Here is a 57,651-nt window from a genome sequence, read left to right as displayed (position 1 = left end):
ATAAGGATTTAATTGACTCTCCGATTTGTCGTAACTCATAGATTTGAATCTTGCTTTCATAGCTTAATTTCATAAAAATAGCACCCCAATCGTTAGATTTTACGTCTAACTTTTGGGGTGCGGTTCAAGCCTACAGGGGTGAAAATGCCTGTGCTGCTATTCGCATCAGTTCAGATGGCAAATTTGTCTATGCCAGCAACCGCGGACACGACTCCATCGCAGTCTTTAAGGTCACTGATGAGGGTAATTTAGAGAGCCTGCAAATCATCTCAACGGCAGGCAGACAGCCGCGTGACTTTAATCTCACACCGGATAACCGTCACCTCATTGTCGGCCATCAAGATTCCGACAATATTACCATTTTTAAGCGTGACGGGCAAACAGGACAGCTGACAGAGCTCAGCCATGATTTTAAAGTCCCTGAAGTGGTCTGTATGGCCTTTAAAAATGAGAAAGAGTGATGATATGGTGCCAAAATTAGGTTTAAAAACCAGCAGCGACCCTGAACAATTAAACAGCCGCCTGATTCATCAGCCAGAGGTTCTTGAATTTTATACTGACCAAACTGATTTTTCAAAAGACGGGCTCAAGCGTCTAGGCGAGGCCATTCAAGAAGTTAAGGAGCGCGCTACAGACAAAATTATTCTCCATCAGCCGATGACTTTCCAAGGTGATTTTCTGGAGATGATTGTACCTAAAGAGCTCTTTCCTAAGACCTTTTATTTCTTGGAAAAATCAACCCATGACCTGCTGCAGCTGGCATTTGACCATCATATTCAGGTTCTGCTTCACGGTTCTTATGAAATGCGAAATCAAGCTTTGATGGCCTATTACGGCAGCTGGGAAGCTGCCAATCAATACCTTTTTGACCAGCTGGACAAGTTTTCAGAGCTGGGCCGAGGCCACATCATGTTTGAAAATTCCATCTCTCCCCTCTTTTACTTTGGTGATCCTGCTTATGATGCTCTGCTATTTGCCAAAAATTACCGGCTGGCCTACGATGTCTCACACGCCTTTATCAAAATGCAGGGCAGCAATCGCAAACTCCTTGCTTCACTGAAAACTTTGAAAGACCATATCGTCCATTATCATTTAGTGGATTCTATGGGCAAGACACACGACAGCCTGCCTGTAGGACAAGGAAAAATCAACTGGAAAGCTGTCCTTAAGCTGCTCAATCCAAATGCTACTTCCATCTATGAAATCAATCTTAAAAACATGCTGGATCCTAGCGAGCAGCTGCAAAGCCATGATTTTTTGCTGCAGCTGGCACAAAAATAAGAAAGGGACTTCCAAATTCACACCTTTTATGGTTTAATAGAGAAAAAGAAATGAGGTAAACCTATGAACCCAACTGAACTGTTTAACCACGTCAAAGAACTGGTTGAAAAACAAGACTTCTCTGCTGCTCAGGATTTCATTGATCAGCACAAAAACGATTTGGGAGACTATTTTGATCAGGCTAAGGCCCTTCTTGACGGCGGCAAGGGGCTTGATGGTCTTGCTGACAAAGTCAAAGGACTTTTCGGCGGTAAATAAGAAGAGCAAAACGTGCCAAATTTCGGTACGTTTTTAGTTAACTTGAATATAAAAATCCTTGTTACATCTATCAAGCATAGATGCAACAAGGATGACTGATGCTGCTTGGTGAGAAAGACCGGCAGCTGTTTTTAGTTAATCACTTTTTGAGTCTTAGCGTAGTTAGCCTCAACGGCTTCTTTTTCAGCTTTCCACCAGTCTTCATGCTCAGTGTACCATTTAATGGTATCTTCTAGGCCTTCTTCAAAGTTGGTAAACTGCGGTTTCCAGCCAAGCTCTTCATGCAATTTTGTCGAATCAATGGCATAGCGCAGATCGTGCCCCGCACGGTCTGTCACATGATCATAGGCATCTTTAGGCTGCCCCATCTTTTCAAGAATGAGTTCAAGCACTTCCTTGTTATTCTTTTCACCATCAGCGCCGATGAGGTAGGTTTCACCGATACGGCCCTTAGTGAGAATAGCCCAGACGCCGGTTGAGTGGTCGTTAGTATGAATCCAGTCACGGACATTCTTTCCGTCACCGTAGAGTTTTGGTTTGATGCCTGACAGGATGTTGGTGATTTGGCGCGGAATGAATTTTTCGATGTGCTGGTAAGGTCCGTAGTTGTTTGAACAGTTGGAAATGGTTGCCTTAACACCGAAAGAACGCACCCAAGCTTTAACGATAAGGTCTGAAGCGGCCTTGGTTGATGAGTAAGGCGATGATGGGTTGTACTTGGTTTCGGGCGTGAACTTTTCTCCTTCGCCTTCACCATGACCCGGCAAATCTTCACGCAGCGGGAGATCTCCATAAACTTCGTCAGTTGATACATGGTGGAAACGAAGGTCATATTTACGGGCAGCTTCCAACAAAGTGTAGGTTCCGACAAAGTTCGTATAGATAAATGGTGACGGGTCTTTGAGGGAATTGTCATTGTGGCTTTCAGCCGCATAGTGGACAATGGCATCCGCCTTGGACGCCAATTGATCAACCAATTCGCCGTCTGCAATATCGCCTACAACTAACTCAACACGGTCACCTAGAATTTCCTCTAAATTAGCACGGTTGCCCGCATAAGTGAGCTTGTCGAGGACTGTCACATGGACATCTGGGTGGTTGTGATAAACATAGTGTACGAAATTGGAACCGATGAAACCAGCACCGCCGGTTACGATAATGTTTTTATATTCTGTCATGTTTTCTCCGAAAATGTCTTTTTTTGTGTTTGACTGAGGCGGTAGGGACGGTGGGGCAAATTATCCAGTGGATGATTTCAGCATCCATGGAAATTCATGTCCAGACGTTGAGCCAAAAGCTCAACAGTTCCGAGAAGACCGGAAATATGCCGGCCTTTTTCACCGCTGCGCCAAACATCTTTTGCGGCTCGCTTATGCTTGCCTTCTTATAGGTCTTCTTTCTTTAATGGTTTAACATCTTTAAGCAATGGATGGTTTTTGTCAGCTTCTGAGACTTCTGCTTCTTTCAGATTTTCCCATGTGATGCCGAGACTTGGATCTGCATAGTTAACAAAGGCGTATTTTGGCTTGAGCTCTAAGGCCCAGTAGTCATTGACCAGATAGGTGTAGGCTACCTTGTCAGATAACACCTGAAAACCATTAGCAACGCCGCGAGGAACAAAAATTCCTTTGGAGGCATCAATGATGGTTTGATAAACATGTCCGAAACTGTCTCCCTCACGCAAATCAACCCAAGAGCCGAGAACCTTTCCTTCATCAGCGACTGAAATATACTTATCCCAAGGTTCAGCATGAAGACCGCGCAGCACATTCTTACGTGAGAAGGAAATGTTATTTTGCAGTTTGCCCTCTTCAAAAAAGCTTTCTGGGAAACCGAGCGGCACCATTTTTTCTTTTTGGAAATTTTCCTTAAACCAGCCGCGGCTGTCTCCGTGAACGGGAATGTCAAACTCAATCATGCCGGGAATGGCATCAATGGTGCGAGCAGCTAATTCTTTTTCAAAAAATTGTTCAGTCATTAGGCTTCTCCAATCAAACGGAGCAGGTATTGTCCGTATTCATTTTTCTTAAGAGGCTGAGCCAGCTCGCGAACCTGTTCCTTGGTGATGTAGCCCATGCGATAGGCAATTTCTTCCAAGTTAGCGACTTGCAGATTTTGCATGCGCTGCACGGTTTCAATGTACTGGGCAGCTTCCAGCAAGCTTTCATGGGTTCCTGTGTCTAACCAGGCAAATCCGCGCTCCATGACCTCAACAGAGAGATCGCCGCGGTCAAGATAAGCCTTGTTGACATCGGTAATTTCCAATTCACCGCGAGGACTTGGTTTGATATTTTTAGCAATCTCAATGACATCATTATCATAGAAGTAAAGGCCTGTGACAGCATAGTGAGACTTAGGATGTTCTGGCTTTTCTTCGATTGAAATGGCATTCATATTCTCATCAAATTCGACAACACCAAAACGTTCAGGATCTTTGACCTGATAACCAAAGACTGTTGCTCCCTTTTCCTTGCTGGCAGCCTTTTGCAGCATGCGGCTGAGGCCAGGACCGTAGTAAATATTGTCTCCTAAAATAAGGGCCACATTATCATCGCCGATAAATTCTTCCCCAATAATAAAGGCTTGGGCGAGACCGTCCGGACTTGGCTGCTCAGCATAGGAAAGCTTAATGCCAAATTCCGAGCCGTCCTGAAGCAGCTCTTCAAAACGCGGCAGATCCTGCGGCGTTGAGATGATCAAAATGTCTTTGATTCCCGCCAGCATCAGAGTTGAAAGCGGATAGTAAATCATTGGTTTATCATAAACCGGCATGAGTTGTTTTGAAGCAGCGCGAGTCAGTGGATACAGGCGTGTTCCAGAACCCCCTGCAAGAATAATACCCTTCATTCTAGGTCTCCTCTTTATATTTAATCATCTTACATTTTATCACTTTTTGTTAGCGGTGTCACTAACCACCCTTAATCACATACTTGCTGGGACTGTAATCGTCAGCCGGCAGATCTAGAGGCTTGCCAGTCAGCATTTTGACCAGCTGATAGGCTATGAGAGGACCTGTCGTCAATCCCGACGACCCCAGACCGCTTGCTGCATAGACATTTGGCAGCCCGGACACCTCTCCAAAAAATGGAGAAAAGTCACTGGTGTAGGCACGTATTCCGACACGGGCGCCTGTTGAAGCAGCAGCTTTTAATTTAGGGAAATAGGCCTGCGCTTCTTTTTCCAATGCATCTAAACGACCGCTGTCAATTCTTAAATCAAATCCCTGATCGTTCTCATGGGTAGCACCTATGCTGACCTTGCCGCCGGCAAAAGGAATAATATCCAGTTCCCCTTCCGGCATAATAACCGGATAGTGTCCAGTTTTTAAATCCTTAAAAAAGAAATCTCTCAGCTGTCCCTTTTGCGGTCTGACGTCCGTTTTATAGCCCAGCGGCTCCAGAATTTGCGGCAGCCAAGCACCGCAGGCAAGTAAAACGGCATCAAAAGTCCTGCCGTCAACATCATAACAGCCATCAGCTCTGACTTTTAAGAAAACTTCTTTGCTGATGAGTTCAGCCTGGCTGGCCTCAAGGAGAGTCTGTGTCAGTTTAGCTCCATCAACCCGAGCGGCTCCGGAAGCATAAAGCAAGCTGTTAAAACCAGTCAAATCGGCTAAGTCTTCATCAAGCTCTGCCCGCTTTCGCATTTGCAGCTGGCCAATTAAGGCTGATTCTTTTTGCCGCTCTTTTCCGATATGATAGAGCTCTTCTAGCTTAGCTTCATTTTTCTTAAGCAAGAAGACCCCCGCCTGATCATAAAAGTCAGCTTCATAGGCATCCCCTTGTAAATCAGCCACTAAGGTTTGATAAAAATCTGCACCCAGACGGGCCAAACGGTACCAGGCCTTATTGCGGCGCTTTGAAAACCAAGGACAGATGATGCCTGCAGCTGCCTTGGTAGCCTGACCAATCCCTTGATCAAAGACAGTTACCGATATATCTTTTTCCTTAGACAGGTAGTAGGCAGCAGTTGACCCAACAATCCCTGCGCCGATGATAGCAGCTTTTTTCATCAAATTTCCTCATTCCTTAGCTTTGCTTCAGACCTAATCCTGTCATCAGCAGAATCCTACAAATGATAGAAAGGATTCGTATTGGCCTGACTTGTCAAAATCTCAATATCCCAGTCATTTTCAGACTTCCACGCTTCAAATTTGGCAGCCAGTTTGTCAGCAAAAAGCACCTCAATATGATGACCGGGATCCAAGGCCAACAGGCCGTTTGTCAGCATGTCCTGAGCTGTATGGTAATAGATATCGCCGGTGATATAGACCTGAGCCCCCTTAGCCAGAGCATCCTGATAAAAACTCTGACCGCTGCCGCCGCAAATAGCTAAGCGCGATATAAGCGGATTAGCCTTGCCGTAAGATACCAGACGAATACTGTCCAAATGAAAAATCTGTTTAACTTTCCTTGCCAGATCTTCAAAAGGAAGCGGGGCAATATCCCCGACGCGTCCAATACCGTAGCCATCCTTGCTAAAACTTAGGACCTCACGATTGGAAACTTCCAGCAAATCACAAAACCAGTCGTTTAGCCCGTCAGGGACAATATCAATATTGGTATGACTGACGTAGACGGCGATGTCATGCTTGATTAAATCAATATAAAGCTGATTTTGCGCAGTCGCTGTCAAATCTTTTAGCGGCCGAAAGATCGGCGCATGCTTAACAATGATCAGATCAACCTTGTGTTCGATGGCTTCAGCGACTGTTCGTTCGCGCACATCAAGCGCCAGCATGATGCGTTTAACGTCCTTATCCAGAGTGCCGATTTGCAGTCCAGAAATATCGCCTTCAAGGGACAGCTCCTGCGGACAGTAAGCTTCATAACGTTCAATAATCTGCTGTGCTTTCATGCAGCACCTCCTTAATCTGACTTATTTTTGCCTTTACAGCCTGCCGATCCTGTTCATTTGTCTCAGGAATTTTCATCAGGGCCTGCTCTAATTTAGACAGTTCTTTTTGCCATCGTGCTTTAAAAACAGCTGACAGTTCCTGACGCAGGCAGGGCCCAAAGCGCAAATCCAAATCTGACAAAGTCATCTGGCCCTTCTCAGCAACTAATATTTCATAGTATTTTTGCTTATCGGCCACCATCTTTTCAGCAGTGATAGCAAAACCATTGGCCATCAGCCAAAGGCGCAGCTCATCCTCGCAGTTGTTGGGCTGCAAAATCAGCTGCTCTACTAAAGCCAGCTTAGCCTTGCCTGCTTCTAAAATTTCTGCAATCAAACGTCCGCCCATACCGCAAATCGTAATCACATCAATTTTATCTACTGCCGTAAAAGCCGCTAAGCCATCTGCCAGACGGACATCCACGCGTTCTGATAAACCAGCTTGATCCACATTTTCTGCAGCTGAACTGTAAGGACCTTTGGCCACCTCACCGGCTATGGCATAGTCAATCCAGCCTTTTTCCAGCAGATAGAGCGGCAGATAGGCATGATCGCTTCCAACGTCAAGAAGCCTTGCACCCTGAGGTACAAAGCCCGCAATTTCCTGTAAACGCTCAGAAAGGCTGATACCCTTCTTATTATCTTCCATCCGAATCACTCCATAAATTCATGGCAGACAGAAAATCGTCCGAAACCGTCACATTAGCTGGGTTGGCTTCTTCACGTTCCTGCCGTCTTTCTTCAACCTGACGCAGGGTCGTAATCCCCTCCCGGCGCCAATTTCTCAAAATAGCCTGAATGTAATTCCAATTGGTCTTACCGTTAAACACAGCCTCCCGCAAGGCCGCCCGAACAAGGTCAGGGTCTGTTTTATCATCTGCAACTGTCTTTTCCAAGTCTTCCAGCTCAAAAGGACTGAGCAGCCGTCCCAGTTCTCTTTCAAAATCCTCAACTAAATCTTTGAGAGCATTGCTGCTGTCAGCATTCGCTTCAGGCTGACCTTTGCTCTCTTTGGGCTGCTCCAGCAGGTCATCCAGTTTTTTAAGAGCCAAGGTTGCATCAAAAATGACTTCACTCTCACCGTCCAGCTCAATCGTTTTCATGGCTAAAAGTTCCTGGCTGATCAGATTTGAGACACAGCGGTTAACCTGAGCCACAGTCTTTCCAACAGCTGCAGCGATTTGGCTGGTAGCAATTTCTTCCATATTTGTCGTATTTTGAAGATAGAAAAACTGCCAGACCAAAAAGTCATCCGTGCTGCTGAAAATATCTTTGTAATGAAAAAGCAAGGCACTGGGCAAAACCAAGTTCCCTGACTTATAATGTTGCAAAAAGCTCATAGGACCTCCTTACAGATAGCCATAAAATGAAACAGTATTTTCTAACTCCTCTAAGCGATAAGGCGTTTCTTGATAGACTGCATAATTAATCCAATTACTGAAGAATGTTGCCGCAGCAAGATTCCAGCGCATTTCCGGATAAGATTCAGGATTGTCATCTCGGTAATAGTTGCTTGGAATATTAGGTTTTTTACCAGCTTTAAGATCGCGTTTGTACTCATTGCCCAAGGTTTCCCGGTCATATTCCAGATGGCCAAAACTATAAATTTCCCGCATGTCGCGGCTGGACAAAATGGACAAGCCTACTTCCTCACCGCTGGCAATCACTTCAAGATTTGTCTTATTGACAACATCTTTTAAGAGAACCTCTGTATGACGAGAATGCGGAGCGAGAAAACAGTCATCAAAGCCTCTCATCAAAGGACTGTTTGGTTTTTCTACCTTCTGCCAATAAATACCTGAGAGCTTCTCAGCCATTTCAGATTTGTCAATACCATAGCGGTAATAAAGAGCGGCCTGAGCCCCCCAGCAAAGATGCAGGGTTGAATAGACATGGGTCTTAGACCACTGAAAAACCTGACAGAGCTCCTCCCAGTAATCAACTTCCTCAAAAGGCATCGTCTCCACCGGTGCACCGGTGATAATCAGCCCATCATAAAAGTTGCCTTTAATGTCTTCCAAAGTCTTATAAAAAGTCTTCATGTGCTCAGCCTGCGTATTTTTCGAATGGTGGCTGGCCATGTATAAAAAGTCCACGCTCATCTGCAAGGGAGTATTGGCTAAGAGCCTCAGCAGCTGAGTTTCCGTTGCCACCTTGGTCGGCATCAGATTCAAAATCAGAATGCTCATTGGCCGAATATCCTGATGAATAGCCCTTTTATTATCCATGACGAAGATATTTTCGGACTTTAGAATATCCACCGCAGGTAATTTTTTATCAAGAGTAATTGGCATGAAAATATCCCCATTTCTACAATATCTATTCTAATATTATAAAGCAGGGAGATATAGTTTTCAAATATATAATTTCTCTAGTTAGATATAGCAAACAGCTATAAGTCAGCCTTAATAGTGAATGAGCACCTTATAATCATAATCGCCGATAGCCTTGCGGCCTTCAAGTTCATCAAGCTCAATCAGAAAAGCACAGCCGGCAACAATTCCTCCCAGTCTTTCAATCATTTCAATCGTTGCTTTAACGGTTCCGCCAGTTGCCAAAAGATCGTCAACAATCAGCACGCGCTGTCCAGGTTTGATAGCATCCGCATGCATGGTCAGAGTATCAATACCGTATTCTTTTTCGTAATTAGCTTCAATCACTTCGCGCGGGAGTTTTCCGGGCTTGCGGACCGGAGCAAAACCAACACCCAGCTCATAAGCCACCGGGCAGCCAACAATAAAGCCGCGCGCTTCCGGACCGACAATCATATCAATCTTTTTGTCTGTCGCATACTGAACAATTTCGCGGACAGCATAGCTGTAGGCATTTCCATTAGCCATCAAAGGGCTGATATCACGAAAGAGAATCCCGTCTTCCGGATAGTTCTCAATGGTTGCAATGTAATCTTTTAAATCCATTTCCTTACTTTCTAGGGCAATCTGCCAAAAAATCTTTTACTCTTTATTATAGCATGAATTAGTCATTTTAGAAAATATTACTATCAAGACTTATTGGAATACATACAATTAATTTTCTGATGGTTACCTAAAACTCTCAGCAGCAAAGAACTGCTGAGAGTTTGTCTACAACCTGTTACTTTTGCTTTTTCGAAGTCAGGTAATCATAGATTTCCTGCGGTGTGCCCAGAGCCATTAACTCTTGAAATTTCACAAGCCTTTTTAACTCCTGATAAATGCGGCTTTCAGAAATCTCCCGTTTTTGCGCATCCTTATTAACTGTCATGACCCCATCATTAATGCTAACAAAATCCAATTCATCAAAAATCTGAATCATCTTGACGAGAAGAATGTCAGGGATATTGAGGTAACGGCTCAGCTCTTTCAGCTTATAGCGGATATCAAATTCAGGATACTGGTAGATGGTTTTATAGAGCTTGGCAAACTGCTCGCGCGTTCCGTAACCTGTCAAATAATAGCGCTGCTTGATGATATTTTTGAAATAGATCGCTTCAAAATCACGGTTTTCAAAAAGCGCCAGAAGGTCCTCTTCCTTTTCAGGCACTTCCAGTAGGACCACGGCCTTACTAGCCGTTTTATCATCCAAGATAGGCACTGCTTGAGGCAGTGCGCTGCTGCGCGAGCGAATATCGATTAGCTGAATACCCTCAACCCTTGCATCTACCAGCATGAGCTGAAGACTGGTATTGCCGTTCCACTGATTGACAGATAAGGTCACGGCCAATTCTAAATGCTGAGCCTGCTGAAATTCCTGAGCCAGAGCTCCCTGATTAAAAGCAATCAGGTCAAATTCAGAAGCTTCCTGAGCAAGACGAAGCTTGAGATGAGCACCGTTTTGCCCCATGGTTCTGGCCTGCTTCACCTTAAAATCCTTTATCAGAAAAACAGGCTTATCATTGTCCATGCCAAAAGGCGCCAGCTTTTCCAAACCTTTGACGGTTTCAAAGCTCAGCTGTGACAAAGGAAGCTCGGCATCAATAATCAACGGGTTCTTTTGAGAGAGGTCGATATGGTGCTCTTCAATGTAGGACACGAGGACTTGTTCCAGTTGTTCCAGCCTGTCGGCTTCCAGAGTCATGCCGGCCGCACCGCTGTGCCCGCCAAAGGCTGTAAATAAGTCTCTGTGCTCATTCAAAGCAGCAAAAATATTGACCGTGCTCACGCTGCGAGCGCTGCCTTTAGCCAGGCCGTTTTCAATGTTGAGGACAATCACCGGCTGGTTAATTTCTTCCATGATACGTCCTGCGACAATGCCCAGAACACCTGCATGCCAGCCTTCCTTGGCTAAAACCTGAGCAGGTTTTGCTGTGTCTACCATGGCCATGGCTTCATCAAAAATCGTCTGAACGATGGCCTTGCGTTCCTCGTTTTTGTCATTAATCATGGCCGCAATCGTACGAGCTTCCTCTTCATCAAAGCCCGTCAGCAGCTCTACAGCAGGATTGGGATCATCCAAACGGCCTAGAGCATTGAGCTGCGGAGCCACTTTGAAACCGATGGTCTCCTCGCTAATACTGTCTGCCTGAACACCTGAGAGATCCAGCAATTCCTGTAGGCCAATACGCTCTGTCTGCTTAAGCATTTCCAGGCCGTATTTGACCATGACACGGTTTTCATCTGTCAGAGAAACCATATCAGCAATTGTTCCGATAGCTACTAAATCCAGCATTTCCACAGGAACCGACTCTAAAAGAGCACAGGCCAGTTTAAAGGCAACACCGCAGCCCGCCAAATATTTAAAAGGATAGGCTGCCCCAGGATGTTCAGGGTGAACAATGGCATAAGCATCCGGCAGCTCTTGGGGCATGCTGTGATGATCTGTCACAATGACATCAACGCCCTTTTCCTGTGCATAGGCAATCGCCTCTTTGCCAGCAACCCCATTATCTACCGTAATAATCAGAGACACAGCCTGCTGTTCAATGAAATACTGATAGACACTCTGATTTGGACCATAGCCATCCGTAAAGCGGTTGGGAAGATAGACCAGACATTCTGCTCCCATCATCTCTAGGGCCTCTTTGACAATAGAGCTGGATGTCATACCGTCAGCATCATAATCGCCGTAAATTAAAATAGCTTCATCAGCTTCAATAGCTCGGCGAATTCGCTCAACCGCTTTGTCCATATCATTTAACAGATAAGGGTCGTGAAGCTGTGACAAATCAGGGTGCAAAAACTGCTCGAGAGCGCCAGCTTCGTTAAGGCCGCGCCCGTATAGAATTTGAGCAGCCGCTTGACTGAGTTTTTCTTTTTTAATCAGTTCAAAAAAGCCATCATCTGGCTTTTCCTGCTTTATTTTCCAATCAAATTTGGATGTAATCATTTATAATTAAATACCTTTCTGGCCAAAAAATCCGATAATCTTGGAAAAAGGGTATAGGCCTTGTGTGCTGCTTTTAGCGTCCAAGGCAGGTTGAGTTCTCGCTTGTTTTTCCCTAAAAGCGCAATGATTTTCTTTGCGACATCGCTCGGCTGCAGGGTAAATTCTTCGACACTTTTCAAATACGCACCGCTGGGATCGGCCTGATCAAAAAATTTAGTCGCAATCGGGCCGGGATTGACAGTCGTCACATAAACGCCCTTGTCTGCCAGTTCCAAGCGCAGAGCATTGGAAAAACCGATAACGGCAAATTTGGTGGCTGAGTAAATCGTTGACTTGCTCGTCGCAATCAGGCCAGCCATGCTGGCAATATTGACAATATGGCCTGCACCCGCTTCAGCCATTCTTTGGCCGACAAGGCGTGAAAAATTGATGGTCGCCAAAGTGTTAACATCAAACATTTCCCGAATGTCACTGTTTGAGAATTGATCAAAATCCTTAAATTCACCAAAGCCGGCATTGTTGATGAAAATATCAATGCGGCCAAATTGCTGATAAATAGTATCAACCATCGCCTTTAGAGCCTCATCATCTGTGATGTCAACTGAAAAACAGGTCACTGGTCTGCGATGGGCATACATGGCTTCCAATTTTTCCTTGCTACGGCCGAGTAAAATAAGCCGGGCAGTCTGCGGAAGACGTTTAATCATCGCCTCAGCAATTCCTCCGGACGCTCCGGTGATTACAATAATACGTTCCTTCATAGTTTTACTTCTTCTAAGTCCCTGACAACATGGACATCTTCAAAAATTTCCTGAGCATCGCTGCGCATCTTGCTGATGTCCCGCGACAGAAAACGGGCACTGATGTGATTGAGCAGCAGTTTCTTGGCCGAAGCAGCTTTGGCCACTTTAGCTGCTTCCATATTGGTAGAGTGGCCGTGACGCCTGGCTAATTTTTCATCGCCCTTGCCATAGGTCGACTCGTGGACCAGCACATCGGCACCTAAGCCCAGGCGAATGCTGGCGTCCGTTTTGCGGGTATCTCCTAAAATAGTGACGACTTTTCCTTTTTTAGGAGCCGAAATATAATCCTTGGCAATAATTTTTCTCCCGTCTTCCAAGACAATGTCCTGACCGTTTTTGATTTTGCCCAAAAGGGGACCGAAAGGAACTCCTGCGGCAGTCAGCTTTTCAGCATCAAGCGTGCCTTCCAGGTCTTTTTGAACCACGCGGTAGCCCACACAAAAAATAGTATGGTCTAATTTTTCGGCATAGACTGTGAATTTATCCGTTTCAAGAATCTTTCCCAGATGTTTTTCATTAAATTCATGAAAGTAAATCCGGTAGGGCAGATGAGCGCCTGAAGCCCGCAAACTGCCCATTACCAGCCCTTTGATACCGACAGGGCCGTAAATATCGATATCTGTCTGCTCTTCATTAGCCTGAAAGGCGCGGCTTGATAAAAAGCCCGGCAGACCAAATACATGATCACCATGCAGGTGGGTAATAAAAATCTTTCTGATTTTACGAGGTTTAATCGTTGTTTCTAAAATTTGACGCTGCGTTCCTTCCCCGCAGTCAAACATCCAAATTTCATTGATTTCATCCAAAAGTTTTAAAACAAGACTTGATACATTCCTGGCTTTGGCCGGTTGGCCGGCACCAGTTCCTAAAAATTGAATTTCCATACTTACTATACTTTCTGTTTATACTTTTCTATACTGGTTAATCTTTAACAATGTAAAGCACAGCCTGACGCTGAGCATAGCTGTAGTAGCGCTGACCTTGATAGGCCTTAGCCACTTCCATGATTTCTTCCTGATTAAAACCGGAAATTTTAACGGTTCCGTCTTTTAATTTCTTAATGTCAGTGAGCAGGGCTGAACTGTTTTGGACGGTCTCACTCTCACTTTCGTCAAATGTCAAAGGTTTCATTTTTATGATCTGACCATCCGCAAAAACCTTATACTGCGGAAAAATCTGAGCCAATTCAAATAAAAGACCGTCAGTAATCGGCTCGTCTGCCTCGCTGAAAACCTGAGCGACTTCCTCTTTATTTTCATAGGCAAAGCCATAGGATTTTCCGGACAGATTAAGGCGGACAAAGGGCTTATGCTCGTCAAAGGAAGGCCTGTCGGTCAGCAGCTGCAGCTTTTGACTCAAATCAAAATAATAATCTGTTGCCGCCTTAGGCGATTGCTTTTGATAAATCTCGGCAAAATAGGCATTAATAACACTCGGCGGCGGTGTGATAAAGGCCAGCTTATCTGCATGAGACAGAGACGCCAGTTTATTTTCTAAATAAACCTTGTCCAAGCTGGTGAACCCGCCATACTTAAGAGCTAAGTCAAGATAGTTCAACATAAAATGGTTCCAGCCTCCACTTGTTTTTTTCTGCAATATAGCCTGTAATCTCTTGGCCATCCCGATCGACATCGTAAGAATCAAGCAGAGCTATACGGCTTAGATCATAGAGTTTGTAGGCATTTTCCTGATTTATCTTAAGAGTGAAGGGCACAAACATCGTCTTTATTTTCTCCACAATAGCCTGACGTAAAATCAAAGCTCCTTCCTGAGATTTAGCCGAAAGGCTGACATAAGGATACTGGCTGGCCGCAAAGTTTGTGACCTTGTCCATTTTATTATAAACCACTAGCCGCGGAATCGCTGACATGCCAAGCTCAGACAGGATATCCAGAACAACCTGCTCATGATCCTCATGGTTAGGATCGCTGGCGTCAATAATATGCAGCAGCAAATCAACCTGACGGCTCTCTTCCAGCGTTGATTTAAAAGCTGCGACAAGTTCAGTTGGCAAATCCTGAATAAAACCAACGGTATCTGTTAAGGTTGCCTGAAAACAATCAAAGAGATAAATCTGCTTGGTTGTTGCGTCAAGTGTCGCAAAAAGCTCGTTGGCTTCATACTGGCTCTTATCAGTCAGCATGTTCATGATTGTTGATTTTCCGGCATTGGTATAGCCAATCAAGCCGATTTTAAAAATCTCTGAGTCCAGCCGCTTCTCGCGATTGGTTTCCCGATTTTTAGCCACGGCTTTGAGCTGTCTTTCAACATCGGCGATTTGTCTGCGAATACTGCGGCGGTTCAGCTCCAGCTGACTTTCACCGGGACCGCGGCTGCCGATACCGCCGGCCTGACGGCTAAGCATGACGCCCTGTCCGACAAGACGCGGCAGCATATATTTGAGCTGGGCCAGATGAACCTGAAGTTTTCCCTCATGGCTTCTGGCCCGCATGGCAAAAATATCCAAAATCAGCTGCATCCGATCAATCACCTTGAGACCCAGCTCAGCCTCTAAATAGGTATTTTGACGGGGTGTCAGCTGATTATTGACAATCACGGTATCAGCAGCATCAGTTTCAATAAACCGCTTCATTTCCTGCAGCTTTCCTGAACCGATAAAGCTTTTACTGTCGTAACGGTCTCTTTTTTGGGAATAGGAATGAATGACCTCAGCTCCTGCTGTCTGCGCGAGACTGGCCAGCTCTTTCATGGACATCTCAAAATTGTCACTGTCCGGCAGTTCTACTCCGACAAGGATAACACGCTCTTGTTTCTGACTGGTTTCAATCATTCATTCCTGCCCCTCGCTTTCATCAGTTTTCAGCCTTTTTCCATTACCATCAGAATGGTAATTTTACACATTATTATATCACAGCTGTCTGGAAAAGTCAGACAATTTTCTATTCTTTATCAGCCCTTAACGAATGTAAAATACATTTAAAATAAGACAAATAAGCCTCGGACAAAAGCTACTTCTTGCAGAAATTTGCTGCGCTTTTCTTTGTTAAAGGGTCACGCTTTCCCTAAAAAATTAAGCACTGCCCGATCAATCTTCATTTTGCAATCCGCTTCACTGACCATGTAAAAATCCACAGCCATGCGGTTTTTAAACCAAGTCAGCTGACGCTTGGCAAAACGACGGGTATTCTGTTTGATTTGAGCAACTGCTGCTTCCAAACTCACCTCTCCCGCAAAATAAGGAAAAAGTTCCTTGTAGCCAATGCCGCGGCTGGCCTGCGACTGAGGATAGTTCTCATAAAGCCACCTGGCTTCATCTAACAGCCCCTGAGCCATCATCTGGTCAACACGCTGATTAATCCGTTCATACAGCCTTTGGCGGTCATCGCTTAGACCAAGCAGTAAAAAATCGTAAGGCTTCTCATGATTGCGGGCTCCCTGACTGAATCTGTGCAGTTCCAGCGCCCGGGTGGCGCGGCGGCGGTTAAACTCCGGCAGTTCAATGCCCTGAGCCTCCAGCAAAGAAAAGAGCTCCTGATCTGACAGCTCCTCCAATTCTTTGCGGTAATTTAAAACGTCCTCTTGATTGACCTCACCGCCCAGATGATAGCCTTCCAAGAGACTCTGCAAATACAGTCCAGTCCCGCCGACAATGATCGGGAGGTGGCCGCGCCGCCTGATTGCTTCAACAGCACTCGCCGCTTCTTGGACAAAATCAAAAGCCGAGTAGCCCTCACTGACATCGCGTACATCCAGCAGATGGTGAGGAACCGCTGCCTGTTCGGCTGCGCTCGCTTTGGCCGTTCCGATATCCAGCTTGCGGTAAACCTGCTGACTGTCTCCGCTGATGATTTCTCCCCCATATTTTTGCGCCAGCTCTATGCCCAAAGCTGTCTTGCCGACTGCTGTCGGACCTAAGACCACAAGTATTTTTTCTTTCATGCACTTTTTCCTTGAAAAAAACGGTAATTTTTAAGATAATAATACTATTATAACATATAAAAGGAGTCTTATTTATGGCTAAAAAACATGCATTTGCTAGAGGTCTTGCGACAGGCGTCATCGGTACTGCTGCAACAGTTGCCGGAGCTGTCTTTGCTGTTAAGAAAACAATTATCGATCCGGAAGAAAAGAAAGCTGCCTTTATTGAAGAAAATCGTAAGAAAGCTGCACGCCGCCGCGTTACTCGATAAAAACAAGAAAAACCGTCCTCAGGGACGTTTTTTTCTTAACATAAGATAATGAAGGAGAATGGCCTTTGACTAAATTAAATGCAGTTAATCTAGGTGAACTGTATAGAGATCTTAGACTGGCTAGGGGTCTAAAGATGAAAGATGTGGTTAACAGCAATCTATCACAGTCTCAATTATCTAAATTTGAAAATGGTCAAACGATGCTTTCAGCAGATAAATTGCTCCGTGCCATATCTGCTATTCATATGAGTTTTTCTGAGTTTGAGCATGCTTATCATCAATATGAAGACAGTCGTTTTTTTAAGCAGGCTAAAATCATTTCTGAACTTCACTCAAACAAAGATGTCGCAGGCTTAAAACAACTTTTAGAAAATGATGAAGAGAACTCTGAGACCTACGATACCTATAATCAGCTTAATAAGCTGGTTATTCAGTGTGCTATTCACAATTTGAAACCGGAATTTATCATTTCAGATCAGGATAAAGAATTCATCGCAGCCTATCTCTACAGTATTGAAGATTGGACAGAATATGAACTCTATATTTTTGGAAATACCTTACAAGTATTATCCACTAATGACCTCATTTTTTTAGGAAAAGCTTTCACTGAAAGGGATTCGCTATACTTATCAATCCCCAATAATAAATACCGAACACAGTTAGTTTTCCTAAACATCATCTTTGTATTATTGGAGAGAGAGCAGAGATATGATGCCGATTATTTTATGAAACACTTAGACAGTATTCTCACTTACCAAGATATGTTCGTAAAGACTGTTCTTACTTTCTTGAGAAAAATTCTCAATTATCAAGAAGGAAAAAGTGTTGGCACAGCAGCTTTAGAACAGTATATTCAGCATATTAAAGAGTTGGGGCAGGAGGAAGTTGCCGATTTTCTCCAAGATAATTTAAACAGACTAATAGCATATTAAAAATTTCAAGAAAAGATAAGCATCGAACTTAAATGCTGTTTTGCGCTAATCAAAAAAACGAGCACACTTGCCTTCTGATTAACAGAAGGCTAAAGGTGTTCGTTTTTATAATGGTGTTCAAACTTTTGTCCTTGCTGCTCTCACTAAGACGAAACTAATGATGATTAATAACAGAGCATAAGCAATAAAAGCTAAGTAGGCAAGCCATATGCTGATGGCTGATAACATGGGAAACAGCAAGCTTGTTACGGGCGGTACTAACACTAAAATAGCATTGATACTGGTAATAATTCCGCCGATTCTGTCTATGGGATAGCGGTTGACCACTTCTGCTGAGAATCTTGGGGAAACAATCCCTAAGAGCAGAGCGAGCCAGCCATTCGAAAAGAAAATCAGCCAAATATTATTAAAGATAAAACCTAGCCCTACAAAAAGAATGACTGCATCAGACCAAAGATTAATATAAAAGATGGACTGTTTTCTAAGCACTTTAGCTGTCAGGCTGTTCCCAATAATCATAGCTAGCGTAATAATGCCTGATAAGACTGATATTTTTACGGGGCCGCTTAAAGCAGTTAATTCATTGTTATGCTTGATAAACAAGGCGAATAGAGGTGTCAGTCCTCCGAAAAAGCCATTGAGCATGGACAGCTGAATTACATTAACCAAAAAGAGATGATCAGCGGTAAAAGATTTCAAATTATCTTTGACGACTGAAATAGTATTTCCCTGTTCGAATTTCTTTATCTTGGTCTCATCGTCTTGCAGGGATGGTTTGATTAGGCAATAAAGCATAGTAACCATTAAAAAAACCAAAGCATTTATCAGGGCTAAAGTACTCTCTGTACAAATCGTCAGCAAGACTGCTCCAATAAAGGCTGCAAAAACAGAGACCAGCTGTGTGCCTAAATTGACAAGACCTTGAGCTTTCTCCATGTCGTCTGCTTTTATTAAAATCTTGGTAAAAGGTGAAAACAGAGCCGTCGCGTAATTCCCGCCAATATCCGATAAAAGGTTTAAGCACGAAGCACAAATGACTAATAGCAAAGTGGGAGGATACCTAAATATAAGTCCAATGCAGCAATACAAAGCTGCTCTAACAAGTGAACTAGTCACTAATTGATCTAGTTTTTTCTGCTGTTTATCAGCAATCACACCTAGAAATAAACTAATCAAAATAGGAAGGGTCTCTGAAGCTGACACAATCATTACCGCAAAGCTGCTGTTCGGTAATGAAGTTGCTGCAGCCAGCATTGCTGTATAAAACAGCCTGTCTCCAATTTTTGAGACTAAATTAATTCCTGTTAATTGTGCAAACAGTCTATTCCTCTTTAAGAACTTTAACATAGATAATTCTCCCCCCAGTTAAGTTATAGATTTGAATAATAGGACTTTGTTCCGCCGTCATAATCCCATCCCTTTAACCAGTTTAATCCCTTTAGTGAATACAGTGATTTGCTCTAATGTCACATTTGTCACTTCAAGCTCTTATGATGCATACTATCACAAAAAAGGGGCTAAGCAGCTTATATTCAAATATGAATTTATTTTATATTTGAAGGAATAAACGATTAAATGTCTATGCAAAAAATTACTAATAGCTCCAATCTCTCACTGTTTGCTGGTACCTGAGCAAACCGCCTTTTGATTTTTTCTTGACTATTGCCTGTCAATATGGGAAAATATTTTTATTAAATGAAAGGGGTTACAATATGATTATTGGTGTACCTAAGGAAATCAAAAACAATGAAAACCGAGTAGGTCTGACGCCAGCTGGTGTGCTTACACTCAAACAGGCTGGTCACGAAGTCTGGGTTGAAAAGGACGCAGGCCTTGGATCCGGTTTTAGCGATGCGGAATATCAAGAGCAGGGGGCTCTCATCAAATCTACAGCTCAGGAAGCTTGGGCAGCTGACATGGTCATCAAGGTTAAAGAACCTTTAGAAAGTGAATACCAGTTTTTCCGCCCAGGACTCTTGCTTTTCACTTACCTGCACTTAGCACCAGCACCAGAGCTGACGCAGGCTCTGATTGATGGGGACGTGATTGCAATCGGCTACGAAACCGTTGTTGATCACGGTACGCTTCCGCTGCTCAATCCTATGAGTGAGGTAGCAGGACGCATGGCCACTCAGCTCGGCGCTCAGTTCCTCACTAAAATCGAAGGCGGCTCGGGTATTCTTCTCGGCGGTGTTCCCGGTGTTAAAAAAGGCCACGCAGTCATTATCGGCGGCGGCAATGTCGGGGTTAATGCTGCACAGATGGCTGTCGGGCTCGGTGCCAAAGTTACTATTATTGATGTGAATCCAAAACGCCTGGCTGAACTGGACGCTCAGTTTGACGGTAAGGTACAGACACTGATGTCCAATCCGCTCAACATTGCAGAAAGCGTTAAAGACGCAGACCTCCTCATCGGAGCAGTTTTAATTCCAGGAGCACGCGCACCAAAACTTGTCACCAAAGAAATGGTCGCACAAATGAGAGCTGGTTCTGTCATCATTGATGTCGCTGTCGACCAGGGAGGTATCATTGAAACGGCCGACCGCGTAACAACTCATGACGATCCAACCTATCTGGTTGACGGAGTTGTCCACTATGCCGTTGCCAACATGCCGGGAGCTGTCGCTCGCACATCTACTCTCGCTCTGACAAATGCCACCCTGCCTTATGCCCTTGAACTGGCCAATAAAGGCGCTGATAAAGCTGTCGCTGAAAGCACAGCCCTGCGCACAGGACTGAATATCTACCGCGGCAAAGTTACCAACAAGGCCGTTGCAGACTCGCTCGGTTTGGAATACAGCGATTTATAATAGCAAAAACCACGAACTGTTCTCAAGCCTTTAGAGCTAGTGAGAAAGTTCGTGGTTTTTGAGTGTTTGCGGACTTCTATTTTTGAGTTTATAACTGTCAGCCTTATTTTCCTAAGGCCATTTCGGAAAGAGAGTACTTCAAGAGGCTGGGCAAACGCAGATTACTTTTCAGTTAGTGCCTTTAAAAAATCAGTAATTTTTGTAGCAAAAACCGTGGGCATGTCAGTGTTTAAGAGATGTCCGCCTTTTTTTATGACAGCAAGTTTGGCATGGGGAATCAGCTCTGCCATTTCTTTTGCAGGCAAAAGATTGGGCTTGTCCTTTTGCCCGCAGAGAATCAAGGTTGGTAGCTGGATATGTTTGACCCTGTCGCTTAAATCAAGATTAGACATGGACTTTAAAAAGGTAAGGAGAGGCCTTTTAGCAGCTCCCCGCTTTTTAAAAACCGACTGGGGCAGGAACTGAAAGACTAGCAGCTGCAGTTTATAAAGAAAATTTCCTTTCAAACGGTACTGCGCACCGGAAATGATAAGACCTTTGAGATGCATAAAATGATACTGACTCAGTGCCAGGGCCAGCACACCGCCCAAGGACAAACCGATTAAAATAAAATCTTCTTCTATCTCTTGGAGACTGCTGGCCACCTGCTCTGTCAAGGTCTCAAAATTTTCAGGCATTTTCCCGTCTGCAAATAACTCTAAAGCCAGGCAGTCCTGATGAGGCAGGGCTGCTGCCACAGCATCCCAAACCGTCTTGTCCTGTCCCAAACCGTGCAAAAAGATTAGTTTCATGGCTCATGCTCCTTCGGTCACATCTATCCAGTAACGCTTCATCATATCTCCACTTGCTTCGTCCAGACGGCTGTCTTCATAGACACCGCCATTAGCTAAAATCGTGCGTTCAGAAGCGATATTTCCGTCTGCACAGGTCAGCAAAACCTTTTCAATACCTAATTTCTTAGCTTCTAACAGCGCTAAGCGCAGCTGCTCTTTAGCATAGCCTTTCTGACGTTCATCAGGCCAAATGGAATAGCCAATGTGTCCTGAAACATTAAGCAGGTCTAAACTATTGAGATAGTGTCTGACATTGCAAATGCCAAGCATCCGCTTATCGGACGGGCGAATGCAGAGAAAAGCTGTCGCTGTCCAGCCATCTGCCGCCGGTTTATCCCCTGACAATTTTTCTAAGTAGGCCATCCAGTCAGACATCCTATCAAATCGATCAAGACCGGCTCCGCCGTGCATGTGCTCATTTTTAAAAGCTTCCTTATAAGCCAGTAATTCCTCTTCCCAATCAAGACTGGGACGGACTAGGATTACCTTTTCAGTCATTAGTCTGCTCGCTTTCGTTTAGAGTTTTAATGGTTTCTTGAAAAGAGGCTTCATTTGCTTGGATTTGATGGACAAAATCTGCATAGCTGTCAGCGGTTTGGGGAATCAAGAGAGACCATTTTTTCAAAATTCCGCCGTAACCTGCAAGCTTTCCAATATAATTATCAACTTCTCTTTCAGTACTTGGAAATAACAAGCCAGCCACCTTAGCTTCTAAAAGATAAGTATAACTAATCAGCTGGAATAGATCCTCTCGGACAATTCCCTTCGCAGTCGTTTCCAATTTTTTATACTTAGCATCTAAAACAAGGCCTAATTGACGACTGTAAAAGTCTGGATAAACTGATCTCGTTCTGTCAGAAAAGACCGAAATAGCACCCTTACCCGCCTTATTCTGCGGGTGCTCGAAATCCTTCCCAAGCAAGGTCGCCAGATATTCTTCCCAGAGCCAGGCAACATCAAAGAGAAGTCCGTGGATTTTTTGATTGGATTGATTCAGTCCATGTTTTTCTTGACGCAAAATCATGAGGCAAAGCCGCTGTAAAGTCCGATATTCGTGATAGTAAGCATGGCGGATAGGTTTATTTTGATTTTCTCTGATGATCTTAGCCCTGTCTAAAAATTGATAACTGGGCGTTACCCGTACAATTTCAGCCGTATTTTCCTTAATAGATGGCGAGCTGGACAAAAGCTCTCTGCCATTGGGAACAGTATGCTGAATAAAGACAATAGTATGCCGAATCAGCTGCATGAGGGCATTGTCATAAGAAAATTCCCTAGTCGAATAAGCCACTTTCCCTATGAAAGGAACGTTTTGCTTAATATGCTGGGCAACCTCAATCGTTCCCTTGACGTTGCTGTCATTGTAGAAAAAGCGCTGATATTCCTTGTAAAATCCCTTGCGCAGAGCCGCTTGAAGATATTTGGGAAAAAGATAGACTAAGAGCTGGTACCAGCTGTCTTCCTGAGACAGACCGACATCAAGACTAGTCAGATTGAGCAGCAGCACTTTTTGCAGCATGTAATGCAGAAAATAATCATCACTTTCATTGGCAAAACGAGAATGAATGCTCAAGCGCTCATCACCACAGCCCAGAAAACCGATAATATTCTGTGTTTTGATCTGATTATTGACCGTCTCCAGCACCTTGCCTTCTTTTTCCAAATCAGGAGAATCCAGCAAATCATACGGGAAAATAAAGAGATTGTCCTCTTTGGAAAGACTTTCCAGCGTTCTGTCCAGTAATTTTTCTGACAGCTGAGGGTAAGAAGCTTCAAATTCAGACTTAGCTACTGAAGCATTATCCGTCAGTCTCATCTGACTCTTCCTTTTCTACTGAGTTGTAGGCTTTTTCTAACTCTTTCAGCTTTTCTAACTCATCATAAGATCCGCGCAGATAATCCTCTAAAAGCGGTTTTAAGTAATCCGACCAAAGCTCGGCAGCAGTTACTTCTCCCTTATCTAAATCTATAAAATAAGATGGACCGATTTGATAATGCCGTCCAAGTTCTTCATTCTTTTCAATAGCAGCATTTAACTGTCTTAACCTATCTTTAACCTCTTCATCACTAAGCATCTCATCTGCTCGCTCCTCTGCCGTCACCTCGACAAACCTGAAACGCCTGCGCATGGCAAAGTCAAAGGTATCAACAGAGCGGTCTATATCATTCATGGTGCCGATAATATAAACATTTTCAGGAATATAAAACTTCTCATCCGTTTCATGTAAGTTAGCATATTGCGTTGAAACAGCTCCCTTCTCACCACGGTAACTCGGATCAATAGAGAAGAACAATTCCCCAAAAATCTTGGAAATTTCCCCACGGTTGATTTCGTCTATGATGAAGACGAAGTTTTTACGTTCTTTAGTAACTACCTTATGAGCATTTTTAGTTTTTTCTTTATTTATCTGTTTAAAAAGAGCTAAATAGTAAGAATACCCTTGAGTTGCATGCTGCTTTTCAAAGAAATGCGTAATTTCATTAACTTGATTAAAATTTCTACCTGAACCTAGCATCTGTTCTATATCTTGAATGCTTATTTTTAATTTATTTGCTACCTCATTATCAGGAATAGAAATATGAATATTTTTTTCATCAATACCTGTTACAAAGAATTTATTGCGTTGTGTTTTGAATTCCTGAAAAGGAAATTCCATATCTTCAAAAAATGTAGAAATCTTATTACGAGCGTCATTCTCATTCTTGATAACTTTTGCAGATTTTTGCGAATCAATAAAATTCTTTTTCGCTTTCTGGCAAAATTTCTTAAAAATCCCATCCCGCAGTTCAAAACCGATACTCCCATCTCCATTTGAAACAGGACGCAGACCCTCCACAAAATCCGTATAATCATAAGACGGATGGAATTGGACAAAACCAATTTGGTCATCATTTCCGCCAGTCAGCTCCTTTGCAATCTGCCTAGCAAGATAAGTTTTCCCAGTCCCCGGCGCACCGCGGAGGATGAGGTTGGGTGAGAATTTTAATCTTTGCACATAATCTTGTATTCCAGGATTTGCATGGGATTCTTCTAAAATTTCACTTTGAGTCTTTTCTTTATATTCTAATATAAATTGATCTCCTTCATTCCCAAACCTCTTTAAACATTCTTGAACAAACATCAAAGTCGAAAATATATTCCAACAATAAATAACAAAATAGTTTGTATTACTTTTGTACTCTAAAAATTCTATTGAATTTCTATACTCTTTAATTTCTTGTATTGAATCAAAAATTCCTTTTGTAATACCACTATCAGGTGTATATTGGCAAGTTGGAAAATTCAGTTTTTCTTCCTTTGTTAGTGACTCAATTTCTTTTTCATAAATCTGAAAAGCAAGACGGGGCAAAGTTTGATTACTATTTCTTCTCTCATTCTTATTATATTGACGTCGTATCTTTTCTCCAGTTTTATTTTGAAAATAAACATTTATCGGTTTGAATGAATCACCTATAGAAAGATTGTTTATATCAAATGTTGAATTATTAGCCTCTACGGAATCTTTAGTGATAATTAGTTGATAAATTTTTTCCATCATATTCTCTTCTATATCATTATCTTTCTTAAAACTCACAAATGTATCATAAAATTGTTTTAAGTCTGAATTAGGTTCTTGTTCTGAATCCAATTCTAAGTCTTTAACTAAGTATTGAATATTCAAATCAGTATCGTGTCCATCAGGATGCCATTTAACAACTTTAAATCCAGTAACTTCAAAATTTTCAAATATAGTACGAATATTAATCCAAGTGTTTTTGATATTACTATATTCATATCCAAAATAGGGTAACTTATTACATCCGCTTCCATTCTTAGGTCCATAGCCTCTATTAAACATCTCAATTTTATGGGGAATATCATCAATAGTCACGGCAGGATATATTTCAGTTACTCCTTCTAATTTTGTTCTTTTTCCTTTCCCTCCCTTAATATTAATATTTGCCTGCTGAACGAACTTATTCAGCAAATTTTTAAACTCACTGTATTTCGACATACTAGTGTATCCTCTCATTTTTATCCATCACAACTATATAAGGCTGACTGACAATCGGAATAGGTTTGCAAGTTAAACACTATACCACTGTCGCTATTTCTAGATTATCTCCTCTTCTCCTACCCCATACTCATCTAAAATAGCTTGGATTTTATCAAAGGCTAGGCGGAAGTGCTCGAGTTTGTGGCCGTCGGAGCCGATGGAGTATTTATGGCAGCCCAGTGATTGAACTAAGCCCAAGGCATAGCGGTAGAGATGTTCGTGGCCGTAGAGGTACATGGATTTGCTGTTGAGCTCAAAGGCGAGATTGCAATCAATCATTTTTTGGAAAATGCGAATGAGCTGAGGTTCATAGGTCTTTAATTCATCAACTGTCATGTCAAACAAGCGAAAACCATAGTCAAAATGCGCCAGCACGTCAGCTTCCACGCGCCCGATGGCATATTCCAGCTTGTCCAGGTACTCTTGGATAACAACTTCTCTGTCCATGTCGGCAACTTCATCATCCAGATAGTCATTGATACCGTTGTGATGGACGGAAAGTAATTTCAAGTCATAGTCCTTGTCAGCTAGGAAGCTGATAATATCGGCTTCGCGGGGCTGATAGTAGCCGATTTCAATGCCGCGCCTGATACGATTGTCATATTTGCGATTTAGCTCTGCTATTTCCTTAGAATAAGCCTCATAATCGGGCACATCATCCTGCTTGGTGTAGGGGTTGGACAGATCGTAGTGCTCTGTCGTGACAATCTCCCCGCTGTAGTCTTTGAGATAGTCCTCAAAGCTGGCATCGGAATCGTAGGAAAAGTGGGTGTGTAAATGGTTGTCGCGCATAAAAAAACTCCTAATATTCTTTAAAAATCAAAACGGCGCTTTGCTAACTTACTCTGTTTGGTGACATCGGTTAGGCTTGTTTCATTCCCTAGCTCATCACCTTTCTTCTATTTTACCAAAAAGGAGGAGGAAGAGAAAACTTCTTTTTCTGTTGAAGGAACTTATATTGGCAAAAAAGAGATATAGTTTTAAACTATACCTTTTTCTCTAAATTAACTATTTTTCAAAAGGGCTCAGCTCCTGTACAATAAAAGGCAAGAAATCTAGAAAGAGGCATGTATATGGCACAATCAAAATTCCAACTCGTCGGCTCCCTGCTTCGTCCGGCTGACCTTCTTGACTATAAGAACAAAATCGAACACCGCGATGATATTCAGTATCCCTTTTATGACAGCTTCCCGGGCTATCTTGAGACAGAAACGGCAGATATTAAAAAAGTCATTGCCGATGAGAAAGCCAATGGCATTGATATTCTGACAGACGGTGAATATTCTAAATCAATGTGGCATTTAGACTTTGTTTGGGGACTGAAAGGCATTGAACGCTATATTGCAGACCATGGTTACACCTTCCAAGACCATGACGGCGGGCATTTTGAAACCCGCAAAGATATCGGTATTCGCATCACTGAGCCGCTTTCAGGTAAGAACCATCATTTCTTAGACATCTACAAACTGCTCAAGGAAGAGGCTGGCGATACGCAAACCAAATTAACGATTTGGGGCCCTGCTCACGCTTATACCGAGCTGGCCATCTTTGATGGACTTGCCGGTCCCGATCAAGTTTACAAAACCAATGACGAATTAAAGGACGGCCTCATCAAGGCTTACAAGGAATTCTTGGATGAGTACAAGGCAGCCGGCGGTGAAATCATTCAGTTTGACGACTGTCTCTGGGAGCTCTTTGACGAATCCAACCCTGCTTCCTTTTTTGCAGAAGGCAATGCCAGCCTGGCCGACCTCGCCGATGAATTTATTGCTATTAACAACGAAGTGGCAGACTACGGTCACCAATTAGGGCTTAAGGTCTGGACGCATAACTGCCGCGGTAACTACGAAAGCCGCTCAGCTTCAGGCGGAACTTACGAAGCCATTGCCGAAAAGTTCCTACGTGATCAGCACTACGACCGCTTTTTCTTAGAATGGGACAGCGATGTCTCAGGTGATTTAAAGGCTCTTGCTTCCCTTAAAGATAAAGAAGCCGAGGTGGTTCTCGGACTGCTTTCCAGTAAGACAACCAATCTTGATGATGAAGAACGCGTTCTGAAGTTATTGGAGCAAGCCAGCACCATTCTTCCGAAAGAACGTCTGCTGCTGTCACATCAATGTGGCTTTGCTTCCTGTGATTCCGGCAATGAACTGGCTATTCCGCAGCAATGGGCCAAAATCAAACAAGGCCAAGAAATTGCTGCTAAGTTTTGGGGGTAAAACAAACAGCTGTTAATTTTCTGGCCTTCTTACACCGCACTAAGTGCTCCTGACGGTTGGTTGGTTGAGCTCATTTTTAAGACCGAATCCTCATGCAGTTCAGCAGTCTGCGGATGCCTGTGGCTTTGCATGTCTGATGCGCAGCCTGTCTGCTATATTAAAAATCCATTTGGAGATTCCTAACTCCAAATGGATTTTTAGCATGCTCTGAAAAATTTTCCTGCGGTTCAGCGTTTTGCCGAATTTATAAAACGGTGATGTCAAAATATTTGCGATCGGTCTGCCCGGGAGCCAGCAGGCTGACACCGCGTTTTTCTTCCACATAATCAGATTCATCCAAAGACGTTGACAGGCCGCTCCAAGGTTCCAAGGCTATAAAAGGGCTTTTAGTAACTGTTGACCAAAGAATAAGATAGGGAAAATCTGCAAAATCCAGACGCAGACCCCCATCCTGATTTTGAGAACGCAGGGTGACACTTCTTGACTGTAACTGATCTAAAGTGATAGCATCATGCTCGAATAAAGAATAATCTAAGTCAAGGAATTTCTGCTCTTCCAAGAAAGGACTTCTGTCTCCTAGATCAAGCAGTCCTGTTTCAGGGAAGGACCTTGGCACCGTGCAGGTCTCTTCTTTTTCAAATTCAAGATAGTAGTCTTCATAGCGATCCCCTTCAAACAAAGGACAGTTAAAACCGGGATGCCCTCCGATAAAATAAGGCATTGTCCTTTCCTTTTCATTATTGCTTACCTGATACTCTGTGCGGATGGTTGACCCTTTTAAAGTATAGATAATCTTTAATTCAAAGCGATAGGGATACTGCGTCAGCATTTCCTCGTCGGGCTCAATGGTAAAAGAAAGACTGTTTTCACTCAGCTGTTCAAAGGCAAACTGTTTCTTTCGCACCAGCCCATGTCTGGGAATGCGGCCGTAAAAATGCGGATGTTCTTTAATATTGTAGATTCCCCAGTCATTTCTCAAACTGCCGCAAATGGGGAAAAGAACCGGTGCTTGGGAGCTCCAGTATTCAGGATTTCCCTGCCATAGGTACTCTATACCGTTTTGGTCTTTGATAGAAGACAGGGCACCGCCGAATTCTTTAAACTGAACATTAAGTTTTTCGTTTTTTAGTTCGATTGTCATGTTTATCCTCCCTGTTGAGACTTGAAAATAAAGCAAGAGCACAGCCAAAGACTGCAACTCTTGCCCATAAAGTCCTTTCAAAAAATACAAACGTTTTACTTTGACTGATTTAGCAGCTTATGTGTTAAATAATGGAGTATTGTTGGATGTCAGCAGACAAGAAAGTATTGCTAAATCATCAGTCAATAGTATGCGTTTCAGCCAATTTTTTATACCAGTAGGCACTCTTTTTAGGGTAGCGCTCCTGCGTATCAAAATCAACATAGAAGAGACCGTAGCGCTTTTCATAGCCATTTGACCATGAGAAGACATCCATAAGTGACCAGATAAAGTAACCTTTGACATTGGCACCGTCAGCGATAGCATCGGAAATGACTTCCAAGTGTTTCTTCACGTAATCAATGCGGCCGTCATCATAAACGGTATTATCGATAAATTCATCTTTATAGCCCAGACCATTTTCGGTGATATAAATTTTCTTGTAGTTTGGATAATCTTTTTTCACGCGCATAATTTGGTCATAGAGACCTTGCGGATAGATAATCCAGTCCCAATCCGTTTTTGGTACATCAACCGGCGCTTCTCTGCGGCCAACACCCTTAATCTGGTACTTAGAACTCCCCTTTTCGCCCTTACCATTATGAATGATCTCTGTTTCACCATCGAAAGCCTGCATCCAGTCACTCATATAGTAATTGATTCCCAAGAAGTCATTCAAATCCTTTGCTGCTTCAAGTGCTGCAAAGTCCTCATCACGAAGGTCAAGCTCCCCGCCATTCAGAGCAAGGATATGGTTAACGCCTTCCATGGTTTTTTCTGAATACCGACCAAGATAGGTGGCATCAAGGATAAACTTGTTATGGATAATATCTTCCAGCTCTGCTGCACGCACATCTGCCGGATTAGACGGATCGTAAGGATATTTAGTTGGCAGGGCATGTACGACACCGATTTCACCGGAGTAGCCGCCGTCTTTGAAAAGTTTAACCGCACGGGCATGGGAAACCATCATATTGTGATGGGATTGAAAAACTTTAGCCAAGTCATACTTGATACCCGGCGGGAACTTTCCTACCAGATACTGACCATCGCCGATCGGACCGATTTCATTGAAGGTTGTCCAATAGTTGACTTCTGGAAATTCCTTGAAACAGAACTCGGCATAATTAACAAAGTGGTCTATATTGTCGCGGTTAAGAAAGTCGCCTTTAGAATGCAGAGCTTCCGGAGTATCAAAGTGGTGCAGGGTCACAAAGGGTTCAACATGGCGCTTGTGACACTCTGCAAACAGCTTGTGATAGAATTCAACCCCTTTCGGATTAACTTGGCCAAAACCTGTCGGAAAAATCCGCGACCAAGCGATGGAAATTCGGATACCGTTGACATCAAATTCTTCAGCCAATTTTAAATCAACAGGGTATTTATGATAAAAATCGCTGGCAGGCTCTGCTGTGTACCAATAATTATCTTCCAGATACTTGTCCCAGGCAACCGGACCTTTTCCTTCTCCTTTGGTGACACCTTCTGCCTGATAGGCAGCTGTCGCACCGCCGAAGATAAAATCTTTAGGTAATGTTTTAGTCATCTTGTGACCTCTCAATCTTTAAATTGCTCTTCAACAAAAGCCAGAGCTCCCTGACCGTCACGGGTCAGCTGAATGTATTGGGCTCCTTCAGTCCTAGCCAATTTAATACCAAGCTTGTCTGTTTCTGCTTTCATATCTTCATAGTTAGATGCCACTTGCGGTGCCAGAATAACTAATTGATACTGCGGCAGAATTTCGCGGTGGGCACCGTAGCTGCCGGCAGCTGCCTTGACAGGTGCTCCGTATTCGGCAGCTGCCTTATTGAGTGCATTGGCCAAGAGACCGCTGGTTCCGCCGCCGGCACAGAGAACCAGAACATTTGTCTGCTCAGTGATGGCACTGTCAGCTGTTTCGGCAGTGCCTGCTTTTCCAAGAATAGCATCTGCTTTTTTAGTATCAAAGTTGGCGGCAACTTTTTCTTTAAGAGAATCCGCTGCGCTCTTACCCTCTGCTTCTTCGGCTAAGATTTGTTCATCATAGACTTTAACAAAAGGATAGTAAATGGCAACATCAATCACAATCAAGAGAGCTGCAAGGACAAAGGCTAATACACCGAAACCTGTCCCCATGATAATTCCCAACGGTCCGGGAGTTGTCCAAGGAAGATTGACACTGAAACTATTCATTCCCAAGGTATCTACAAAGAATTTGAAAACCCAAACATTAACAATTGGTGCCAGGATAAAAGGAATGAAGAAAACAGGGTTCAAAACAATGGGTGCTCCAAATAAGATTGGTTCGTTAACACCAAAGAAAGTTGGTACAACAGAAGCACGGCCGATAGCCTTGTTGCGTTTTGACTTAGTCAGCCACATGAACATGAAAGGAACAACCAAGGTCGCACCTGTTCCGCCCATGGTAACGATAAACATTTGAGTTCCTGAAGTAATGACCTTATCTGCATGCTGGCCTGCCTGAAGCAGCTGATAATTGGTTTCAACATTGGCATAGGTGATGGCTGCAATAGCCGGTTCCACGATAGAAGGACCATGGATCCCAACAAACCAAAACAGTGCATAAGCCCCAAAGATAATGGTGATTCCAAGATAGCCGTCAGCAGCCGAGAACAAAGGTGCTAAGAGAGTTCCGATTGATTCAGCGACATTAACGCCAAGAACCGCTTTGATTCCCAACTGGATAGCATAAAGAATAATGATTGAGAAAGCAAAGGGGAAGATATCCTTGAATACTTGAGAAATATTTGGCGGAACTTCCTCAGGCATGCGAATGGTCACATTATTTTTGACGCAGACCTTGTAAACATTAACAGTGATAAAAGCTGCAATGAAGGCTGTCAAGAGACCTTTGGTTCCCATGAAGGCGCTTAGGAAGCCGCCTTCTTTAGCTGGGTCGGCTGCCATAATTAAGAATCCAGCCATTGATGCCAGCATCGTTGAGATAAAGTTAATCTGATTGGTATCATCTAATTGGCGATTCATTGAATCGGTCAAAGACTTAGCCGTTGTACCGGCAACCAGAAAACCGATAATCCCCATCGTATAGTTATACGGTGTCATCAAGCCGTTTTCGATATCTTTCGGCCAAGAAAAGCCGAAGATATTAGGCACGTAAGCAATCAGAAGAAAGAGACTGGAAAACAGGATAACGGGCATCGCTGAAATGAAACCGTCACGAATAGCGCGAAGGTAAATGTTGCGAGACACCTTTTCAAAGAAAGGTTTTCCTTTCTCAATCTGGGCAATTAATGCGTTCATACTAGCTACCTCTCTTATATAGTTCAATTAAGTGCTTCATCAAATCTTTCAGCAATATGGTCGTCATCAAGTGATCCTGACCGTGCATCAGTGTGACACTCAGTTCAATAGCATCTCCCTGTGCCTCTTTTGTCAAAAGACTAGTCTGAGCTTTATGGGCATCAGTGATACAGTCCTCAGCTGCTGAAACAAGTTCATCAGCCTTAGCATAATCTCCAGCCTGAGCAGCATTCAAGGCTTCAAGCAGTTTTGAGCGTGCGTCGCCGGCATAGGCTACAATCTCAAACCCTAAAAGAGTCGCTTCTTCTCTGTTCATGGTGGTTCTCCTTTTTAATAGAATTTAATAGCGTTTTTACAAAAATATGAATATACAAACAATACGGAATGGTTAAACGGGATAAATCAGGTGCAGCCTGAGCACCGCCCGCTAACCGCCAATGATTACTGCTTGCTTTCTTTATAAAGCTTGTTGCGTTTTTTCATCTGACCGACATACCAGAAGAACAGCAGCGTATAGACCGCTAAAGCAAGCAGGGCGTATAGAAGAAATGTCATCTGATCTTCAGAAGCTTTCCCTACAAAGTAGGCTAAAAACTTTTCAACCGGCCCTTCCATGGTTGTATGGGAAATCATTGTTGAAGCACTCAGTCCTTTTGGAAAGGCACCAACTTTTTTAGCCGTTTCTGTAATAAAGGGAGCAATCAGCGTACCAGACCATAAGAACAAAGGCAGCTCAATGGCACCGATAACAATCATGCGGATTAATTTACCGCGAGTAACAACAAGCAAGGCTGGTGTAACCCCCATGGCAATAATTCCGGCTAAAGGCAGAAGCTTATTGCCCGGGAGAATCATTGCTTCTAAGAGCATGATAGGAGCAAGGACATTGGCTGCCGCCCAAATTTCAGCACGCCCGGCCAAGAATGGCCAGTCTAAACCAATATTTAAAGTACGGCCTTTAAGTTTTGATGAAGCAAAGTCGGTAATGCCCTGAGACAGAGGCTCAACAGCTGCAATAAACCATGAGCCGATTAGAGAGAAAAGCTCCAAGCAGACTGCCGCTGTAAAAGCCAGCGTCAGCACATCAACAGGTTTTTGTCCTGCTAAAAGTCCCACAAAAATCCCTAAATAGATACCGATAGCAAATTTTGAGCCCCAAAATCCGATTTTAGCGTTCAATTTTGCTGCATCGAAATCATATTTATCCAGCCAAGGGAAGAGCTTGTCAAACAATTTATCAAATACCATAATAATGGGGTTCATCATGTAGTTCATATGAGTTGTTGTCATAGGATTTTCATCCCCTGTATTTAACAAGTCGTTAAAAGTTGGCTTCATCACATCTGAATTGATAATCTTTAAGACACCAATAAAGATGATTAAGACTGTCGCAATAATAAGATTTGCACCGCTGTAAATCGCAAATAAGCCTACAATAGAGAGATGCCAAATATCAAAAATATCAACATCCAAGGTATTTGTTTTATTTAACACCAGCATGATGATATTCACAATCAGCATGACCAGCAGAAAGTAAAGTGTGTAGGGCGATCCCCAGGTAATGGTGGCTAACGGTGCCCAGCCCACATCGGTAATATTAAGATGGAGGCCTGTCCGAGCAACAAAATCTGCCATGGCTCCTGAAAAAGCTGTTGATAAAATATTGATGATAGCACTAATCCCTGTCAGGGCAATTCCTAGTTTAATTCCCCCTTCCAATGCTTTAGAAAATTTAACTTTGAAACAAAGTGCAATAACCGTCAGCACAATAGTCATCAGGGGAGCGGCCCCCAAATCAATAATCGGCTGAAACACCTTATTTGCAAGATCAATAATTACATTCATCTTTTATCCCTCCCATTAAAGGCTATTTATGCAAACCTTTAATGACTTCTTCCATTTTTTGATAGACTGGTTCAGCCATGGTTGGAATACGGTATAAAATAGCACCGGCATCAACAACGGGAATTTTAACGTCAAATCCTAAATCAGTTTTAGAAATTTGCGCAAAAATATCGTAATGAGACAGCATTTCCTCATTGATATCTTTAATCATCACAGCATCACATGATACTTGGTAACCACGTTTGGTTAATTCAGATTCCAAAGCGCTTTTAATTTGGTGACTAGAATTAACACCTGCCCCGCAGGCAGCTAAAATTTTAATCATTATTTCTCTCCTTAAAACCTTTGTTTCAAAAATTCATAAATTTTGTGAGGATCATCCAACTTAAAGAAATCAATTAACTCCTCAGAGTCCTGTCGATTGATGAAATCCATAACATTCTGCAGCAATCCCGCCTGCTCTTTTTCATCATTATTTAAAATCATAAAGAGAAAAGAAACGTCAACATCTTCGTCAGGAAGTATCATGTTTTTGAACGTGACAGACTGTTTTAATTTGACCGGTACAATGCGGGTATCCTTAACAAATTCACTCTCTGTGTGAGGAATTGCTATATTAGGCAGCGAGGGATTAATTGGAGACAGCGGCAAAGCAGTTGGATAATTCTCTTCTCTCTCAATTAAATGATCAAGATAATCCTCTGTTACCAGATTGGCGTCTAAAAGTTTTGACGCGATTTCCTTAAAAATCTCTGCCTGATCTGTCTTATCAGAAACAAACACTGTCTCTTCATGAATCAGTGAAGTCACTATAATTACGCCTCCTTAGCTTAAGCATAAAAGATTGACTTTTGCCTCTTAAACTTTTTCCTTCCAAGATGTTGCTGTCTTTTGCAGCACTTTATTGAGCTCATCAATATTTTGGAAACCTGTTGTCCGCAGCCATTCACGCGCTGCTTCCTGACCTTTTTCAATGTAGTCTTTGACACTGCCTGCCCAAGTAGCGCGGCCGCAAAGGACACCGTTAAAGTTTGCCCCTGATTCATGAGCGAAGACGAGGGTATCTTGGAACAATTTAGCAGATACACCAGCACTCAGGTAAATATAAGGGAGGTCAGTTGCTTGGTCCTGCTGTTTGAAGAAAGCTGCTGCTTCTGCTTTGCTGTAAACCGTTTCGCCGTTGCCAAAGCCTTCAACATAGTTCATGTTAACAGGGACTTCAACTTTCAGCACATCAATATTAAAGCGCGGATTTGAAAAGACCTTCATCGCTTCGATAACCTTATGAGGTTTAACTTTTGCATACTCAGGGCTCGCTGCATCAGCAATCTTTTCATCATAAGCCAGAATTTCCAAGAAGAAAGGAATATCTTCTGCCACGCATTCAGAACCAATGCGTTCAATATAGGCTTGCTTTTGCTGATTGAGCTCGTCAGAACTGTCGACATCATAGTAAAGCAGGAATTTGACAGCATCGGCGCCTTGTTCTTTCAAGCGTTTGGCTGACCAAACATCCAAGCAGTCCGGCAAACGTTTGGTACTGGTGGTGTCATAGCCTGTTTTTTCATAGGCCAACAGCAAACCTGCATTCTTATCAAGAGCTTTTGTGGCAGGCAGGCCGTATTCTGGATCAAGCAGCATTGATGAAGCATAGGGGGTCAATTCCTGTGCTACCAGCACTTTTAATTCTTCCATCTGTGCAACGGTCGGCTCTTGCGTTTGATGCTGTGCCATCAAACGTTTCAAAGCGCCGCGCTGGTCAAAAGCAAGCGCTGAAATAATCCCGTTTTCATCGCTCAGTTTTTCCATGTATTTGCGTTTTTGTTCTGTCAGTACCATTTTTAAACCTCTTTTACTTGAATTTGTTGATACAAAGTATCGTAGTTAGCCATGTTGACATGACCGGTCATTTTTTCCTGGGCATTCAGCATGCCGAAAACATTTGCCTTTTTCAAAAGGGCAGCATCATCTTCGCCGTGTGCCAGGGCTGACGCAATTCCAGCTACGGTTGAGTCGCCTGATCCGACTGGATTGACAACGTCAATTTTAGGAATATCCACCTTGTAGAATGTATCCCCGTGTTTCGCAAAAGCACCATCTGCTCCCAGAGAGACAATGATCCACTCAATTCCTTCAAACAAAGGATCAAGCAGGACTTCCTTCAGGCTGTCTGTATCCTCTGAAATATCTCTGCCTAATAACTGTGATAATTCTTCACTGTTTGGTTTGATGACGGCTGGTTTTTCTGAAGATTTCAGGGCAGCTTCAAGCGCCGCGCCTGAGCAGTCAAGGACCACTTTTTTCCGGTATAGATTAGCCAGTCCGATTAATTTGGCATAATAAGTCTTCTCAAGACCCTCCGGCAGACTGCCGGAAATCGTTACCACATCAAAGGATGTCAAGATCAGCTTGAAATGATGCAGAAAGCCTTCAGCTTCATCAGGATCAATCAGAGGGCCGCTCTCTAAAATTTCCGTTTGCAGTCCCTCGTGCAGAATCGCAATGCAGTTGCGTGTTTCGCCATGAATGGGGAAAAACTGATGTTTGACGCCTGCCTGTGTCAGCTTTTCAGTCAAATAATCACCGAGTCTGCCGCCAATCAACCCCGTCGCAGTAACATCATCGCCTGCTTCTGCTAAGACACGTGTCACGTTCAGTCCCTTGCCGCCCGGCGTCTTGGTGACTTCTGAAACACGGTTGACCGTGTCAAGCTTGAGCTTATCCAGCGGATAGGAAACATCGATGGAAGGATTCATCGTTACGGTAAGAATCATAAGGTCAGCCTTTCTTAATCGTGATATTCCCCGCGATCCCATTTGTCAAGAAACTCTTTAAAGAAGTTAGGATCTTTTTGATCAGCATTAGAAGTTTCAACGTGAGCGATTTTAGCAATCAATTTTTTGTTTTCTTCCGTTTCTTTGTATTCAGCTTTGATGAAGGCTTCAATGATGTCATTCATCAAGAGGCCGCCAATAATTTTCCCGCCGAAACTGATAACATTGGCGTTGAGCTCTTCTTTGGCATAGAGAGCCGAAGTCATGTCACGAACCAAGGCAGAACGAACACCCGGTACTTTATTTGCTGCATTAGAGATACCAACACCGGTACCGCAGATACAAACACCCAAGTCAGCCTGTCCGCTGGTTACAGCTTCTCCGACCTTTTTCCCAAAAATAGGGTAGTGGGTGCGGACATGGTCGTAAGTCCCGAAATCAAGCACTTCATAGCCTTTTGATTTTAAAAATTCTGAGACAGCCATTTTTTCATCTGTCACAATGTGGTCACAGCCGATAGCGATTTTCATTTTTGTCCTCCTTTTTTAGCACATCTTGTTAAGCATATCCACACGGATTTGGTGGCGACCGCCGTCATAGTGGCCTTCAACGAATCCTTTGACAATGTTTTTTGCCAATTCATCACCGACAATTTCTGCACCCATGGTAATGATACGTGCATTATTGTGAGCACGTGTCATGTATGCAGAGCGTTCATCTGATACTTCTGCTGCAATCATTCCTTTAACTTTGGTTGCTACCATAAAGGAACCAGCACCATAAGCATCGATAACAACTCCCAGATTATCGTCAGCTTTATCTACCTCTGCTGCTACAGCCAAGGTAACATCAACGAAATCCTGTCCTTCTGCACTGACATCTGTGACATCAAAACCTTTTGCCTGCAGATAATCTTTCACAAGATCTTTCAGTCTTTCTCCTGCCTTATCGGCACCAAGTACAATTGCCATGTTTCTTCTCCCTTTTGTTTATTTTTGTTTGTTACAAAATAATAATAAACCAAAACAAACACTTTGTCAAGAAAAAATTGCATATTTTTGTTTATTTTAAAAAATACCGATAAACATTGATTTATCAATAATTTTCTCTATTATCTGACGATTTTTGAGAAAATTTTCCAATTTTAAATTTGTTCTTTTTTGTTTATAAATGTGATATTTTTCTATCTTTATGCTATAATATCATCAAAAGAACACTGTATAGGAGTTTTATATGATCAAAAAAGAGAGATTAAATTGGATATTAGAACAATTAAAACATCAAACCATTATTACGGTAAATGATATTATCAAAGAACTCGGGGTTTCTGACATGACTGTCCGACGCGATTTGGCTGAGCTCGAAAAAGAGCACCAGCTGATCCGAGTGCACGGCGGTGCTCAAAGCATCAATCTATTGAATAAACCCGAAAAATCAAACATTGAAAAACAATCTGAGCAGGTCAGCGAGAAAAAAGAAATTGCTGCTTTTACTGCCCAGCGTGTCCAAGACGGCGAGACAATTTTCATCGGTCCGGGAACCACGCTGGAGTACTTTGCCCAGGAGCTGCTCCAGCGCAATCTGCGCATCATTACCAACAGCCTGCCGGTATTTGATATTTTAAAGGAGAGCCCAAACATTGATCTCCTGCTTATCGGCGGGGAATACCGCCCTGTTACCGGAGCCTTTGTCGGCTCTTTAGCCAGCAGCAATATCGCTTCGCTGACCTTTTCCAAAGCTTTTATCAGTGCTAATGCTGTCTATCAGGATTCGGTTGCCACCTACAGTGAATCTGAAGGCACCATTCAGGAACTCGCCTTGGATAAAGCGCTGGAAAAGTACCTCTTAGTAGATAACCAAAAGTTTGACTCTTATGATTTCTTCGTCTTTTATAAGACCAGTGATTTTGATTATGTCGTGACAGACTCCAAACTCTCAGATGACAAACAGGCTCTCTACAGCCAATTTAGCAAAATTCTTAGGGCTGATGCGAATTCACAATAATCTGCTCTGCCGGCAAATAAAAACGAGGGGCGGCAGCCATTTAAAGATCGACTGTCACCTCTCGTTTGTTATTGATAAATTTTTATACAGCTCCAGCTAAACATATGATTTTTAATCCATCACTTTAAAAAGACATAAAAGAATAGCCAAAAAAGCCGTTCGATATGAGCGGCTTTTTTGGTTTAGCTTAATTTATTAAAAACAACAGTCCTGTTTGAATCAGACAGACGGCTGTTTATCACTGCCTTTAGTCTTCATAACCCCTTGGATGACTGGAATGCCAAGCCCAAGCGGTCTCGATAATCTTTTCAATATCGTCAAACTGTGGTTTCCATCCAAGTATCTCACGCGCCTTTTCTGAACTGGCTACCAGTGTGTCTGGATCTCCGGGACGGCGATCGGCTTTTTCAGCCGGAATTTCTTTGCCGGTGACTTTGCGGGCTGCTTCTAAGATTTGCAGATTTGAAAATCCTGTTGACGAACCAAGGTTAAAGGCAGTTGATGGATTGCCCTCACGCAGGTAGTTAACAGCCAACAGGTGGGCATCGGCCAAATCAAAAGGGTGCACATAGTCACGAACGTTTGTTCCGTCCGGCGTATCATAATCATCACCGAAAATCATGATCTTTTCGCGAGTCCCTTGAGCCACCTGCAGCACGATCGGTAAAAGATGGGTTTCAGGACCGTGGTCTTCACCGATAGATCCGTCTGGCTTAGCACCGGCTACATTGAAATAGCGGAGCGGCACAAACTTGATTCCATAGGCCTGATCGGACCATTTCATGATAGTTTCCATCATGAGCTTACTTTCGCCGTAAGGATTAATGGGGTGCTGCGGTGTGCTTTCTTTGATAGGAAGTTCATCAGGAAGGCCGTAGGTCGCTGCTGTTGATGAAAAGACAATATACTTAACACCAAATTCATTCATGACTTCCAGGAGCTTAATCAGGCCGGCTGTGTTGTTGTCAAAATACTTGAGCGGTTTTTCCATAGATTCAGCAACCAAGGAATAGGCCGCAAAGTGGATCACAGCATCTATGTTCGGATTCTCCGTGAAAACCCTGCGCATAAAATCCTGATCCGCCAAATCGCCTTGATAGAATTTCGCAGCTGGATGTACCGCTGCCCGGTGCCCAGTCACCAGACTGTCAACCACAACAACGTCTTCTTTGCCCTCTTCTGCCAAACGGTCTACCATATGAGAACCGATATAGCCGGCTCCGCCTAAAACTAAAATTGCCATAACATCACGATACTAAGGTTGAAAGAAAGCAAAGTCAAAATAGGGGCTTGGCAGAAAATCCTGATTTTCTAGCCAAGACATCTTTTTGACACAGCTTTCCGATTGAATTCAAGTGCAATGAACCCGCAATCAACCCTAACCTTTCTTTAAATTTCTACCTCTTGTGCAAACCAATTTTAGAAAGAACCAAAACACAAAGCAAAAACAGGAAATCTGGCCTAGATATCTGCACCTAGGAAGATTTATCTTTTTTACACAGGCGTTAGGACAGGTTCAATTTCGATACCACAGTATCAAAACTAAACATCTTCCTTTCTTTATAATACTAGATTGATAAGAAAGCGACGCATCTGAAAAGCCGCGAGAAATTCTGCTTTTTCAAGCAAGCTGTCTTAAAGCTGAGCTTTCCAACCGCGTTTATCTCTGATACAATACGAACAAATATCTGTCCGACAGCATCTTTGTACAATCTGTTGTACAGTGCTCTCAGTAATGTCTGGGCTTTCTTAACCTCATTGGTCCAAAACTTGTGACAGTCTGCGAATTCATTATACTGGTTTAAACAGTATTTTTCAACTTCCGCCAATTCGTTTTTTAGTCCGAGCGGTAAAATAGCCAAGCCCATAACCTCAACGAGACTGATAGTTTCCTTCTTGATCTGCCGCACATGAGCATGAGCATGAGGATGGAAACATCATCAGAATGCTCGGCTGACCTATGATTGTCATACCAAACGACGGACAGTTTTCAAAAAGTCCTCAAAATTTGCTCCTTTTTATGCAAGAATCCCGACTGTAAGAACTGCTTATCCGTCTGCATGGAAGCTTTAAACGCGCTCACACTGATACAATTTCCAACTGCTCACCGCCCAGCAAAATCAAGTATTTTTCAACGGTCGAAATCCCATAGGATTTGCTTAGAGCCTGAGCATACAGTGCCATCTGAGTTTGGTAGCGCTCTTTGATGTCCTGACTGTTGGTAAATTTATCAGTCTTATAATCAAAAAGGACAATACGGTCTTCAAAAAGAAGGTAGCCGTCAATAATTCCGCGCACGACGAATTTTTCTCCGCTTTCAGGGTCTGTTTCCAGCATGGAAAAAGGCGCTTCACGGCGGACCTTGTCAGCATTTTTCTGGATTAACTGCCCTAAATCGGTTGTCTGAAAGAAAGCCAAAATCTTGTCCGTCTGGATGGCTTTCTTGATATCAGCTTCAGCCGGCAGCTCTTCCAAGGCCTGTAAGATATCATGCATGCTGACTTTTTCGCTTAAACGAAGGCGCTGCATCAATTCGTGCAGGCTGGAACCAAGAGCAGCAGCCGCAACTCCTTTTTTCTCGGAAAAATCCGGAAGTTTGAATGTTTGTTTGGCAGCACGGCTCTTTTCCATGATCTCAACGCCCTCAGTGTCCATGACAGGTTCGTAGAATTTCTTGACTTGACTGGGCGTGCGGACGGTTGGCAGATTGATGGCTGCCTGATAGTTTTTGTTGAGTTTCTCGACAGCTTCCAGCATATCCAAAGCACGCGCAATATCCTCTGACTGGCGATTATCCCTGAGGTCATCAGGATTGTAGGGACCTTCTCTTTTAATGCTTCCCATCTTATCTTCGGTCAGATCTTCATCTGTCACAAAGACCGTTTTAAAATGTAAATTTTCACTGCTGAAGGCCTGCTGAATAGCTAAAAGCCAGTCTTGAAAGGTCATGTAGCTTGCGCGCTCAGCGGCCGGCAGATGATTGTTTTCAGATTTTCCGCTGTATTTGTCTGCCAGCTTTTCCGCGCTGCCCTTTCCGACCAGATACAGCCTTTTTTCAGCCCGTGTCATAGCCACATAGAGGAGCCGCATCTGCTCTGATAAGGTAGCCAGGCGCAATTCGCGTTTGTTGAGCTGATAAGGCAGCGTTGCCATATTGACCTTGACAGCCGGCAGCAGTTTTTCCTGCAGCTCTTCTTTCATATCAGCCAGATATTTGATTCCTACGCCATTGCGACGCGATAAAATGAGCGGCGAAGTCATGTCTTGGATGCTGAACTTCTTGTCCATATTAAGGATAAAGACGTAGTTGAACTCCAGCCCCTTACTCTTATGAACGGTCATGAGCGTAACAGCCTTCTTAGGCAGGGCAGCCTCAACATCAGCTAGATCATTCTGGCTTTCTAAAATGCGGTCAATCAGCCCAATGAAACGTGACAGGCCCTTAAAGCCGGTCCGCTCGAAATTGTTGGCCCGCAGAGCCAGCGCATAGAGATTGGCCTGGTGCTGTTCTGCCCTTGGCAGGCGTCCTACATAATCATAGTAAAATCTGTCGTTATAAATTTTCCAAATCAGATCATAGAGCGAATGCAGCCGAGCAAAATGACGCCAGCTGCCAAAGACGTCTAAGAAAGCCTGCAGTTTGGCTGTCAAGTCTGCGGTTATAAGCTCCGGGTGCTGGCCTTGCTTATTGATAGCGTTCTGCATTTTTTCATAGAGATTTTCCCTGTGGCTGTTTGCTGAATTTTGCAGAGCCAAGCGCGTCAGCTCGTCTTCATCAAAGGCAAACATGGGCGAACGCAAGAGCGCCGTCAGGGCATAGTCATTAAGCGGATTGTCAATGGAACGCAGGGTATCCAGCATGACCATAACCTCAACCGATTTGAGATAATTTTGCTCACCGCCGTCTGTCACCAAAGGGATTCCATAGTGGTCAAAGGTCTGTATAATACCATCATTGCGGGTTCTGGAAGCAACCAGCAGGGTAATATCTTCTAAAGGAACTTTCTCTTCATTATGAAGGCGAATGATTTCCTTGGCAACTAATTTAACCTCAGCAGGACTAATTTGGCTGCTGTCATCATCAGACAGAGCATCCTCATTGTCATCTGTATCATACAGCAAAACCTGCGTTTCATTTTCTGGGTGGGCTTCTTTTTGGCGGTCGCTGCCTGCCAGCAGCCGGTGGCTGTCATCGTAAAGAATCTCTCCGACAGCTTCATCCATCAGGTGGCTGAAAACACTGTTGGCTGTTGCTAAAACTTCTGACTGGCTGCGGAAATTTTCCTTGAGCAAAATCAGCTTACCGTGTTCAGGATGTTCCTGAAAATCCTTGAATTTCGCGTTAAAAATCTGCGGATCTGCCTGACGGAAGCGGTAAATGGACTGCTTGATATCTCCTACCATGAAACGATTATGCCCATTGGACAAAAGCTCCAGCATGCGTTCCTGCGTGTGATTGTTATCCTGATATTCATCCACCATGACCTCATGGTATTTATTTTGATAGAGCTGTCTGATGTCAGGATTTTCTTCCAAAATTTCAATAGCAAAATGCGCAATATCTGAAAATTCAAAGGCATTTTCCTGCAGTTTAGCCTGCAAGTACTGCTCAGAAAAATCCAGGACAAACTGCTGCAGCAGTTTCAATAAAGGCAGGCTCTCAGCTTGGTAGGCAAAGATTGTCTCCAGGTGCCTCAGCTCAGCCAAGCGTCCCTGAAGAGCTTTGAAAACAGGGTATTTGACCTTGGCAACCGTCACACTGTCTCCGGACGGAATGAGATCCGCAATATCATTAGCCAGCTTTCCAAGACCGTCACGCCCGTATAGGCTTTCAAAGTTCCAAGCCCAGTCTTGCAGTTTTTCGATCATATTGAGGTGCTTTTTATAGTTGGCCGTCGGAGCACCTTTAGCAGTCAGCTGTTTATAGTCTTCCAAATCCGTCAGATCACGCAAAGCCTTGGCCGTATCTTCCATACTTGTCAGAAATTCTGCAACTTCCTGGTCTGGAATGGCTGAAAAATCTGTGTAGGTCTCAGCTCCCTTTAGAAAGCTGTCTGTCAGCCAGCTTTTCGGCTTGTCCGTAGCCTGACTGAAATCATAAATCTTATAAACCAGCTGCTTAAATGGATCTGAATCCTTACGGCTGCCGGCAAAATTCTTAACCAGCTTGACAAAAACAGATCTGTTTTCAGAGCGCATATAATCCGCAAAGAGGTCTGCAAAGACGTCATTTTTGAGGATGTCCTGCTCACTCTTGTCCTGCATAATCCGAAAGCTGGGCGAGATTCCCAATGTGTAGCCGTATTGATTGACCAGCTTTTGGGTGAAGGCGTCCATGGTGCCAATATCAGCAGTCTGAACACCGGCCAGCTCCTCAGCCAAAAACTGCTTGAGTTTTGGATCTGAAGCTGCCTGTAAGTGCTGAGTCAATTTTTTCTCCAAACGCTCTTTTAACTCTCCTGCCGCCTTGACTGTAAAGGTTGAGATAAAGAGCTGATCAATTTTAACGCCGCGTAAGATTTTATCCATAATACGCTCAATCATGACAAAGGTTTTACCAGAACCTGCTGAGGCAGAAACCAGAATATTATTGCCATAACTGTAGATGGCTTCAATCTGCTCCGGCGTGCGTTTTTGCTGCTTATTTGATTTAGCCTCTTCAAGCTGTAAGGAGGCAATCTCTTGAACACTTAAAAAGTTTTTAAAGGTCATTGTTTTCCTCCTCCTGCTTAGCCTGCATCAAATGCAGGAAGCTCTGACGTTTTTCCTTGCGCGGCAGCTGATGGAGCTTGCGGGCATAAGGCATGTGGCGGTCCGCTTCAAAATGTGTAATAGCTTTGAGCTGCTCACCCTGCACCGATTTGCCATCCTGAGTGTAAGGATTAATCAGGAAATGTCCGCTTCGAATCTGCTGAGCTGCTTTTTGATAAAGCTCTCGGTTGTAGGCAAGCAGCAAATCAATCTCTTTTTGACTGTAGACCGAGTCGTTCAAATGATATTTGCCATCAGCCAGATAGGCTTTTTCCTCATCTAAGAAAAGCCCTCTGTAAGTCAGTTCCTTATGGACTGCCCCAGGAATCTTATCCAAAGACTTTACATTGCTTAAGTCTAATTTTGGCTCTTGCATGTGCAGATACATAGCTCCAAAAATCTTCTGGCTGTCAGGCAGGTCGCTTCTGTCCCTGACGGCTTCCATGTAGGTCAGAAGCTGCGGACTGAGACCATTATAGAATTTCTGAAGATCAAAGGTATTTCGGCTGGATTTGTAGTCAACAATCCCCAGACTGCCATCAGACAGACGGTCAATACGGTCGATAAAGCCACGGATTTTAACAGTATTTCCCAGCATGAGCTCAAAGGCCTCTTCTTCGCTTTCCACCTGAATTTGAGTATCATCACGCAAAATGCTGGCCGTGCTTCTGGCAATGTCTTCCAAAATCTCTAAAGAATAGCGGCTCTCCTCATCTTCCTCATAAAGCATTTTAAAGCTGTTTTCCTGATTGGCCTGTGCTAGGGCCTGGTTTAACCTCTTATCAAAATCCGGAGCTGCTGCGTCCTGCATCACCAGTTCAAAAACACGGTGCAGGTAGCTGCCGTGATTTCTGGCGTCCGGATGAATGGTCTCCAATTCCTGCAAGCCCAAAACATACTGCAGGAAATAAAGGTACTGATTGTTGTAAAAAGCTGTTAAAGCAGATGATGACAGTTTTATAGGCTCATCTGCCGGAAAGCGAGCCTTTATAACCGCAGGAGCAAGCGGCTTGGTCTGCATACTGTCATTAATCTCAGGAATGACAATCCCCTGCTCATTAAGTTTCTTCCGCAGATAACGCACAGCCACCGACCAGAAGGTCTGCTCCTCCTTAGACATTTCTTGGTCAATAGAAGCATGATCCAGTTCAATCACGCGCGACAAGAGCGCTTTGTAGTTGCCGATGTCTTCTGGATCAGTCAGCTGTCGGCTCCGGCCTTTTTCCACTACCGGTACACCAAGCTCAATCAATTCCAATAAATAAGAGGAGGTGCTGTCTTCTGTCTCATTTAAAATTTGCGGCAGGCTGAGAATCAATTCCTCAGTCGCAGCATTAAAGAGCGATAAGGCCGTAAAGTGATTTTTTTTGAGATTTTCGCTGCTGACAATATCAAAGCGGCGATTATCCGGTGTCACATCATTGATTCGCGCGCGTTCCTCATCCGAAATCAGGCTCCGGTTTTGCACAATCTTAGGAAAATTAGACTGTGTCATGCCCATGGCAAAGACAATTTTATTGGTGTGCGGCTCTACCAAGTCATAGGCTTTAACTGTGACAACATCAACTGCAGCAGGAATCGTGCGGTAATCAGCTGCCAGCATGCTGGCGCGGAGCAAAGACAAAAATTCATCCAGCGTCAGCTTTTCTTCACCAAAGATTCTTTGAAACTGCTCTAAAATAGCTGTAAAAGTCTTCCAGACCTGTTCGTGCTTCTCCTGCTCAATTTCCCCGCTTTCTGCCGTCAGCAGGGCAAAATTTTCCGGCAGGTTAATAGCCTCTAAAAAACCGGTCAGTTTTTTCAGGAGACTCTTTCCCAGCTGCTTTTGTGCCTTAACCAGCTGCTGCAAGGGACTCATGAGTTGGGAGCGCCACTGATTTAACTGTTCCAGATCAAATTTTCCTTGATTGTCTATTGTAAAATCCTTGAAAAACTTGCTTTGTCCCTTGATGTCTGCATAGCTAATATAGTATTCTAATTTATCCAGCTGATCTTGCTGCAAGCGGCCATATAAGCCCGACTTAAGCACATTCATAACATCCTCAGCCCGAAAATTGTAGCGCTTAATCCGCTCCAAACTGTCTATAAAATGAACCAAAGGATGCGAACTCATCGATTCGGCCTTGCCGAAATAATAAGGAATCTCGTACTTATCAAAAATTTTTCCCACCTGCAGCTGGTAAGCATCTGTATCCCCCAGCAAAACTAAAATATCCTTGTAGCGATAGCCTTGATAGAGCTTTCGGCGGATGGCCCTGGCGACATGCTCTGCTTCTTCTTTTTGATTGACAGCATCCCAAATAACAATGTGTTCCTTATCTTCCTCTGTTAGGGTTCGGCCATCAGCAGAGAAATCATGGCGGCTATCAAAAATGCTGGAAAGATTGGCAAAAGCCTGCAATCCCTTTTGCTTGGAAGTTACATATTCGGGTTTCGTTTGAAATTTAGCAGCCAGACCGCGCATAAAATCCAGACTGGCCTGATAAACATTCCCATTTGAAAATGCTGAACGGTAAGCCTTTTGGCTGATGTAAGTACCGATAATAACGGGCACCCCTTTTTCATGCAAGAGACTGATGAGGTTTTCTTCTTCGGCAGAAAAACGGGTAAAACCATCCACAATAATCAGCAAATCCTTAAGTTCACTGTCCAGATGGCCTGATTTAAGCTGCTGAGCAAAAAAGGCTGTCTTAGTTTGAGTATCAAAATTTCCAGCCTTTAAAATCGCCTCAGCCTTGTTAAAGATCTTAATCAGATCTTCCTGCTTCTCTGGAGAATTAAGCTCTGTCAGTTCTAAAACCGTCATATTGGAAGCCTTAAGCTCCTTATATAAATCGACCAATTGACTGATAAAGTTGGTGTCCTGTTTCAAACGGCCAAAAACACGCAAATCCTGCTCAGAAAAACCAGCCAAAGCCCGGTAAAAAATCATAGCCAGACCATTGTCATCGATAACTTCTCTTTGATGGGGCTCATTTAAAACAAAATAGCGAGCCATCTGCGCAAAACGCGTAATGGTAATGGCAAAAGAGGCCTCTTCAGGCAGAGCTTCCAAAACCGCCCGCTCCTTTTCAAAAGACAGAGAGCTGGGAGCAATATAAAAAACACGCTTGCCCTCTTTAGCAGCCTGCCTAGCCTCAGCGGCCAAAATCTCTGTCATATCGTATTGAATGTCGGTGTATAAAAGTTTCATAAATAATCCTCTGTAAAACTTTTTAACAAGGTAAGTTTAAATTAATTTGCTTATGAACCTAAGCTTCTTAGTTCTATTATCTAATATTTTACTGTTCTTGTCACTGTTTTGCTTTATGATAACTTATTATCTAAAAACAAACTAACGATTCTTTCAAAGGATTATGATGTTTCTGTACATGCATTTCTGTTTGGAAAAACTCCTGCACAATCACATAAGGTAACCATTTGAAATGAAAACAGTTTTTTGTTTGCCCCTGAAAATTAGGAATTACTTGCAGGAGAAAGGAACCCCGCTCATACAGGGGAAACAGCTACAAACGATTGACAGTGTAAACCGTTTGTAGTAAAATGAGTGATGAAAAGAGTGATAGTTATGGCAACAGTACCTACTCAAATTCGTATTGATGAAACTGTAAAAGCTCAAGCTACTTCATTGTTTAATGATTTAGGTATGGATATGTCCAGTGCAGTTAATATTTTTTTACGTCAATGTCTTTTACATGATGGCCTTCCCTTTAATGTAGAACTTCCAAATTATAATTCTAAGACATTGGAGGCCATGGCAGAAGCCAAACGAATTTCTCGTGATGAGGCAGTTGTAGCTTATGATAATATGTCAGATTTGAAGAAAGCTTTGGAAACGTAGATGTATCAGGTCAAATTTACCTCTGCTTTTAAAAAGAGTTTTAAGCGTATGAAAAAGCGGGGAATGGATGTATCATTGTTAGATGACGTTATTGAAAAACTGCATTTAGGACAGGCTTTGGAAGATAGGTATAGGGATTATGAACTGAAAGGTAGTTTTAAGGGTTTTAGAGAATGCCATATTAAACCTGATTGGCTGTTAATTTACCTATTAGAGGATGATATTTTGACTTTAACTCTGGTTGATACAGGCAGCCATGCAGATTTATTTAAGATGTAAAGAGATAACTTTAATCAGTTGTCTTTTTTTATTGAATTGAGGAATGCATTATAGCCAGACTCCACCCCCGCATGTGCGGGTAAAACGAAAACATCTATTTTATTCCAATTATATCATGCAATCACTTTAAAAATAAAATTTAGTTAATAAGGTAATCTTTAAAAGCTATAAATTTGAAGACATCTTAAAAATTGAAATAAAAGGATACTTTTTCTGCCGGAAATCATTTATAATAGAGGTATTAAAACAATGAGGTTTAGAAATGAAAACAGACAAGTTAAAGGAAAGCAAGAACATTGAAGACCGCCGCGGAGAGGAGTCTGGTGCTTACGGCGGAGGCGGCAGTTCCATAGGCAGCAATCTCCTCTTGCAGCTGCTCTTTTCTCGGGGCAGCTGGAAATCAAAGCTTGTCATCCTTATTATCCTGCTCTTTATTGGCGGTGCTTCCGGTCTGGGAAGTATTTTGATCGGTGATAATACCAGCAATTCCAGCCCTTACCAGTCAACTCAGGTTACGCGAAAAAAGGGAACCGATGTTTCCAGTGAAGAAACGAAATTTGTCAGCAAGGTTCTGGCAAGCACAGAAGCCTTTTGGACTGAAACCTTTAAAGCTGAGGGATTGACCTATAAAAAACCTACGCTGGTTTTTTATACTGATCACATTCGAACCGGCTGCGGACAGGGGCAGGCTTCTTCAGGTCCCTTTTACTGTTCAGCTGACCGCAAGATTTATCTGGATATTTCCTTTTATCAGGAGCTCTCCAGCAAATATAAGGCAGCAGGCGACTTTGCGATGGCCTATGTTATTGCTCATGAAGTCGGCCACCATGTTCAAAATGAGCTGGGTACCATGTCCGACTACAATCAAAAACGGCAGGGGCTGTCCGAAACTCAGGCCAACGCCTTAAATGTCCGCTTGGAACTGCAGGCTGATTATTATGCCGGAGCTTGGGCAAAATACGTTGAAGGGGAAGGTTTCCTTGATACCGGTGACATTGAAGAAGCTATGAGAGCAGCCCATGCTGTCGGCGATGACACGCTTCAAAAAGAAGCCTATGGCAGAACGGTGCCAGACAGCTTCACTCACGGAACTTCTCAGCAGCGCCAAAATTGGTTCAACCGCGGCTACAAATTTGGAGACCTAGAGCACGGTGACACTTTCTCTGCTGACAGCTTGTAAAAATGGCTTTCAGTCAATACTTTAGCCATTATCAGAAAGGGAAAAAAGAGAGGGGCCTAACTTTAGTTAGTGGCAGACTGTAGACAAATCTCTATTTGCCTACCTTGATCAGCGAAGAAGTCTGCAGACTACCATATAAATTGCACGAAGGCAAACGAGTTAGATAAAGGAGGACACTTCCACCGTGATGAAAGTGTCAGAAATGGTGAATTTAAGCCAATTCTGACACTCGGAAACTTTGAGACCGTGGGTCAAAGTTTAAGCATGGAATTCCCTAGGAAGTCGCTGCCGTCCGACATCACCTAAGGAAGTATCAAAGAAAAAGGACTTTTTCTTCAAGCTAAGACTAACTTTAGTTAGTGGTTAATTTTTACCCGAGTCAAAAAAGAAAAGAGCCAGGAAAAATCGATTTCTGCGAAATCACGATTAATCCTCGCTCTTTTTTTATAACTTCATTTATCAGCAGTGATACTGACTTTTCAGGCTGCCTCGCAGCCTTCATCATCTTGGAGCAGATACAACAAGCAACCTTTCTAAACTATGCTTAAGCTGTTTCTGCTTCTCTAGTCAGCTGATTTGAGTGCTTCCAGCATGTCCAGATTTTTTAAGCGGCGGTTAACCAGCAGACCCAAAATCAGCAGAATGAAAACAACGGTAAAGACCGGAACAACGTAAATATAGCCGTCAATAATACTGCCAAACATGATAGTGTCATTGCCAATCATGGACATAATAATCCTATGGAGATAATGACCGGCCAGCAGCCCCAGCAAAATACCGATAAGAGACAGCGAAATGGTTTCTCTGTAAATATACATGGTGACTTCTTGATTATAAAAACCGAGTACCTTAATGGTGGAGAGTTCCCGAATGCGCTCAGCCACATTAATATTGGTTAAATTATAGAGAATAACTGCCGCAAGCAGCACCGAGGTGACAACTAAAACGGTCATGGCACCGTTGAGTGATTTTACGACCAGCTCAACCGTATCAACAATGGACAGGCTTTGGGAAACAGCCGACACGCCGTCCATGGCCAAAAGTTCCGTTGCCTTGGCAGAAATATTGTCGGAGGAAGTATCTTTGAGGTTAATGAGATAGGCATTGTTCTTAACAGCTTTGCCAAATTTCTTTTGATAATAGCTGTCTGTCATCAAAAGATAGTGGCCAACATTCATCTCAGCTACTGCTGCAACCCTCAAACGAATCTTTCTGCCGGTTTCATCCTTGAAGGTGAAATGATCACCAGCCTGAACGTGATAGTATTCAGCTAACAGTTCAGTGATAATGACGCCCTTATCTGTCAGGCGGAGCTTTTTGCCGGTTTTTATGTCTTTGAGGTTAATGAAGCCGTCAAAATGATTATGGCTGCCTGCCAGCAAAGAGACGGTCTGCTTGTCAGCAAGCCCGGAAATCTCTGCATCAGTCTGTTGATAGAAAACGGGCAGTCTTTGTGCAATATCTTCGTCCTGCAAAGCCTTGGCTAACGCTTTTCGTTCTCCCTCATCTGCCTTATCATCCACTGCTGCCAGCAGATTGTAAGGGGTAATCTGATGAAACTGATGATCCATAATTTTATTCAAAGAGGATTGAATGCCCAGACCGGCAAAGAGCAGGGCAACTGAGCCTGCGACTCCGAAAACAGTCATCAGCATCCTCTGCTTGTAACGAAAAATATTTCTAACGGTGACTTTGTAAGTAAAGATCAGACGGTTCCAAATAAAAGGAAGTCTTTCCAGCAGGATCTTGGCACCCTTGGCAGGCGGTTTGGGCAATAGGAGCTGGGCGGGGTTTTCGGTCAGTTCCCTTTTGGCTACCAAGAAAGCCGGCAAGACTGCACTTAAAAGGCTAATAGCCAGTGCCAGCAAACTGTAATCCCAGTAAAAATAATAGTGCATCTGATTAAAGGTCAGGCTGCTGGTTGTACTGTTGGAGACGATGGGAGCCAAGACATAATGGCCTGCTAAGATTCCTAAAACCGTCCCAATCAAACTGGCAGCTGCACCATAGATGACAAATTTTTGGATGACATCCTTATCGGAGTAGCCTAAAGCCTTTAAAACACCTGAATTTGTCCGTTCTTCGTCTACAAAACGTGTCATCGTTGTAAAAGTGACCAGAACGGCAACAAGATAGAGGACAACCGGGAAAAGATTGCCAATAGCACTGACATTGTCAGAACTGGAAGAAAAAGTCTGATAACCGCCGCCTCCCGGCAGAGTTGAGCGATTGTAGCTGCTGTATGACGGTTCTGACATAGCAGCAATATCAGCCTCAGCCTTTTTGATATCAGCCTCGCTCTTAGCAATTTTCTTTTCCGCTTCTGCAACAGCTTTTTGGGCAGCAGCTAATTGACTGCCTGACAAATAAGAAAGAGCTCCTTTTTGAAGCGTCAGCTGATCTTTGGCTGCCTTTACCTGTTTTTGACTGTCATCAACTTTTTTCTGGGCAGCTGCCTTCAGATTTTCTAAACGCTTTTTGCCATTGTCACTGAGAAGGTCATCCAAGTCATCCTGATGGGCCACCAGCTTTTTGGTATAGGCATCTGAAAAGGGATCAAGATCTTTTAAATCATCATAGCGGATACGGGCGATAGTGGCTGTATCGCTGTTAAAAGCACCATCAGTGACTACGGCATAATTGGACAGAGACCCGTCTCCAGCTGTTGATGTCCCCATGTAGGTTTTAGACCAAATTTCTGAAGACGTTACAAAACCGACAATGCGATAGCTGTCCTTCTTTAACAGAGCGTTCTCGGGCTGTGTAAAGGAAATCCTGTCCCCAATTTTATAGTCATCTTTCAGTGTGACATCCAAGGCAATTTCCCCGTTGTTTTGAGGCAGACGTCCGGAATTGATGGAATAGGTGGATATCTTATCAGGCTTTGAATACACGCGGATAGCAGAATTTGCCTTCTTAATAGTCACATCAGTCATGCGGCCATAGTCTGCCTGAGCCTTTTTCAGATGGTTTAATTCCTTTTGATCGTCCTTGCTCAGACCATAATCCGCAATCACAGCCAAATCCATGGTATTATGTTTATCCAGATATTCAGCTGCCGACTGTTTCATATCGGGTCCTGTCACTTTGAGACCTACCAAGGCAAAGGACCCCAGCATGAGCAAAAGCAGAATAGACAAAAAACGGCCCTTTGATTTTCGAATGGATTTCCAAATATCCTTCCAATAAGTTTTCTTCATCATTCCCGCCTCCTAGTATTCAATCAGGTCAATGTCCTGCGGGGATGGGTTGGTTTTTATCTCAGTCACTTGTGCATCATGCATATAAATGACCCGGTCTGCAATTGGTGCCAGCGAGCTGTTATGAGTGACGATAATAACAGTTGCTCCCTGTTCCTGCGACATATTTTGCAAAATTTTTAAAACCTGTTTGCCTGTCTTGTAATCAAGCGCTCCTGTCGGTTCATCGCAAAGCAGAATTTTAGGATTTTTAGCCACCGCACGCGCAATGGCCACACGCTGCTGCTCTCCGCCTGAAAGCTGAGCAGGAAAATTATTGAGACGTTTTCCCAAACCGACACTTTCAAGCGTCGCTGCAGCATCCCGCGCATCAGAAACAATTTCTGAAGCCAGCTCTACATTTTCTTTGGCGGTCAGATTGGGCACCAAGTTGTAAAACTGGAAAACAAAGCCGACATCTGTGCGGCGGTAGGCTGTTCGCTGCTTGGCACTGTAACCCGCGATATCCTGACCGTCAATAATAACCTGTCCCTCATCACTGGTATCCATGCCTCCCAGAATATTCAGCACTGTTGATTTGCCGGCTCCCGAAGCGCCTAAAATAATCACCAGCTCTCCTTTTTCAATGGTAAAATTAACATTATTATTGGCTGTAATTTCTGTATCGCCTGTTTGATAGCGTTTATAAGTATTTTTCACTTCGATATAAGCCATAAAATTCCCCCTCAAATCTATCAGACTAGACAGTCTGTTGATTTAATACGGTGCTTATTGTATAATGCTTGTGACAAAATGACAAGAACAAAAATAAACATTCTGTTGATTTAAGAAATTATTTTTCTAAAATCCTGCTTTTTGATGAGGAGTATCAATATGAGCCAAGCACGTCAAACGCAGAGTGAAGCTAAAATCAAAGCCGCTTTTATTACCTTGCTTGACAAAAAGAGTTTCTCAGAAGTCAGCATCAGTGACATCACACGTCTTGCAGGCATCAACCGCGGTACCTTTTATCTGCACTACCTGGATAAAAATGATTTGGCAGATTCCATCGCCCAGGAGGTCACGCAGCGTTTTGCGGCAATTTTCACGAATAATAGCTTTGCCAATCAAGATTCCATCACAAAAGCTCTGTATCATATCAAACAGGAGTATGTGAGTTTTTTCAAAATCGTTTCCCAGCTGTCTTTCATTGATTTTCCTAAAAAAGTCCGCCATTTTTTAGAAGAGGTGATTCACAGCAATCCCTCTTCTGTCAAAAAAATCAAGGACAGTATGCAGCTGCCGGAAATATATGCTGTCAGCAGTCTGGCTGCAGCTATTGAGAGCATTGTCGTCCTCTGGATTAAAAACGGCGTGCGCGAATCACCGGAAGAAATCGCCTCAATGATTACCAAGATTGACCATGCCTTTGGTATTTATTAAACGGATACATAAAAGATAGGGAATCGGCTGCCGGCAAAATACAGCCTCCAGCTGGGATAAAAATCGATAATGGCAGATATATAGAGGATTGCTTGATTTAGCGCTGTTTAACTATTAGTATTAAGGACTGACATTTTGCTTTCAGTCTTTTTTTGTTGGATCTCCCTGATTCAATGCTTATCCTCATCTTTCAAAAATATGGATAGAAATCTGGCTTTCATACTTTTTACTTCATTTTTCGCCTTCTATTTTACTGAAAGGGCTTTCTTTTTGTATAATAGAAACCGAAGGATATTTTTAAATAAAGGAGATTACTATGTCCAAACAGTATTTGTCTAAGAGTGTATTAGTGCTTTCTCTTTTTGCTGCGGCCAGCGGTACAGGCCTTGTTGCTCGGGCAGATGACACATCTGCTGCTAATGATATCAGTGCTGCTTCACCGGCAGCAGACAGCAATACAGCCCTTGCAGATAATACGGGAGACGCTGCCTTGCCTGCTTCGGGAATTTCTGACAGCCCAGCCCAACAAGCTGGTCCAGCCCCTGCACAAGCAGAGACAGCTCAAACGGCTCCTGCTGAGACTGCTCCCCCAGCCGGCAGAAGCTCAGAAACTACAGCAAAGGAAGCAGACACTGCCGCACCTAGGGTCAATACGCCGGCTGCAGCAGCTGCGCCAGTTAAAGAAGCTGTTAAAACACCTGACCCTGTTGAAGGTCAAACCGTGGATATGCGCATTCTCTCAACAACCGACCTCCACACCAATCTGGTCAACTATGACTACTATCAAGATAAGGTATCTCAAACTGTGGGTCTTGCTAAAACAGCCATACTTATTGAAGAAGCCCGCAAGGAAAACAGCAATATCATTCTTGTTGACAGCGGAGATACCATTCAGGGAACACCTTTTGGCACCTATAAAGCTCTCATTAATCCTGTTAAAGAAGGGCAGACCCACCCCATGTATGAGGCCTTTAAAAAACTGGGTTATGATGCTGAAACTCTAGGCAACCACGAATTTAACTACGGACTTGATTTCCTCAACCGTATGGTTAATACATCTGATGTTCCCATCATCAATGCCAATGTCCGCGATGCCCGCACAGGCCATTACTATTTCCAGCCTTATATCCTTCTCAATAAAGTCTTCACAGACACGGCAGGCCAAGAAACGACCATCAAAATAGGCATTACAGGTGTTCTGCCACGGCAGATTTTAGTTTGGGATAAGGCCAATCTTGAAGGCAAGGTTACCGTCGATGATCCGGTTGAAGCTGTTAAAACCATTGTCCCAAGCATGAAGGAAGCCGGTGCTGATATTGTTTTGGTCCTGGCGCATTCGGGTATTGGGGATGACCAGTACGAAAACGGCGAAGAAAACGAGGGCTATTTCCTCGCTGGTATTGACGGTGTTGATGCTGTCGCTACGGGACATTCGCATGCCGATTTTCCTAATGGCGATGGCAGCAGTTTTTACGCTAAATATAAAGGTGTTGACGATATTAACGGTCTCATCAACGGCAAACCGGTTGTCATGGCTGGAAAATTCGGTGATCACCTTGGGATTATGGATATGACGCTCACTTATACAGACGGCAAGTGGCAGGTAAAAAGCAGCAAATCCAAGCTCCGTAAAATTGACACTGCCTCGTCCATTGCCGATCAAGAACTGATTGATATGGTCCGGGAAGAGCACCAGGGTACGATAAACTATGTCCGCCAAAAGGTTGGCGAAACAACAGCGCCAATCAACAGTTACTTCGCTCAGGTGCTGGATGATCCGTCCATTCAAATTGTAAATAATGCACAGATCTGGTACGGCAAGAAAGAATTAGCCGGCACTGCCGATGCCAATCTCCCAATTCTCTCAGCTGCTGCGCCGTTTAAGGCAGGGACGCGCGGGGATGCTAGCTACTACACTGATATTCCGGCCGGATCGCTCGCTATTAAAAATGTTGCTGATCTCTACCTCTACGACAATGTCACGGCTATTATTAAACTGACAGGTGCTCAAATTAAGGAGTGGCTGGAAATGTCTGCCGGACAGTTTAACCAGATAGATCCTAACAAGAGTGAACCTCAGCAGCTGATTAACAGCAACTACCGCTCCTATAACTTTGATGTCATTGACGGTTTGACCTATAAATTTGATGTCACACAGCCAAACAAATACGATGAGGAAGGCAATCTGATCAATCCTGCTGCCAGCCGTGTCCGTGAGCTTCAGTACAAGGGAAAGCCGATTGATCCTAACCAAACCTTTATTGTCATCAGCAATAATTACCGGGCAACAGGCAATTTCCCAGGTGTCAGAGATGCCGCTGAAAAACGCCTGCTCAATCTGGAAAACCGTCAGGCCATTATTGATTATATTGTCTCTGAAAAAACCATCAATCCTTCAGCCGATAGCAACTGGTCATTTACAGACAGTATTAAGGGCTTAGATATTCGTTTTCTTTCTTCTGAAAATGCCCAAAAATACTTAGCTGACCATGCTGAAATCACCTATGTCGGTCCGTCCGCTTCTCAAGGTTTCGGAGAGTACCGCTACACCTATAGGGATCCTAAAGTACCGGCTCCGACAGCTGCTAAGCCGACTGTTATGATTTCTTTGAATCAAGACAGACAGCAAGATATCTATAATCTGGTAGCCAAGGCTTACGCTGAAACTCAAGCAGCCGCTGCTAAAGCTGGCAGCACCGTTACATCCTTGAAAACAGCAGACAAAGCCCCTACCCGCAATCGTCAAACAGCATCTCAATCGACTTTGCCGCATACAAGCGCATCTCACAGTGTGCTATACAGTTTATTTGGTTACAGTTTCATTGCTCTGGCAGGTCTCTTTATGAAGAAAAACAAGAAAGACTAACCTCCAATCATTAAAAGTCTTATTAACAAAAGGGTGGAGCCCAACCGAAGGGTTATCGGTTGAGTTCCACCCTTTTCATAGGAGTAACAATCACTAGGCAAGGCAATTTTAGCGCACTTCTGCCCCCAGTCGTTCGGTCAGAGACTTGGTGATTTTATCCATATATTTAGCAACTTCTTCATCTGTTAAATTGTCATTTGGATTTTGGAAGGTCAGGCTGTAGGCCATGGATTTTTTGCCCGCTTCAATCGTTTTACCGGCATAAACATCAAAGAGTTTCACCTTAATCAAGCGTTTCACACCACTGGCGGCAATGGCATCTAAAATGTCCTGATGACTGACCTTTTCAGGAAGCAGCAAGGCAATATCGCGAGAAACAGCCGGGAACTTCGTAATATCTTCAAAGACCACAGACGGTTTGAGGGCCGCTTCCAGAGCACCCAGATTCAGTTCTGCCACATAGGTTTCAGGGATATTATAGTCTTTAGCAGTCTGCGGGTGCACTTGTCCCAGATAACCGATGA

At 43.5% G+C, this 57,651-nt stretch carries 50 protein-coding genes and 2 pseudogenes (1 of these 52 only partly in view); 13 read left to right on the top strand and 39 right to left on the bottom strand.

What is annotated here, in order from left to right; genetic code table 11:
• Positions 1-143: 143 nt before the first annotated feature.
• The 3 genes and pseudogenes from BMI76_RS03660 to BMI76_RS03650 form a co-directional block, all read left to right on the top strand.
• Positions 144-461: pseudogene (locus BMI76_RS03660) on the top strand (lactonase family protein); the annotation flags it as partial.
• Positions 462-465: 4 nt separating this feature from the next.
• Complete coding sequence (locus BMI76_RS03655; protein WP_083623642.1) at positions 466-1,281, top strand: sugar phosphate isomerase/epimerase; 816 nt, start codon at positions 466-468, stop codon at positions 1,279-1,281.
• A 63-nt stretch (positions 1,282-1,344) separates the two neighbouring features.
• Positions 1,345-1,539 carry a hypothetical protein gene (locus tag BMI76_RS03650; RefSeq protein WP_027976701.1) on the top strand — a complete coding sequence of 65 codons (195 nt, stop codon included), beginning with the start codon at positions 1,345-1,347 and terminating at the stop codon, positions 1,537-1,539.
• A 131-nt stretch (positions 1,540-1,670) separates the two neighbouring features.
• On the opposite strand, the gene rfbB is transcribed toward BMI76_RS03650, so the two are convergent.
• The 15 genes from rfbB to miaA form a co-directional block, all read right to left on the bottom strand.
• On the bottom strand, positions 1,671-2,717 hold the full coding sequence (gene rfbB, locus BMI76_RS03645; protein WP_075346247.1) for a dTDP-glucose 4,6-dehydratase: 1,047 nt from the start codon (positions 2,715-2,717) through the stop codon (positions 1,671-1,673).
• Between the two features lie 206 nt (positions 2,718-2,923).
• On the bottom strand, positions 2,924-3,517 hold the full coding sequence (locus tag BMI76_RS03640) for a dTDP-4-dehydrorhamnose 3,5-epimerase family protein (protein WP_075346246.1): 594 nt from the start codon (positions 3,515-3,517) through the stop codon (positions 2,924-2,926).
• Positions 3,517-4,386: a glucose-1-phosphate thymidylyltransferase RfbA gene (gene rfbA, locus BMI76_RS03635; RefSeq protein ID WP_075346245.1), complete on the bottom strand. Its 870-nt coding sequence runs from the start codon at positions 4,384-4,386 to the stop codon at positions 3,517-3,519. The genes BMI76_RS03640 and rfbA overlap by 1 nt, the downstream gene beginning before the upstream one ends.
• A 61-nt stretch (positions 4,387-4,447) precedes the next feature.
• Positions 4,448-5,551 carry an FAD-binding oxidoreductase gene (locus tag BMI76_RS03630; protein ID WP_075346244.1) on the bottom strand — a complete coding sequence of 368 codons (1,104 nt, stop codon included), beginning with the start codon at positions 5,549-5,551 and terminating at the stop codon, positions 4,448-4,450.
• 56 nt (positions 5,552-5,607) lie between these two features.
• Positions 5,608-6,396 carry a Nif3-like dinuclear metal center hexameric protein gene (locus BMI76_RS03625; RefSeq protein ID WP_075346243.1) on the bottom strand — a complete coding sequence of 263 codons (789 nt, stop codon included), beginning with the start codon at positions 6,394-6,396 and terminating at the stop codon, positions 5,608-5,610.
• Entirely contained in the window at positions 6,374-7,084 is a 711-nt protein-coding gene (locus BMI76_RS03620) for a tRNA (adenine(22)-N(1))-methyltransferase TrmK (protein ID WP_075346242.1), read from the bottom strand. The genes BMI76_RS03625 and BMI76_RS03620 overlap by 23 nt, the downstream gene beginning before the upstream one ends.
• Positions 7,074-7,775: a DnaD domain-containing protein gene (locus BMI76_RS03615; RefSeq protein ID WP_075346241.1), complete on the bottom strand. Its 702-nt coding sequence runs from the start codon at positions 7,773-7,775 to the stop codon at positions 7,074-7,076. The genes BMI76_RS03620 and BMI76_RS03615 overlap by 11 nt, the downstream gene beginning before the upstream one ends.
• 9 nt (positions 7,776-7,784) lie before the next feature.
• The gene (gene metA, locus BMI76_RS03610) at positions 7,785-8,729 is read right to left on the bottom strand and encodes a homoserine O-succinyltransferase (protein WP_075346240.1); all 945 of its coding nucleotides are present in this window, start codon (positions 8,727-8,729) and stop codon (positions 7,785-7,787) included.
• A 111-nt stretch (positions 8,730-8,840) separates the two neighbouring features.
• On the bottom strand, positions 8,841-9,353 hold the full coding sequence (locus BMI76_RS03605) for an adenine phosphoribosyltransferase (RefSeq protein WP_075346239.1): 513 nt from the start codon (positions 9,351-9,353) through the stop codon (positions 8,841-8,843).
• 175 nt (positions 9,354-9,528) lie between these two features.
• On the bottom strand, positions 9,529-11,739 hold the full coding sequence (gene recJ, locus BMI76_RS03600; protein ID WP_075346238.1) for a single-stranded-DNA-specific exonuclease RecJ: 2,211 nt from the start codon (positions 11,737-11,739) through the stop codon (positions 9,529-9,531).
• Positions 11,736-12,500, bottom strand: coding sequence for an SDR family oxidoreductase (locus BMI76_RS03595; protein ID WP_075346237.1), 765 nt, complete (start codon positions 12,498-12,500; stop codon positions 11,736-11,738). The genes recJ and BMI76_RS03595 overlap by 4 nt, the downstream gene beginning before the upstream one ends.
• Positions 12,497-13,426, bottom strand: coding sequence for a ribonuclease Z (rnz, locus tag BMI76_RS03590; RefSeq protein ID WP_075346236.1), 930 nt, complete (start codon positions 13,424-13,426; stop codon positions 12,497-12,499). Before rnz ends, BMI76_RS03595 begins: the two co-directional genes overlap by 4 nt.
• Positions 13,427-13,463: 37 nt before the next feature.
• A complete protein-coding gene (locus tag BMI76_RS03585; RefSeq protein WP_180372824.1) occupies positions 13,464-14,099 on the bottom strand; it encodes a cystathionine beta-lyase in 636 nt (211 codons plus the stop codon).
• Positions 14,086-15,333, bottom strand: coding sequence for a GTPase HflX (gene hflX, locus BMI76_RS03580; protein WP_075346234.1), 1,248 nt, complete (start codon positions 15,331-15,333; stop codon positions 14,086-14,088). Before hflX ends, BMI76_RS03585 begins: the two co-directional genes overlap by 14 nt.
• A 221-nt stretch (positions 15,334-15,554) precedes the next feature.
• Positions 15,555-16,442 (bottom strand): tRNA (adenosine(37)-N6)-dimethylallyltransferase MiaA, encoded by an 888-nt coding sequence (miaA, locus tag BMI76_RS03575; protein ID WP_075346233.1) that lies wholly within the window; start codon positions 16,440-16,442, stop codon positions 15,555-15,557.
• A gap of 74 nt (positions 16,443-16,516) precedes the next feature.
• On the opposite strand from miaA, the gene BMI76_RS03570 reads away from it, so the two are divergent.
• Positions 16,517-16,693: a DUF3042 family protein gene (locus BMI76_RS03570; RefSeq protein WP_002263068.1), complete on the top strand. Its 177-nt coding sequence runs from the start codon at positions 16,517-16,519 to the stop codon at positions 16,691-16,693.
• A 65-nt stretch (positions 16,694-16,758) separates the two neighbouring features.
• Positions 16,759-17,625 carry an Rgg/GadR/MutR family transcriptional regulator gene (locus BMI76_RS03565; RefSeq protein WP_075346232.1) on the top strand — a complete coding sequence of 289 codons (867 nt, stop codon included), beginning with the start codon at positions 16,759-16,761 and terminating at the stop codon, positions 17,623-17,625.
• 117 nt (positions 17,626-17,742) lie between these two features.
• On the opposite strand, the gene BMI76_RS03560 is transcribed toward BMI76_RS03565, so the two are convergent.
• Positions 17,743-18,972: an MFS transporter gene (locus BMI76_RS03560; protein WP_075346231.1), complete on the bottom strand. Its 1,230-nt coding sequence runs from the start codon at positions 18,970-18,972 to the stop codon at positions 17,743-17,745.
• Positions 18,973-19,337: 365 nt separating this feature from the next.
• On the opposite strand from BMI76_RS03560, the gene ald reads away from it, so the two are divergent.
• Positions 19,338-20,435 (top strand): alanine dehydrogenase, encoded by a 1,098-nt coding sequence (ald, locus tag BMI76_RS03555; RefSeq protein WP_075346230.1) that lies wholly within the window; start codon positions 19,338-19,340, stop codon positions 20,433-20,435.
• Between the two features lie 161 nt (positions 20,436-20,596).
• Here ald and BMI76_RS03550 read toward each other — a convergent pair whose 3' ends face one another.
• The 5 genes from BMI76_RS03550 to BMI76_RS03530 all read right to left on the bottom strand — a co-directional run bounded on the left by BMI76_RS03550 (position 20,597) and on the right by BMI76_RS03530 (position 26,097).
• On the bottom strand, positions 20,597-21,226 hold the full coding sequence (locus tag BMI76_RS03550; protein ID WP_075346229.1) for an alpha/beta fold hydrolase: 630 nt from the start codon (positions 21,224-21,226) through the stop codon (positions 20,597-20,599).
• Positions 21,227-21,229: 3 nt separating this feature from the next.
• Positions 21,230-21,766: a GNAT family N-acetyltransferase gene (locus tag BMI76_RS03545; protein WP_075346228.1), complete on the bottom strand. Its 537-nt coding sequence runs from the start codon at positions 21,764-21,766 to the stop codon at positions 21,230-21,232.
• A complete protein-coding gene (locus BMI76_RS03540; RefSeq protein ID WP_075346227.1) occupies positions 21,759-23,084 on the bottom strand; it encodes an McrC family protein in 1,326 nt (441 codons plus the stop codon). Before BMI76_RS03540 ends, BMI76_RS03545 begins: the two co-directional genes overlap by 8 nt.
• Complete coding sequence (locus tag BMI76_RS03535) at positions 23,068-24,807, bottom strand: McrB family protein (protein ID WP_075346256.1); 1,740 nt, start codon at positions 24,805-24,807, stop codon at positions 23,068-23,070. The genes BMI76_RS03540 and BMI76_RS03535 overlap by 17 nt, the downstream gene beginning before the upstream one ends.
• Before the next feature lie 555 nt (positions 24,808-25,362).
• Entirely contained in the window at positions 25,363-26,097 is a 735-nt protein-coding gene (locus BMI76_RS03530; RefSeq protein WP_075346226.1) for a hypothetical protein, read from the bottom strand.
• 281 nt (positions 26,098-26,378) lie between these two features.
• On the opposite strand from BMI76_RS03530, the gene BMI76_RS03525 reads away from it, so the two are divergent.
• Positions 26,379-27,524: a cobalamin-independent methionine synthase II family protein gene (locus tag BMI76_RS03525; protein WP_075346225.1), complete on the top strand. Its 1,146-nt coding sequence runs from the start codon at positions 26,379-26,381 to the stop codon at positions 27,522-27,524.
• A 244-nt stretch (positions 27,525-27,768) separates the two neighbouring features.
• Here the strand turns inward: BMI76_RS03525 and BMI76_RS03520 are convergent, their stop codons facing one another.
• The 11 genes from BMI76_RS03520 to lacA form a co-directional block, all read right to left on the bottom strand.
• The gene (locus tag BMI76_RS03520; protein WP_075346224.1) at positions 27,769-28,665 is read right to left on the bottom strand and encodes an aldose 1-epimerase family protein; all 897 of its coding nucleotides are present in this window, start codon (positions 28,663-28,665) and stop codon (positions 27,769-27,771) included.
• 178 nt (positions 28,666-28,843) lie between these two features.
• The gene (gene lacG, locus BMI76_RS03515) at positions 28,844-30,250 is read right to left on the bottom strand and encodes a 6-phospho-beta-galactosidase (protein WP_075346223.1); all 1,407 of its coding nucleotides are present in this window, start codon (positions 30,248-30,250) and stop codon (positions 28,844-28,846) included.
• 11 nt (positions 30,251-30,261) lie between these two features.
• Entirely contained in the window at positions 30,262-31,965 is a 1,704-nt protein-coding gene (locus tag BMI76_RS03510; protein WP_075346222.1) for a lactose-specific PTS transporter subunit EIIC, read from the bottom strand.
• Between the two features lies 1 nt (position 31,966).
• Positions 31,967-32,281 (bottom strand): PTS lactose transporter subunit IIA, encoded by a 315-nt coding sequence (gene lacF, locus BMI76_RS03505; RefSeq protein WP_075346221.1) that lies wholly within the window; start codon positions 32,279-32,281, stop codon positions 31,967-31,969.
• 125 nt (positions 32,282-32,406) lie between these two features.
• Positions 32,407-33,810, bottom strand: a complete 1,404-nt coding sequence (locus tag BMI76_RS03500; RefSeq protein ID WP_075346220.1) for a PTS galactitol transporter subunit IIC — start codon at positions 33,808-33,810, stop codon at positions 32,407-32,409.
• Between the two features lie 22 nt (positions 33,811-33,832).
• A complete protein-coding gene (locus tag BMI76_RS03495) occupies positions 33,833-34,135 on the bottom strand; it encodes a PTS sugar transporter subunit IIB (protein WP_075346219.1) in 303 nt (100 codons plus the stop codon).
• Between the two features lie 11 nt (positions 34,136-34,146).
• The gene (locus BMI76_RS03490) at positions 34,147-34,620 is read right to left on the bottom strand and encodes a PTS sugar transporter subunit IIA (protein WP_075346218.1); all 474 of its coding nucleotides are present in this window, start codon (positions 34,618-34,620) and stop codon (positions 34,147-34,149) included.
• Between the two features lie 48 nt (positions 34,621-34,668).
• A complete protein-coding gene (gene lacD, locus BMI76_RS03485) occupies positions 34,669-35,649 on the bottom strand; it encodes a tagatose-bisphosphate aldolase (protein WP_075346217.1) in 981 nt (326 codons plus the stop codon).
• Between the two features lie 2 nt (positions 35,650-35,651).
• Positions 35,652-36,584, bottom strand: a complete 933-nt coding sequence (locus BMI76_RS03480) for a tagatose-6-phosphate kinase (protein WP_075346216.1) — start codon at positions 36,582-36,584, stop codon at positions 35,652-35,654.
• 14 nt (positions 36,585-36,598) lie between these two features.
• Positions 36,599-37,114 (bottom strand): galactose-6-phosphate isomerase subunit LacB, encoded by a 516-nt coding sequence (gene lacB, locus BMI76_RS03475; RefSeq protein ID WP_075346215.1) that lies wholly within the window; start codon positions 37,112-37,114, stop codon positions 36,599-36,601.
• A gap of 15 nt (positions 37,115-37,129) precedes the next feature.
• Complete coding sequence (gene lacA / locus BMI76_RS03470) at positions 37,130-37,555, bottom strand: galactose-6-phosphate isomerase subunit LacA (protein WP_075346214.1); 426 nt, start codon at positions 37,553-37,555, stop codon at positions 37,130-37,132.
• Between the two features lie 262 nt (positions 37,556-37,817).
• On the opposite strand from lacA, the gene BMI76_RS03465 reads away from it, so the two are divergent.
• Positions 37,818-38,588, top strand: coding sequence for a DeoR/GlpR family DNA-binding transcription regulator (locus BMI76_RS03465; protein WP_075346213.1), 771 nt, complete (start codon positions 37,818-37,820; stop codon positions 38,586-38,588).
• 247 nt (positions 38,589-38,835) lie between these two features.
• Here the strand turns inward: BMI76_RS03465 and galE are convergent, their stop codons facing one another.
• The 4 genes and pseudogenes from galE to rexB form a co-directional block, all read right to left on the bottom strand.
• Complete coding sequence (galE, locus tag BMI76_RS03460; RefSeq protein ID WP_075346212.1) at positions 38,836-39,831, bottom strand: UDP-glucose 4-epimerase GalE; 996 nt, start codon at positions 39,829-39,831, stop codon at positions 38,836-38,838.
• A 325-nt stretch (positions 39,832-40,156) separates the two neighbouring features.
• Positions 40,157-40,501, bottom strand: a pseudogene (locus tag BMI76_RS10970) (hypothetical protein); the annotation flags it as partial.
• Positions 40,502-40,667: 166 nt separating this feature from the next.
• On the bottom strand, positions 40,668-44,300 hold the full coding sequence (gene addA, locus BMI76_RS03450) for a helicase-exonuclease AddAB subunit AddA (RefSeq protein WP_075346210.1): 3,633 nt from the start codon (positions 44,298-44,300) through the stop codon (positions 40,668-40,670).
• Positions 44,290-47,532, bottom strand: a complete 3,243-nt coding sequence (gene rexB / locus BMI76_RS03445; RefSeq protein WP_075346209.1) for an ATP-dependent nuclease subunit B — start codon at positions 47,530-47,532, stop codon at positions 44,290-44,292. The genes addA and rexB overlap by 11 nt, the downstream gene beginning before the upstream one ends.
• Positions 47,533-47,907: 375 nt before the next feature.
• Here rexB and BMI76_RS03440 point away from each other — a divergent pair, with 375 nt between their 5' ends.
• The 3 genes from BMI76_RS03440 to BMI76_RS03430 all read left to right on the top strand — a co-directional run bounded on the left by BMI76_RS03440 (position 47,908) and on the right by BMI76_RS03430 (position 49,639).
• Positions 47,908-48,180, top strand: coding sequence for a type II toxin-antitoxin system RelB/DinJ family antitoxin (locus BMI76_RS03440; protein WP_075346208.1), 273 nt, complete (start codon positions 47,908-47,910; stop codon positions 48,178-48,180).
• Complete coding sequence (locus BMI76_RS03435; RefSeq protein ID WP_075346207.1) at positions 48,181-48,459, top strand: type II toxin-antitoxin system YafQ family toxin; 279 nt, start codon at positions 48,181-48,183, stop codon at positions 48,457-48,459.
• 262 nt (positions 48,460-48,721) lie between these two features.
• Positions 48,722-49,639, top strand: a complete 918-nt coding sequence (locus tag BMI76_RS03430; RefSeq protein WP_075346206.1) for a neutral zinc metallopeptidase — start codon at positions 48,722-48,724, stop codon at positions 49,637-49,639.
• A 563-nt stretch (positions 49,640-50,202) separates the two neighbouring features.
• On the opposite strand, the gene BMI76_RS03425 is transcribed toward BMI76_RS03430, so the two are convergent.
• Together BMI76_RS03425 and BMI76_RS03420 are read right to left on the bottom strand one after the other, a co-directional pair.
• Positions 50,203-52,842 carry an ABC transporter permease gene (locus BMI76_RS03425; protein ID WP_075346205.1) on the bottom strand — a complete coding sequence of 880 codons (2,640 nt, stop codon included), beginning with the start codon at positions 52,840-52,842 and terminating at the stop codon, positions 50,203-50,205.
• A gap of 9 nt (positions 52,843-52,851) precedes the next feature.
• Positions 52,852-53,553 (bottom strand): ABC transporter ATP-binding protein, encoded by a 702-nt coding sequence (locus tag BMI76_RS03420; protein ID WP_075346204.1) that lies wholly within the window; start codon positions 53,551-53,553, stop codon positions 52,852-52,854.
• Positions 53,554-53,712: 159 nt separating this feature from the next.
• Between BMI76_RS03420 and BMI76_RS03415 the strand changes: the two genes are divergently transcribed.
• Both BMI76_RS03415 and BMI76_RS03410 read left to right on the top strand, forming a co-directional pair.
• Positions 53,713-54,261 carry a TetR/AcrR family transcriptional regulator gene (locus BMI76_RS03415; protein WP_075346203.1) on the top strand — a complete coding sequence of 183 codons (549 nt, stop codon included), beginning with the start codon at positions 53,713-53,715 and terminating at the stop codon, positions 54,259-54,261.
• Between the two features lie 316 nt (positions 54,262-54,577).
• Positions 54,578-57,127 carry a bifunctional 2',3'-cyclic-nucleotide 2'-phosphodiesterase/3'-nucleotidase gene (locus BMI76_RS03410; RefSeq protein ID WP_075346202.1) on the top strand — a complete coding sequence of 850 codons (2,550 nt, stop codon included), beginning with the start codon at positions 54,578-54,580 and terminating at the stop codon, positions 57,125-57,127.
• 108 nt (positions 57,128-57,235) lie between these two features.
• On the opposite strand, the gene pheT is transcribed toward BMI76_RS03410, so the two are convergent.
• Positions 57,236-57,651, bottom strand: the end of a protein-coding gene (pheT, locus tag BMI76_RS03405) for a phenylalanine--tRNA ligase subunit beta (protein ID WP_075346201.1). 1,990 nt of this gene lie beyond the right edge of the window; the window shows 416 of its 2,406 coding nt (coding positions 1,991-2,406); the start codon falls outside the window, past its right edge; its stop codon occupies positions 57,236-57,238.

It is taken from the genome of Streptococcus sp. 'caviae' (genome assembly GCF_001937065.1).
Classification (GTDB): Bacteria; Bacillota; Bacilli; order Lactobacillales; family Streptococcaceae; genus Streptococcus.
The sequence above is the reverse complement of the archived record's forward strand: the minus strand, read 5'-3'. Positions and strand labels throughout refer to the sequence as shown.

Coding starts and splice junctions, on each gene's coding strand:
- BMI76_RS03655 (WP_083623642.1), top strand. CDS start 466: ATGGTGCCAAAATTAGGTTTAAAAACCAGCAGCGACCCTGAACAATTA.
- BMI76_RS03650 (WP_027976701.1), top strand. CDS start 1,345: ATGAACCCAACTGAACTGTTTAACCACGTCAAAGAACTGGTTGAAAAA.
- rfbB (WP_075346247.1), bottom strand. CDS start 2,717: ATGACAGAATATAAAAACATTATCGTAACCGGCGGTGCTGGTTTCATC.
- BMI76_RS03640 (WP_075346246.1), bottom strand. CDS start 3,517: ATGACTGAACAATTTTTTGAAAAAGAATTAGCTGCTCGCACCATTGAT.
- rfbA (WP_075346245.1), bottom strand. CDS start 4,386: ATGAAGGGTATTATTCTTGCAGGGGGTTCTGGAACACGCCTGTATCCA.
- BMI76_RS03630 (WP_075346244.1), bottom strand. CDS start 5,551: ATGAAAAAAGCTGCTATCATCGGCGCAGGGATTGTTGGGTCAACTGCT.
- BMI76_RS03625 (WP_075346243.1), bottom strand. CDS start 6,396: ATGAAAGCACAGCAGATTATTGAACGTTATGAAGCTTACTGTCCGCAG.
- BMI76_RS03620 (WP_075346242.1), bottom strand. CDS start 7,084: ATGGAAGATAATAAGAAGGGTATCAGCCTTTCTGAGCGTTTACAGGAA.
- BMI76_RS03615 (WP_075346241.1), bottom strand. CDS start 7,775: ATGAGCTTTTTGCAACATTATAAGTCAGGGAACTTGGTTTTGCCCAGT.
- metA (WP_075346240.1), bottom strand. CDS start 8,729: ATGCCAATTACTCTTGATAAAAAATTACCTGCGGTGGATATTCTAAAG.
- BMI76_RS03605 (WP_075346239.1), bottom strand. CDS start 9,353: ATGGATTTAAAAGATTACATTGCAACCATTGAGAACTATCCGGAAGAC.
- recJ (WP_075346238.1), bottom strand. CDS start 11,739: ATGATTACATCCAAATTTGATTGGAAAATAAAGCAGGAAAAGCCAGAT.
- BMI76_RS03595 (WP_075346237.1), bottom strand. CDS start 12,500: ATGAAGGAACGTATTATTGTAATCACCGGAGCGTCCGGAGGAATTGCT.
- rnz (WP_075346236.1), bottom strand. CDS start 13,426: ATGGAAATTCAATTTTTAGGAACTGGTGCCGGCCAACCGGCCAAAGCC.
- hflX (WP_075346234.1), bottom strand. CDS start 15,333: ATGATTGAAACCAGTCAGAAACAAGAGCGTGTTATCCTTGTCGGAGTA.
- miaA (WP_075346233.1), bottom strand. CDS start 16,442: ATGAAAGAAAAAATACTTGTGGTCTTAGGTCCGACAGCAGTCGGCAAG.
- BMI76_RS03570 (WP_002263068.1), top strand. CDS start 16,517: ATGGCTAAAAAACATGCATTTGCTAGAGGTCTTGCGACAGGCGTCATC.
- BMI76_RS03560 (WP_075346231.1), bottom strand. CDS start 18,972: ATGTTAAAGTTCTTAAAGAGGAATAGACTGTTTGCACAATTAACAGGA.
- ald (WP_075346230.1), top strand. CDS start 19,338: ATGATTATTGGTGTACCTAAGGAAATCAAAAACAATGAAAACCGAGTA.
- BMI76_RS03550 (WP_075346229.1), bottom strand. CDS start 21,226: ATGAAACTAATCTTTTTGCACGGTTTGGGACAGGACAAGACGGTTTGG.
- BMI76_RS03545 (WP_075346228.1), bottom strand. CDS start 21,766: ATGACTGAAAAGGTAATCCTAGTCCGTCCCAGTCTTGATTGGGAAGAG.
- BMI76_RS03540 (WP_075346227.1), bottom strand. CDS start 23,084: ATGAGACTGACGGATAATGCTTCAGTAGCTAAGTCTGAATTTGAAGCT.
- BMI76_RS03535 (WP_075346256.1), bottom strand. CDS start 24,807: ATGATGGAAAAAATTTATCAACTAATTATCACTAAAGATTCCGTAGAG.
- BMI76_RS03530 (WP_075346226.1), bottom strand. CDS start 26,097: ATGCGCGACAACCATTTACACACCCACTTTTCCTACGATTCCGATGCC.
- BMI76_RS03525 (WP_075346225.1), top strand. CDS start 26,379: ATGGCACAATCAAAATTCCAACTCGTCGGCTCCCTGCTTCGTCCGGCT.
- BMI76_RS03520 (WP_075346224.1), bottom strand. CDS start 28,665: ATGACAATCGAACTAAAAAACGAAAAACTTAATGTTCAGTTTAAAGAA.
- lacG (WP_075346223.1), bottom strand. CDS start 30,250: ATGACTAAAACATTACCTAAAGATTTTATCTTCGGCGGTGCGACAGCT.
- BMI76_RS03510 (WP_075346222.1), bottom strand. CDS start 31,965: ATGAACGCATTAATTGCCCAGATTGAGAAAGGAAAACCTTTCTTTGAA.
- lacF (WP_075346221.1), bottom strand. CDS start 32,281: ATGAACAGAGAAGAAGCGACTCTTTTAGGGTTTGAGATTGTAGCCTAT.
- BMI76_RS03500 (WP_075346220.1), bottom strand. CDS start 33,810: ATGAATGTAATTATTGATCTTGCAAATAAGGTGTTTCAGCCGATTATT.
- BMI76_RS03495 (WP_075346219.1), bottom strand. CDS start 34,135: ATGATTAAAATTTTAGCTGCCTGCGGGGCAGGTGTTAATTCTAGTCAC.
- lacD (WP_075346217.1), bottom strand. CDS start 35,649: ATGGTACTGACAGAACAAAAACGCAAATACATGGAAAAACTGAGCGAT.
- BMI76_RS03480 (WP_075346216.1), bottom strand. CDS start 36,584: ATGATTCTTACCGTAACGATGAATCCTTCCATCGATGTTTCCTATCCG.
- lacB (WP_075346215.1), bottom strand. CDS start 37,114: ATGAAAATCGCTATCGGCTGTGACCACATTGTGACAGATGAAAAAATG.
- lacA (WP_075346214.1), bottom strand. CDS start 37,555: ATGGCAATTGTACTTGGTGCCGATAAGGCAGGAGAAAGACTGAAAGAT.
- BMI76_RS03465 (WP_075346213.1), top strand. CDS start 37,818: ATGATCAAAAAAGAGAGATTAAATTGGATATTAGAACAATTAAAACAT.
- galE (WP_075346212.1), bottom strand. CDS start 39,831: ATGGCAATTTTAGTTTTAGGCGGAGCCGGCTATATCGGTTCTCATATG.
- addA (WP_075346210.1), bottom strand. CDS start 44,300: ATGACCTTTAAAAACTTTTTAAGTGTTCAAGAGATTGCCTCCTTACAG.
- rexB (WP_075346209.1), bottom strand. CDS start 47,532: ATGAAACTTTTATACACCGACATTCAATACGATATGACAGAGATTTTG.
- BMI76_RS03440 (WP_075346208.1), top strand. CDS start 47,908: ATGGCAACAGTACCTACTCAAATTCGTATTGATGAAACTGTAAAAGCT.
- BMI76_RS03435 (WP_075346207.1), top strand. CDS start 48,181: ATGTATCAGGTCAAATTTACCTCTGCTTTTAAAAAGAGTTTTAAGCGT.
- BMI76_RS03430 (WP_075346206.1), top strand. CDS start 48,722: ATGAAAACAGACAAGTTAAAGGAAAGCAAGAACATTGAAGACCGCCGC.
- BMI76_RS03425 (WP_075346205.1), bottom strand. CDS start 52,842: ATGATGAAGAAAACTTATTGGAAGGATATTTGGAAATCCATTCGAAAA.
- BMI76_RS03420 (WP_075346204.1), bottom strand. CDS start 53,553: ATGGCTTATATCGAAGTGAAAAATACTTATAAACGCTATCAAACAGGC.
- BMI76_RS03415 (WP_075346203.1), top strand. CDS start 53,713: ATGAGCCAAGCACGTCAAACGCAGAGTGAAGCTAAAATCAAAGCCGCT.
- BMI76_RS03410 (WP_075346202.1), top strand. CDS start 54,578: ATGTCCAAACAGTATTTGTCTAAGAGTGTATTAGTGCTTTCTCTTTTT.